Source organism: Streptosporangium sp. NPDC002544 (assembly GCF_040295965.1).
GTDB lineage: Bacteria > Actinomycetota > Actinomycetes > Streptosporangiales > Streptosporangiaceae > Streptosporangium.
Genome location: NZ_JBEOWJ010000038.1, coordinates 57672 through 99747 on the forward strand (window position 1 = coordinate 57672; position 42076 = coordinate 99747).

36 protein-coding genes (2 of these 36 only partly in view) are annotated in these 42076 nt (G+C 70.1%); 18 read left to right on the forward strand and 18 right to left on the reverse strand.

Annotation, left to right across the window (positions count from 1 at the left end; all coding sequences use genetic code 11):
• Position 1: a 1-nt sliver of a LysE family translocator gene (locus ABT061_RS40120; RefSeq protein ID WP_350928094.1), read on the forward strand. 620 nt of this gene lie to the left of the window's left edge; just 1 of its 621 coding nucleotides falls inside the window; its start codon lies off the left edge, out of view; its stop codon straddles the left edge of the window (only 1 of its three bases is visible, at position 1).
• Here ABT061_RS40120 and ABT061_RS40125 read toward each other — a convergent pair.
• Positions 1 to 696, reverse strand: partial view of an alpha/beta fold hydrolase gene (locus ABT061_RS40125; protein ID WP_350928096.1) — the 5' portion only. It extends 48 nt beyond the left edge of the window; the window shows 696 of its 744 coding nt (coding positions 1–696); it begins with the start codon at positions 694 to 696; its stop codon lies off the left edge, out of view. The genes ABT061_RS40120 and ABT061_RS40125 overlap by 49 nt on opposite strands.
• A 69-nt stretch (positions 697 to 765) precedes the next feature.
• Between ABT061_RS40125 and ABT061_RS40130 the strand changes: the two genes are divergently transcribed.
• Positions 766 to 1320 (forward strand): TetR/AcrR family transcriptional regulator, encoded by a 555-nt coding sequence (locus ABT061_RS40130; protein WP_350928098.1) that lies wholly within the window; start codon positions 766 to 768, stop codon positions 1318 to 1320.
• A 12-nt stretch (positions 1321 to 1332) separates the two neighbouring features.
• On the opposite strand, the gene ABT061_RS40135 is transcribed toward ABT061_RS40130, so the two are convergent.
• From ABT061_RS40135 to ABT061_RS40150, 4 genes are all read right to left on the reverse strand, one after another.
• On the reverse strand, positions 1333 to 2544 hold the full coding sequence (locus ABT061_RS40135) for a hypothetical protein (protein ID WP_350928100.1): 1212 nt from the start codon (positions 2542 to 2544) through the stop codon (positions 1333 to 1335).
• Between the two features lie 31 nt (positions 2545 to 2575).
• Entirely contained in the window at positions 2576 to 2962 is a 387-nt protein-coding gene (locus ABT061_RS40140) for a Rid family detoxifying hydrolase (RefSeq protein ID WP_030906870.1), read from the reverse strand.
• Positions 2963 to 2993: 31 nt separating this feature from the next.
• Entirely contained in the window at positions 2994 to 4103 is a 1110-nt protein-coding gene (locus tag ABT061_RS40145; RefSeq protein WP_350928102.1) for an alanine racemase, read from the reverse strand.
• Between the two features lie 165 nt (positions 4104 to 4268).
• Entirely contained in the window at positions 4269 to 5792 is a 1524-nt protein-coding gene (locus tag ABT061_RS40150) for an N-acyl-D-amino-acid deacylase family protein (RefSeq protein ID WP_350928104.1), read from the reverse strand.
• Positions 5793 to 5962: 170 nt separating this feature from the next.
• On the opposite strand from ABT061_RS40150, the gene ABT061_RS40155 reads away from it, so the two are divergent.
• On the forward strand, positions 5963 to 7681 hold the full coding sequence (locus ABT061_RS40155) for a glycosyl hydrolase family 8 (RefSeq protein WP_350928106.1): 1719 nt from the start codon (positions 5963 to 5965) through the stop codon (positions 7679 to 7681).
• 531 nt (positions 7682 to 8212) lie between these two features.
• A complete protein-coding gene (locus tag ABT061_RS40160) occupies positions 8213 to 10405 on the forward strand; it encodes a fibronectin type III domain-containing protein (RefSeq protein WP_350928108.1) in 2193 nt (730 codons plus the stop codon).
• 149 nt (positions 10406 to 10554) lie between these two features.
• On the opposite strand, the gene ABT061_RS40165 is transcribed toward ABT061_RS40160, so the two are convergent.
• The 8 genes from ABT061_RS40165 to ABT061_RS40200 form a co-directional block, all read right to left on the reverse strand.
• Entirely contained in the window at positions 10555 to 11061 is a 507-nt protein-coding gene (locus ABT061_RS40165) for a hypothetical protein (RefSeq protein ID WP_350928110.1), read from the reverse strand.
• A 335-nt stretch (positions 11062 to 11396) separates the two neighbouring features.
• A complete protein-coding gene (locus ABT061_RS40170; RefSeq protein WP_350928112.1) occupies positions 11397 to 11921 on the reverse strand; it encodes a hypothetical protein in 525 nt (174 codons plus the stop codon).
• Between the two features lie 323 nt (positions 11922 to 12244).
• Positions 12245 to 12565 (reverse strand): hypothetical protein, encoded by a 321-nt coding sequence (locus ABT061_RS40175; RefSeq protein WP_350928114.1) that lies wholly within the window; start codon positions 12563 to 12565, stop codon positions 12245 to 12247.
• A gap of 107 nt (positions 12566 to 12672) precedes the next feature.
• Entirely contained in the window at positions 12673 to 13260 is a 588-nt protein-coding gene (locus ABT061_RS40180) for a hypothetical protein (RefSeq protein WP_350928116.1), read from the reverse strand.
• A 359-nt stretch (positions 13261 to 13619) separates the two neighbouring features.
• Complete coding sequence (locus ABT061_RS40185; RefSeq protein ID WP_350928118.1) at positions 13620 to 14372, reverse strand: MerR family transcriptional regulator; 753 nt, start codon at positions 14370 to 14372, stop codon at positions 13620 to 13622.
• Complete coding sequence (locus ABT061_RS40190) at positions 14362 to 15624, reverse strand: MFS transporter (protein ID WP_350928120.1); 1263 nt, start codon at positions 15622 to 15624, stop codon at positions 14362 to 14364. Before ABT061_RS40190 ends, ABT061_RS40185 begins: the two co-directional genes overlap by 11 nt.
• A 396-nt stretch (positions 15625 to 16020) precedes the next feature.
• Positions 16021 to 19503 (reverse strand): DUF4153 domain-containing protein, encoded by a 3483-nt coding sequence (locus tag ABT061_RS40195; protein ID WP_350928122.1) that lies wholly within the window; start codon positions 19501 to 19503, stop codon positions 16021 to 16023.
• Positions 19504 to 19766: 263 nt separating this feature from the next.
• Positions 19767 to 20456, reverse strand: a complete 690-nt coding sequence (locus ABT061_RS40200) for a response regulator transcription factor (protein WP_326636357.1) — start codon at positions 20454 to 20456, stop codon at positions 19767 to 19769.
• Positions 20457 to 20808: 352 nt separating this feature from the next.
• On the opposite strand from ABT061_RS40200, the gene ABT061_RS40205 reads away from it, so the two are divergent.
• On the forward strand, positions 20809 to 21177 hold the full coding sequence (locus ABT061_RS40205) for an ArsR/SmtB family transcription factor (protein WP_350928124.1): 369 nt from the start codon (positions 20809 to 20811) through the stop codon (positions 21175 to 21177).
• A gap of 175 nt (positions 21178 to 21352) precedes the next feature.
• Here ABT061_RS40205 and ABT061_RS40210 read toward each other — a convergent pair whose 3' ends face one another.
• Complete coding sequence (locus tag ABT061_RS40210) at positions 21353 to 22294, reverse strand: GNAT family N-acetyltransferase (protein ID WP_350928126.1); 942 nt, start codon at positions 22292 to 22294, stop codon at positions 21353 to 21355.
• Positions 22295 to 22620: 326 nt separating this feature from the next.
• Here ABT061_RS40210 and ABT061_RS40215 point away from each other — a divergent pair, with 326 nt between their 5' ends.
• The 5 genes from ABT061_RS40215 (at position 22621) to ABT061_RS40235 (ending at position 30057) form a co-directional block, all read left to right on the forward strand.
• Positions 22621 to 23469, forward strand: coding sequence for an arylamine N-acetyltransferase family protein (locus ABT061_RS40215; RefSeq protein ID WP_350928128.1), 849 nt, complete (start codon positions 22621 to 22623; stop codon positions 23467 to 23469).
• A gap of 261 nt (positions 23470 to 23730) precedes the next feature.
• Positions 23731 to 25398, forward strand: coding sequence for a protein kinase domain-containing protein (locus ABT061_RS40220; RefSeq protein WP_350928130.1), 1668 nt, complete (start codon positions 23731 to 23733; stop codon positions 25396 to 25398).
• Positions 25395 to 27116 (forward strand): serine/threonine-protein kinase, encoded by a 1722-nt coding sequence (locus ABT061_RS40225; protein ID WP_350928132.1) that lies wholly within the window; start codon positions 25395 to 25397, stop codon positions 27114 to 27116. The genes ABT061_RS40220 and ABT061_RS40225 overlap by 4 nt, the downstream gene beginning before the upstream one ends.
• Entirely contained in the window at positions 27109 to 28662 is a 1554-nt protein-coding gene (locus ABT061_RS40230; RefSeq protein ID WP_350928134.1) for a serine/threonine-protein kinase, read from the forward strand. The genes ABT061_RS40225 and ABT061_RS40230 overlap by 8 nt, the downstream gene beginning before the upstream one ends.
• A gap of 27 nt (positions 28663 to 28689) precedes the next feature.
• Positions 28690 to 30057: a protein kinase family protein gene (locus ABT061_RS40235; RefSeq protein WP_350928136.1), complete on the forward strand. Its 1368-nt coding sequence runs from the start codon at positions 28690 to 28692 to the stop codon at positions 30055 to 30057.
• A gap of 15 nt (positions 30058 to 30072) precedes the next feature.
• Here ABT061_RS40235 and ABT061_RS40240 read toward each other — a convergent pair whose 3' ends face one another.
• The gene (locus ABT061_RS40240) at positions 30073 to 30993 is read right to left on the reverse strand and encodes a winged helix-turn-helix transcriptional regulator (RefSeq protein WP_350928138.1); all 921 of its coding nucleotides are present in this window, start codon (positions 30991 to 30993) and stop codon (positions 30073 to 30075) included.
• Between the two features lie 317 nt (positions 30994 to 31310).
• On the opposite strand from ABT061_RS40240, the gene ABT061_RS40245 reads away from it, so the two are divergent.
• The gene (locus ABT061_RS40245) at positions 31311 to 31502 is read left to right on the forward strand and encodes a tail-anchor membrane protein (protein WP_326636344.1); all 192 of its coding nucleotides are present in this window, start codon (positions 31311 to 31313) and stop codon (positions 31500 to 31502) included.
• A 98-nt stretch (positions 31503 to 31600) separates the two neighbouring features.
• Here the strand turns inward: ABT061_RS40245 and ABT061_RS40250 are convergent, their stop codons facing one another.
• Together ABT061_RS40250 and ABT061_RS40255 are read right to left on the reverse strand one after the other, a co-directional pair.
• The gene (locus ABT061_RS40250) at positions 31601 to 31912 is read right to left on the reverse strand and encodes a DUF3817 domain-containing protein (protein WP_350928141.1); all 312 of its coding nucleotides are present in this window, start codon (positions 31910 to 31912) and stop codon (positions 31601 to 31603) included.
• A 29-nt stretch (positions 31913 to 31941) separates the two neighbouring features.
• Positions 31942 to 32733, reverse strand: a complete 792-nt coding sequence (locus ABT061_RS40255) for an SURF1 family protein (RefSeq protein ID WP_350928143.1) — start codon at positions 32731 to 32733, stop codon at positions 31942 to 31944.
• Between the two features lie 132 nt (positions 32734 to 32865).
• Between ABT061_RS40255 and ABT061_RS40260 the strand changes: the two genes are divergently transcribed.
• Both ABT061_RS40260 and ABT061_RS40265 read left to right on the forward strand, forming a co-directional pair.
• Positions 32866 to 33042, forward strand: a complete 177-nt coding sequence (locus ABT061_RS40260) for a hypothetical protein (protein ID WP_169750083.1) — start codon at positions 32866 to 32868, stop codon at positions 33040 to 33042.
• 256 nt (positions 33043 to 33298) lie between these two features.
• A complete protein-coding gene (locus ABT061_RS40265; protein ID WP_350928145.1) occupies positions 33299 to 34756 on the forward strand; it encodes a flavin-containing monooxygenase in 1458 nt (485 codons plus the stop codon).
• A 61-nt stretch (positions 34757 to 34817) separates the two neighbouring features.
• Here ABT061_RS40265 and ABT061_RS40270 read toward each other — a convergent pair whose 3' ends face one another.
• The gene (locus ABT061_RS40270; RefSeq protein ID WP_350928147.1) at positions 34818 to 36473 is read right to left on the reverse strand and encodes a gamma-glutamyltransferase family protein; all 1656 of its coding nucleotides are present in this window, start codon (positions 36471 to 36473) and stop codon (positions 34818 to 34820) included.
• A gap of 257 nt (positions 36474 to 36730) precedes the next feature.
• Here ABT061_RS40270 and ABT061_RS40275 point away from each other — a divergent pair, with 257 nt between their 5' ends.
• The 5 genes from ABT061_RS40275 to ABT061_RS40295 all read left to right on the forward strand — a co-directional run bounded on the left by ABT061_RS40275 (position 36731) and on the right by ABT061_RS40295 (position 41984).
• Positions 36731 to 37858 carry a sensor histidine kinase gene (locus ABT061_RS40275; protein ID WP_350928149.1) on the forward strand — a complete coding sequence of 376 codons (1128 nt, stop codon included), beginning with the start codon at positions 36731 to 36733 and terminating at the stop codon, positions 37856 to 37858.
• On the forward strand, positions 37855 to 38502 hold the full coding sequence (locus ABT061_RS40280) for a response regulator transcription factor (protein WP_350928150.1): 648 nt from the start codon (positions 37855 to 37857) through the stop codon (positions 38500 to 38502). Before ABT061_RS40275 ends, ABT061_RS40280 begins: the two co-directional genes overlap by 4 nt.
• Positions 38503 to 38595: 93 nt before the next feature.
• Positions 38596 to 39219: a Uma2 family endonuclease gene (locus tag ABT061_RS40285; RefSeq protein ID WP_350928152.1), complete on the forward strand. Its 624-nt coding sequence runs from the start codon at positions 38596 to 38598 to the stop codon at positions 39217 to 39219.
• A 197-nt stretch (positions 39220 to 39416) separates the two neighbouring features.
• On the forward strand, positions 39417 to 40472 hold the full coding sequence (locus ABT061_RS40290; protein WP_350928154.1) for an urease accessory protein UreH domain-containing protein: 1056 nt from the start codon (positions 39417 to 39419) through the stop codon (positions 40470 to 40472).
• A gap of 99 nt (positions 40473 to 40571) precedes the next feature.
• The gene (locus ABT061_RS40295) at positions 40572 to 41984 is read left to right on the forward strand and encodes a tetratricopeptide repeat protein (RefSeq protein WP_350928156.1); all 1413 of its coding nucleotides are present in this window, start codon (positions 40572 to 40574) and stop codon (positions 41982 to 41984) included.
• Positions 41985 to 42076: the final 92 nt, after the last annotated feature.

The following is a 42076-nucleotide window of genomic DNA, read 5'->3' on the forward strand; positions in this document are numbered from 1 at the left end:
AACGTACGAACCCAGCTGGTCGCACAGGTCCCCCGCCAGGCGGGCCAGCGGCCCGGGGGCCGCCAGCACGCCCAGGTGTCCCCGGCGGGGGATCAGGATCAGGCGCCCGTTCCGGCAGGCCCGGAGAAAGTCGCGCTCGTTCGCCCGGAACGGGTCCCGGGTGCCGTTGACCAGCCAGACGCGCCCCGGGTAGGCGGCCAGTGCAGCGAGCTGGTCGTGGCCGGTGACGGCCTCGACGACCTGGGGCATCACCTCGCAGGAGAGCCCACCCGCCACCATCGCCTCCCCGACGGGACCTGGCAGGAGGCGGCGGAGGCCGTAGGAGCTGATCCGGTTCGCGAGCGACGGGTTCCTGGCGGCGAGCGAGGCGGCGACCCGGTAGGTTCCGGCCGCCGCCGGGCCACGGGCCGTGCATCCCATCGCCATCAGCCCCGCCACCCGCCCGGGGAAGCGCTCGGCGGTGGCGATGCCGACGTACCCGCCGAGCGAGAGACCGGCCACCAGTGCCCGGCCGCCCAGCGCGTCGACGGCGTCGGCGACCGCCGACGTCGCCGCGTCCATCGTGAACGGCTCGCCGGAGCGGGTGCCGTGGCCGGGCAGGTCGACCGCCACCGCGGGACGGTCGAGGCGGGAGATGACGGGGCCCCACATGGTCGCGCTGAGCCGGATGCCGTGGACGAAAACGATGGGGAGCATGAGACCTCCGGTTCAGATGGATGTCTCGATTAAAACACAACGCACCGTTGCGTTGTTATGGTTGGACGCATGGCACCCCGCAAGGAACAGCAGATCTTCCAGGCGACGCTCGAACTGCTCGCGGCCAAGGGCTATGAGGGCCTGACCGTGGAGGGAGTGGCGGAGCGGTCGGGGGTCAACAAGACCACGATCTACCGCTGGTGGCCGTCGAAGGCGGCGCTGCTGGCCGCCGCCCTGGTCGAGGCCGACCTGCTCACGATGGAACCACCGGACACCGGCGGTCTCAGGGGCGATCTGGAGGCCCTGGTCGAGGGGGTGGCCGCGCTGCTCACCCGTCCCCCGGCCGCCGATGTCGCGGTGGCCGCCCTCGGCGCCGCCGTCCACCACCCCGAGCTGGCAGCGGCGACCCGGGGCTTCTTCGCCGACCGGTTCGCGCGGGAGGAGGCCGTCTTCGACCGCGCGCGGCGGCGCGGCGAGCTGTCGGCCGAGGCCGACCCCATGCTCATCGTGGACCTGCTCGCCGGGGCGGTCTGGCTGCGCGCGGTCTTCCGCGCCCTCCCCCTCGACAAGGACTTCGCCGCCCGGGCCGTGAGCGCCGTCCTGGACGGCTCCCTCGCCCGGTGAGATCAGGTGAGGTCAGGCGGAGAGCGCGCCCGGGATGCGGTCCAGGATCGGGTAGGGCATGAGCCCGTACGCGTAGAAGTCGACCGCGTCCGCCCCCGAGGCCCGCACGGCGCGGACCTTGGCCGCGAGGCGCTCGGCCGAGTCGGTGTCGGGGAGGCCGGGCCGGAGGACGACCCGCAGTTCCCTGTCCTTGCCCGTCGAGCGGCGGTAGGCGACCACGTCGTCCGCCACCCTGCCCGCGTCGCGGGCGTAGGCGAGCACGCCGAGCGAGGGCACCAGGTCGCCGAGGGCGACCAGGTCGACGCCGAGCTGCCAGGAGTCGTGCGCGGCGAGCCCCGGCGAGGGCAGACCGTCGCGGTAGCCCTTGACGGAGCCGGTGGCGTCCAGGAAGACCAGTCGTGAGCCCTCGGCGGTGACGGCGGTGGAGACGTCGGAGACCAGCGAGGTCACCACCTCGGAGCGGGCCCGCGCGTAGGCGACCACCTCGGGACCCGCGTACGCGGTCAGTGCCGCGCGGGTCACCTCGCCCTGGGCGGGCGGGTCGCCGTCGAGGACGGCGCCCACGATCCTGGTGCACTCCTCGCGTGCCACCTCGGCGTTGACCCCCAGGCCGGCCGCTCCGCGCATGCAGAAGTCGCAGAAGCAGAGGCCGAGCAGGAACGTGTCCATCGGCCCGAGCGGGACGAAGCTGCGCTCGTGGTGGTAGCCGTGGCCGAACGTCGAGAAGTGCAGCGCCTCGGCCACCACGCTGTCGACGCCCTGCCTGGCCACCGCCCTGCCCAGCGCGACCGCGTACCGCCGGACGTCGGGGTGGGAGGGGCACAGGTCCACGGGCGAGCTCCGGTCACCGAAGCAGTTGCGTACCGTCACGTCGGGGTTGGCCAGGCCGAGCGTGGTGTTCTGCAGGAAGACGGTCCAGCCGTGCAGCGCGAGTCCCCGCTCGGCGGTGGCCAGGCGGAGCGCGGCCAGCGGCTCCTCTTCCGCGCCTTCCTGAACCGGCGGGACCAGCCGCAGCTCGCCGAACAGGTCGGCGGGCGGCGTGAAGTGCGCGCCGTCGCTGCGGAGCGTCACCCGGGAGCGGCCGTGCGGGGTGACGTCGCGGGCGCGGCGATATGCCGCGGCCACGGTCATCCCCGTCAGGCCGTATCCGGTGATCCGGTCAAGGACCGCCTCCATGCCCTCCCCGCGTACGTCCTCGACGTAGACGTATAGCGAGCTGTCCAAGCCGCCGCCCTCCCATGAAGTCGGTCAGACTCTAACGCGGCTTGTAGGCCACGAAGTCGATCTCGACGAGGATGTCCATCAGGTCGGAGCCGACGGTCGTGCGGACGGGATAGGGGCGGGTGAAATAGGACTTGTACGCCTCGTTGTAGGCGGCGAAGTCACGCTTGAGGTGCTGCAGGTGCACCGTCGACTTCACCACGTCGTCGAAGCCGAGGCCGTGCGCCGCGAGGATGGCGCCGAGGTTGCGCATCACCTGATGCGTCTGCTCGGCCACCTCGGTCCCGACGACCTCACCGGTCTCGGGGCTCAGCGGCCCCATGCCCGAGGTGTAGACGAAATCGCCGACCACGAGGCCCTGCGAGTACGCCCCCACGGGCGCCGCGCCCTCGTCGGTACGCAGCTCCTGCTTGCCGCTCATCTCGTCACTCCTCAAAAGGGGGAAAGGGGGATCAGAAGAAGGTGTTTACCAGATCGACGACGACGTACTCCTCGTCGACCACCGGCATGACCCGCCACTTGTCGAAGGCGGTGCACGGATGGGAGATGCCGAACGACACCAGGTCCCCCGGCTTCACCGGCGATCCCGGCGCCAGTCTCAGGACCGTGTGCTGGTCCTGGACCTTGAGCACCGTCGCGTCCGCGACGGCTCCGCGCGGGATCGGCAGCCCCTCGTCGAAGGGGGCGTCGCGCTTGCCGAACCCGACCACGGCCAGGCCGGGCTCGGGAACGCTCAGCACGTGTGCCCAGATCTCCAGCGCGGCGCGCAGTTCCCCGTCCATCCGGGTGTACGGGGTGCGCTCGCGGTAGTAGCCGTCGTCGTGGGAGACGTAGGCGCCGCTGCGCAACATGACCCTGGCCCGGCAGGTGGCGAGCTCACGGCCGATCACGTCGAACCACTGGCTGCCGCCCACGGACAGGATCGGGTCGCGCACCCGCAGGTGCTCCAGCGCCTCCAGCAGCCGGTACAGGTAGGCCCGCACCTCGCCGGCGGATCCCAGCGAACCCTCGTACCCGGCGACGCCGGCCAGTTGCACGCCCTCGGCCGTCTGCGCCGCAGAGGCGACCTCCAGCAACTCGGCGAGGGTACGGCTGCCGCCCCGGCCGCCCTCATGGCCCAGCTCCGCCAGGACCCGGAACGGCCTGGCCCCGGCGTGCCGGGAGAGCGTCTCGACCCCGGCCACCGAGTCGACGAAGCAGAGGAGCTCGAACGCGGGGTCCTCCGCCAGCTGCGCGGCGAGTGCGTCCAGCCCCGCGGGGTCGAAGACCTGGTTGGCGAGGACGATCCTCGCGACTCCGAACTCGCGCAGGGTGAGCGCCTGGCTGGGGGTGGCGACGGTCATCCCCCACGCGCCCGCCTCCAGCTGCGCCCTGATGAGCTCTGGCGACATGGTGGTCTTGGCATGCGGGGCGAAGATCAGCCCGTACGCCCCGGTGAAGGCCGCGAGCGTCGCGATGTTGTGCTCCAGCGCGCTTCTGTGGGCCACCATCACCGGGAAGGTGAACGCCCCGCCGAACAGCGAGGCCCCCAGCGCCCCTTCGGGATCCACGATCCCCTTCACGTCCCGGCCCTTCCTGTGGTCACCTGTACGGATTTAGCGGGCCATCGGCCGTTGAATCCGGGCGTGGGAGGTCACATCCCCGTTGGTCGCCCTGAGGACCCTATCCTCCTGGCGCCCTCTCCGGTGCCGTGTTGTCAGAGCCGCGGCTCGTCAGGGCCGCGGCTTTCAGGGGCGCAGCGCCCTGCCGGGGGTGGCGCCGGTGAGCTGGCCTCCGGCGAGGACCGGGACCCCGGAGACGAGGACGTCGCCGATCCCGGTGGCCGGGGTGCGCGGGGCGGCGTAGGTGGCCAGGTCGGCGACCGCTCCCGCGTCGAGGACGACCAGGTCGGCGACCTGTCCCGGGCGGACGAGCCCGCGCCCTTCGAGGCCGAAGCGGCGTGCCGGGTGCGAGGCGAGGTGGACCGCCGCCTGCTCCAGGGTCCAGTCCCCGGTCTGGCGGACGTGGTGGCCGAGCATCCTGGCGAACGCCCCGTAGCCCCGGGGGTGGGGGTGGCCGCCCACGTAGATGCCGTCGGAGCCGCCGGTGTGCGCCGGGTGGCGCAGGATCGCGCGGACCGAGGCCTCCCCCTCGGGGCCCTCGTCGGGGCGGGCCACCACGCATCCGGCCTCCAACCGGGTGTCGATCAGGATCCGGCGGCAGAACTCTCCCGGCTCCAGCCCCGCCTCGTCGGCGGCCTCGGGCAGCGTCAGCCCCTCGGCCCACTCGGTACCTGGCACGTGGGAGAGGGTGATCCTCGGCCAGAGCCTCTCGTCCCACTCGATCCGTTCGGACTCCAGTGTCTCCAACGCCCGGTCGACGTCGGCGGCCGGGACCCACCGAGGCAGCGCGACCATCGCCAGGATGGTGCTGCCCCGCAGGTAGGGATAGGTGTCGAAGGTGACGTCCAGCCCCCGGAGCCGGGCCTCGTCGACCAGTGGCAGGAGGATCGCGGCCGGGCCGTGGTAGTGCGAGACGTGCACCGCGACACCCGAGCGCCGGGCGATGTCGGTCACCTCGGCCATCCCCTCCGGGGCCGCCGCCCCGTACCCGCGCATGTGCGTCACGTACGGCAGGCGGCCGAGCGGCGCGCAGAGCGCGGCGAGCTCGGCGGCGTCGGCGTAGCGGCCGGGGGCGTACTCCAGCCCGGTGGAGAGGCCGACCGCTCCCTCGGCCAGGCCACGCTCGACGCGGGCCAGCATCGCGGCCAGCTCGTCGGCGGAGGCGGCCCGTTCGGCGGCGCCCATCACGTCGTACCGGATCGTGCCGTGCGGCAGCAGGTAGGCGGTGTTCAGCGCGGTCGCCCTGTCGTAGCCGTCGAGCAGTTCCCCGACGCCGATCGGCCCGTCGGCCGAGGGGTGGACGCCGTTGACCGCCGCGAAGTAGCGGGTGGCGTAGGCGAAGGTCTCCGGAGTGGTGGAGGGTGCGAAGGAGAGCCCGTCCTGGCCGAGGACGAAGGTGGTCACCCCCTGCCGGAGCGCGGCGAGCTGCACCTCCTTGTCCAGGACGAGGGCGTCGCCGTGGGCGTGGCAGTCCACGAGGCCGGGCATGACATGGCGCCCGGCGGCCTCGACCACCGTGGTGGCCGCCGCCGCGTCCAGGCGGCCCACGGCCGCGATCCGGTCACCGGTGACGCCGACGTCGGCCCGGCAGGCCGGGGCACCGGTGCCGTCGAGCACCCAGCCATCCCTGATCAACACATCAAACGACATGCCCGGATTCAATCACCGGGAAGGTGTTCGAGGCACCCGTCACCTGTCTGCGTTCTCCCTGGTTTTCCGCCACATCGCACGCAACCGGGAATTTGGGCCCCCTGCCCTCTTGACCGTGACGTGTCATGGATGGTGGCATCTTTTCCTAGTTAGGAACCTTTCCTAACTAGATGATCGAAGAGAGGGCACCCCCTGTGCATGCGAGACCGCGTCTCCAACGCCCCTCGACCGTCCTCGTTCTGGCACTGGCGTCGGCACTGATCGCATCGGTGTTCGTGCTGGCGGCCCCGCCCGGCTTCGCCGCCGACTCCCTGCTGTCCCAGGGCCGTCCGGCCACCTCGTCCTCCAACGAGGACGCCACGTTCCTCCCCTCGGCCGCCTTCGACGGCAACACCACCACCCGCTGGGCCTCCGCCGAGGGCCACGACCCCGAGTGGCTCCGCGTCGACCTCGGCGGCTCCGCCACGATCTCCCGGGTCAAGCTGACCTGGGAGGCCGCGTACGGCAAGTCGTACCGGATCGAGACCTCTCCCGACGGCAACGTCTGGACCTCCGTCTACTCCACCACCTCCGGCGACGGTGGCGTCGACGACCTGACCCTGTCCGGCACCGGCCGCTACGTGCGGATGTACGGCACCGCGCGCGGCACCGTCTACGGCTACTCGCTGTACGAGATGGAGGTCTACGGCAGCACCGGCGGCACCACCCCGAGTCCCACCCCGACGATCACTCCCGGCGGCCCCGGCGTGCCGTTCGGCTCGCACACGATTCCCTACGCGGCCGGGATGCTGCGCCCCAGTGGCGCCCAGGCCACGCTCGACCAGAAGGTGATCGACTACTACCAGCGCTGGAAGGCCGCCTTCGTCAAGCAGAACTGCGGCAACGGCTGGTACCAGATCATCTCCCCCGACGCCGACCACCCGTACGTGGCCGAGGCGCAGGGCTACGGCATGGTCATCACCGCCACGATGGCCGGGGCCGACCCGGACGCGAAGAAGATCTTCGACGGCCTGGTGAAGTACGTGCTGGCGCACCCGTCGTCGATCACCCCCGGTCTGCTCGCCGCCGAGCAGAACACCGCCTGCCAGAGCGTCAACGGCGGCGACTCGGCCACCGACGGCGACCTGGACGTGGCCTACGGCCTGCTCCTGGCCGACCGGCAGTGGGGCAGCACGGGCACCTACAACTACAAGCAGCTCGCGATCAACCACATCAACGCGATCAAGGCCGGTGAGGTCAACCCGACCACCAAGCTGATGAAGCTCGGCGACTGGAGCAGCTCGGGCGACCAGTACTACTGGATCAGCCGCTCCTCGGACTGGATGATCGACCACTTCAGGGCGTTCCGCAAGGCCACCGGCGACACGACCTGGGACACCGTCCGCACCAACCACCAGAACCTGATCTCCTCCCAGCAGTCGACCTACGCGGCGAGCACCGGCCTGCTGGCCGACTTCGTGGTCGACACCAACACCACCCCGAAGCCGGCCCCCGGCCAGGTCCTGGAGGACCCTAACGACGGCAAGTTCTGGTGGAACGCCTGCCGTGACCCGTGGCGGATCGGCAACGACGCGGTGACCAGCGGCGACGCCAAGTCCCTCGCCGCCGCGCGCAAGCTCAACACCTGGATCAAGGGCAAGACCGGCGGCAACCCGAACAACATCGCGGTCGGCTACTCGCTCAACGGCACCCAGATCTCCAGCGGCAGCGAGCCGGCCTACTTCGCCCCGTTCGCGGTGGCGGCGATGACCGACTCCGGCAGCCAGGCCTGGCTGGACGCCCTGTGGACCAAGATGCTCAACACCCCGTTCACCGCAAGCGACTACTACTCGACCAGCATCCAGCTCCAAGTCATGATCACCGTAACCGGCAACCACTGGGTGCCCTGACCTTCGCCTGAGCCGACGCGGCCCCTGCCTTCGTGCGGGGGCCGCTTTTTCATGCCCATGACCGTTGAACCGTTATTCAGGCGACTTTCCCAAAGTGGTCCCCGAAATCGGCCACTTCTCGAACTCGCTCATCGCCTTTCCTCCTTCCCGGCGCGGTATACCGCGTAGCGCTCCTCCGCCAGAGAATCGGTGTCGCGGCCGTCGTCCGGGCGGACGATGACACGGGACCGGTCGCCGGCGGGTTCGTAGCCGGATTCACCGACTCAGGGCTGAGCGTGCTCCCGCCCTCGCTCCGCACCCCGTCTGACCAGGGGCCCAAGTCACTTCCAGCCACGTTTCAAGGCGGATCAAAAACGATCTCTTCGATTGGGCGGAGAACGATGCGACCGAAAAACGGAACTATCCCGCTTACCTTGATCACGGCTTCGAGCGGGGCAACCAGGTCGCCGATCCGCCCGGATAGACGCATTCGAGAAGGGAAGTTCTGTGCGGCACTTATTAAAGGCCGTTCTGTCTGTCGTACTCACTGCCGTGTTCGTGGCCTCGGTGGTGGTCATCCCCAGTACGCCCGCGTCCGCCCAGCCAAACTGCCCCGAGGGCTCCACGTCTCCGGCGTGCAGCGGCGATCCGGAGGAACCGGGCGCGCACGACCCCGTCGGCAGTCTGACGACTGTCGTCCGTCAGCCCAACGGAATCCAGGTCATCGGCGAGGCGTACGATCCGAGCAACTGGACCAGCACTGTCACGGTGGACATCACCGTCGACGGCACGCTGGTCGGCAATGTGACGGCCAACCAGGGTCAGTCGCAGAAGTTCGACGGGGTGGTGCCGGCGCGTGCCGGTAGCCAGGTGTGTGCGAAGGTGCGCAACATCGGTCCCGGGAGCAACAAGAGCATCGGCTGCGTCACCAAGACGATCAAGATTGACCCGTTCGGCGCCTGGGAGTCGACCACCCGTGAGGGCGACAAGATCCGGGTCAAGGGCTGGCTCATCGACCCGGACACCACCGCCGCCGTGCAGGTCGACGTATATGACGGGAAGGGCAAGTTTCTGACCTCGCTCATGGCCGACAAGCTGCGTACCGATGTCGGGGACGCCAACCCGGGCTACGGTAACTACCACGGGTTCGACTCGGTCCTGCAGGAGAACCCGGCCGACGGCGATCACCATGTCTGCCTGGTCGCGATCAACGGCCCGGCGCCGGGCTGGCACACCGACCTGGGTTGCAAGCCCTACACGGTCCGGCACCTGCCGTGGGGTGCGCTCGACCCGGTCGAGCGCACCGGCTCGGACCTCAAGGTCGCCGGCTGGGCGGTCGACGACGACGCCAAGACCACGCCGGTCACGGTCGACGTCTACGTCGACGGCAAGCTCGTGCACACCGCCGTCGCGAACCAGCACCGCGAGGCGGTCGGCCGCAGCCTCCCCGAATACGGCTTCAACCACGGCTATGACTTCACCGTCCCCAACGGCGCGGTCATCGAGACGGGCAAGCACACCGTCTGCGTCAAGGCCCGCAACCTGGCCGCGGGCGCGGCAGCCGACAAGGAACTCGGCTGCAAGGAGTACACGATCAAGGGCCCGGTCGTGGCGCCGGTGCTCACCAAGTTCGAGGTCACCTATAACACCCTGTTCGTCGAGTGGGCGCAGGATCCGAACGCGGACTGGAACCTCACCTCGCTGCGGAAGAAGACCGAGGAGTGGCCGGAGCCGCGCAAGTCGGCGGCCTCGGCGTACACCTCACGCAATTACAGCAATCTCACCCCGGACACGGAGTACTGCTTCCGTATCACGACGACCAACGACCGGCCGAGCGAGGCGACGACCGAAAGGTGCGAGCGAACCCTGCGGGAGTCGCTGCCGATGGCGACCGACCTGAAGGTGATCAGTCAATCGGACACGTCGCTGACGGTGCAGTGGATGGACAACGCCGAGGGCGAAACGGACTACAAGTTCACGTACGCACCGCCGGAAAGCAGGGCGACGGAGGTCTCCTTGCCCGCGGGGTCAGGCACAGGCCTGATGAGCTACACGATCCAGGGGCTGAAGCCGGTCACCGACTACTACATCACGGTGACTCCACGGCACCCTCAGCATTACTTCAGCGTGATGGCGGACACCCGCGGCATGACCACCGGCAAGCCCATCATCTCGTCGTTCACCACCAACCACAGCCAGATCGGCGTCTGCGATCCGAAGGATGTCTCGGTCAGCTGGAAGGTTCTCGGCGCGACGAAGCTGGACATCCAGCAGAACGGCCGCAAGATCGGCACAGTCACCCGGGAGACCCCGGATGAATGGGCGGACTCACTCGACGTCGGGAGCAGCGAGGGCAACGTCACCTACACGCTCGTCGCCTACAGCCCCTCAGGCCAGACGTCGACCGCATCCGCGCGGATCATCCGGATCGCGCCCTATCCGCTGGTCAACAAAGTCACGGTGACCAACATGGGCTCGCGGATGCTCATGGCCAAGCTCTACGACCAGTACGGGAACTGGCTACAGGACCTCGGTAACTTCGGGCCGGGCGAGGTCTTCACCACCGATCCCCCTCGCTGCCAGATCAGAGAGGTCAAGGTCTTCCGGGTGTACCCGGTCCCGACTCCGACTCAGACACCGGCCCCGACGACGCCTCCGCCGGCACCGAGGGTCGAACTGGCCTGGAATTCGGGCCTCATCATCGGCCACGACGACGGGGTCTCCGTGCCGAGCCAGACCAACTGATCCCGTAAAGCACCTGTGAGCAGGCCCTCCGGCGAACGTACCCACGTCGGAGGGCCTGTCGCCTTTCCAGTCCAGGACAAGGCCACCCCGCCGCTGAGCCACCGAGCCAGTGGCACTCGTACTACAGAGTGGTCAACACATTCGTGAGATCAGGTGGCCGGAGCAATGCGCAAAGGTGCGAGGTAGTGCCATAGATCCGGGTCTCGATCCACCACCTCCCCGATGGCCGGGCAGTTCTTGAACATCTGGAGGCTGTAATCCCTCCAGAGGTTCAGACCGTGTCCGGTGGAGGGGATCTGTTCCGCCGCGCGCAGGCCGATGCTCAGCACGTCACACAGCATCTCCGCCGTCACGAGCACGCGAACCCGGGTCTCTCCGCTCTGCGGCACCGGCTTGGACTCGTAGAAGTAGGGATACAGCTCAGGGTGATCGATGATGATCCGCAGGGCATTGTGGAGATTGACGAAAACGCTGTCCGTGGTCGACGCCCCGGCGATGGCGTTGCCGATCCGCACCTGCTTCGTTGCGGCACGTGTCTGCTGGGCCGCGAAGCCGACGGCCACCACGGCTATGACAATGCTGCAGATGGCCACGACGCTCTCGAATGACACTTTCCCTCCGGAAGAACTGGCGACCTTGACATCAATAACGTCCATCGGTCGCGATTAGCTCCCCACGAAGGAATGTTTCTCAACCCACCCGCACCCCAAATCTACACAGAAAATACTTCTAATCGACTTTCATGCAGATTTATCACCAATAGGACATCAGGGCCGAAAAAGCCTCGTTTGGGGCGCGGTGGCATGAGGCTTGACACGGCAGCAGACGAACGCGATCAATCGCTGGCTCTGAAGTCGCTGCGCCGCACGCGAAAGAAAAATCAACCCTGGAAAGCAGTCAGATCGGCTCAATCCGGGCCGACGTGGCATGGAGCTTCACAGGAAACCGCACGTGGCCCGGCGCGGACCGCGTGCGGAGTCGGCGGATCTTGTTACGCGGGCTGCAGGTTTCCCACGAACCGGTAGGAGAATCCCTTGCCGGCGGGGGAGTAAGCCTCAATGTCCTGATAGCCGCCCGTGGCGGTCACCGGGATGCGCAGCAGCAGATCGTCGCCGATGTGGTCGTCCTCCCACACCTCGATCGTGAACGAGCCTCCGGCAACGGTGGTCTGGCTCTTGTACGCCCCGGCGGCGCGCTCTGTGGAGCCGGGGGTGCACATCGAATACTCCCATACCCAGCAGGTTCCGGCCTTGGTGTCGGCCTCGTCGCCGTTGGTGGGCCAGCCGATGTACTCAACGCCGTTCGGACCTATGATCCGCACACGGATCTCGTCCTCGCCGCTCTCCTCCAGGTCGAAGGCCTGAAGCGAGCCGAAAACGATCTTGAGGAGGGGTCCGGCGGCGGCCGTGTCGGCGCCGAGAGCGGGGGGCTCGACGGCCTGGGCCGGAGACGCGAGGGCCGCGACGAGTGTCAGCCCGGCGGCCAGAGTGCCGACCCTGGACAGGATGTTGTTCATGCGCTCCTCGTTTTCCGTTGACAGGCGGGCTCCAGGCGGAAATTGAGCCTGTGGTGGTAGCCGTTCACGTCGCCCCGGTGAGTGGTGATGACGTTCGCCGCCCAGCCTGCCGGGGGCGTCTTGTCGACGGCTTGGAGCCTGCTGGTGGCGGGGGACCGGCATGTCCGTCCGCGTATGAGACGCCCTGGCCGCCACACGCGGACGCCACCGCGACGGCCACACCACCCCCGCCCCCCACTACATCTGGGACCACGAAGCCGCCATACGTGACGCGGGCAGGCGCTCCCGCCCGCGTCCTCCGGGGGTTATTGCCGTGAGCCGGGTCAGCGCCAGATGAGGTAGTAATAGGCCCAGTAAGCGAGAAATGCCATCAGAAGCAAGCTGGAGACAAAGACCCCCAATGCGATTCCAAAGAATCTGCCGCCTGCCCCCTGGAATCTCAGCGAGGCTCCGACAAGCGCCCCGGCCACAGGCAGTCCGACCAGGATGAGCACCGGAATGAACAATTGTCGCAGACCGAATTCGCTTACCTCGATCACCACGCGGCGGATCGGCATGGCAATAAAGATCGCACTCAACAAGACGAGCACGAAGGCGATGGGCTTGTAATTCTGCTCATTCGAATCCGAGGAGCCGGTAGTCATAGTGACCACATGCTGGCATCGCCGTAGTGCGGCGTCAAGACTGCTGTTGATCGACGGTTTTCAGAGGTCGGAGCAGGTGACGGAAAGTGAATCATCCGGAAACCGCCTCACTCGACCCACCACCAGCCCTCGCCGAGATCATATGTTGGGCTCCCTACGTCGCCCTCCGCGGTTTGAATGATCGTCTGGGAATCGGACTTGCCCGGTATGTAGGCGAACCCCTCACCGGATTCGGCACGCCACTTGTCAACGAAAACCGGGAAATAAAGGCCGTGCTCTTGGGCTTGTACATCTCCCTCTATCGACAGGTACTTCATCCACGAGGGGACCTCAAGCGGCCGGCCGCTCTCATAGGAGGAGGCGAGGTCGGCGAATGTCTCATGGTGCAGCCGGAGCCAGCTCTCCAGATAGACCATTTTCCAGTCTGCCGTCCAGATCAGCAGCCCCAGGATCGAGGTGGCCGTCAACACCGCCATCGAGCGTCCGTACGCTTTGACAGCCAGGTAGGACATCACCCCGGCGAAAGACCACAGCAGCGACCACAGCCAGCTCCATACGAGCAGCAGGTTGTAAAGCAGAGGGTTCTCCAGAAACAGCGGTATCCGAAGGTAGGAAACGAGCGCCAGAAGAAACCAGCCGGCCGCCGCCAGCAAGGAGAGCAGCCACGGTTTCTGCATAGCAGGAGGAATCGGCACCGAAAAAGTGTGGTGCCATCTCCACATTGCTCGCCATGCCTTGCTCGATGTCTCTACCAAAGCTGCACGATCTCCACACAAGCTGCCGCCGACGGTCTGGATGAAAAGCACCGGTCTCCGGTTTCACCTGATGAACCGAGAACAGCTGAGCGCACCGGGGTGAAGCAGCCGGCGATGGGAGGCTCCAGTAACATCCCCACGTTCGCGGACATGAACATCCGAGCCTGGGCCTTACTCAGTAGCGCGTCCGACGTCGAGCTCGCCACCGCTTTCCGGGTCGTCGGCAATACCACATGTCGTGTTTGACGCCACTGCTGGACGGGTGCCTCCAGGATGACGGTGGTGCGGGGCGCGGGCAGTCAGTTGATGTCGTTGAATCGTGCGCCGATGAGATCGAGTGCGTGTTGCTGCGTGCTGCTGAGAACATCTGTTGTGTATTCGGTGAAGAGTCCAGTAACTCCGGTGAGGTCTACGCCTGACTCTGTTTCGTTGAGTTCTCGCACGATCGGCGCGAAGGTTGTGACGAATTCGTCAACGAACCGGTCAAGTTCATCGTCGCTGGTGTGGGGTCCCAGGCTTTCGAACTGTGCGGTCACGGTTGTGATGGCGGGCAGGAGAGCGGGGTCGCTGATCCGTTCGTAGTACCCGACGAGGTGGGGCATGCCGTCGGTGCCGACCAGGTGGGCGAGGAGAACGGTTTGATCCCGGTCGATTCGTGCCATCGCCGGGGAGAGCCTGCCGGCCGCAAAGGTGGTGAGAAACCGTGCGAGCTCGGGCGGGATGTCCGGCGCTGCTTTCTGTTCCCGGAGCCGGGCGATGAGATCGCGCTGCGTGGTGAGCCGGTCGATCTGGGCGGCGAGTTCTTGATCGAGCTGATCAAGAAGCCCTATGGCCTGATCGCCGGTCTCATCGAGAAGGGCGGGCATCTGCTCCAGTGGTATTCCGAGGGCGGCGAGACGTCTGATACGTAGGACTCGGATCAGATCGTGCACGTCGTACTGCCGGTAGCCGTTGGGTCCGCGGGGCGGCTCGTCGAGGACGCCGACCTGATGGTAATGGCGGAGTGCTCGGACGGTGACTCCGGCGAGCGAGCCGAGTTCGCTACTGTTCACCGCTGGCCACCTGCGCCTCGTTCGTCATCATTTGCTCTGGGTTCTCTGGTTCCAGTTTATGAAGCGACCGTGCGGTCAGTGCGAGGAGGAAGGCGACGGTCCATACGGCTGCGAGTGCGAGAGCTGCGACATTGACGCTGATGTACTCGGTGAGCATGGCTGCCAGCACGATGCCGACCGGTGGGGCGGCGGTCATCATGGCGTTCTGGGTGCCCATGATCCGTCCTCGCATCGTCTCGGGTATCCGCTCGATCATGAGCACGCCGATCAGGCTGCCGAACAGTCCGCTGGAGAATCCGACGACGAACGCTCCAGCGAACACCACCCATACGGACGGTAGCGCGGCGATGAGGGCGATCCCGACTGTTGTTCCGGCGAGACCGGTGACGAACCAGGCTCGGCGGGCACCGCGCGTGCCGACTGCGGCGTAGCTCGCGCCGCCGAGGAGCATCCCGAGGGCAAGGGCGCTCAGCACGAAACCGAGGAGGCCGGGCTGGTTCTCCTGGGTGAAGAACACCGGCAGCACGAGCCCTTGCAGCGCCCCGAGGACCAACACCGACGCCAAGCTGATCATGGTGACTGCAAGCAGGAAGCGACTGCGGAACAGGGCCCACCAGCCGTCACGCAACTGTGACCACCCGGTACCGGTCGGAGCCGCCGCGACACCGTCCTCCGACATGATCGTGCCGACGGGCCGCGGAATCAGGAGCGTGATCAGCGCAGCCACCAGCGACGTAGCGGCGGTGATCCACAACACCGTTGAGCCGTCGAAGAGGACCATGAGAGTCCCTGCCGCTGCCGGTCCCAGCAAGATCGCCACCGCACCCAGCGTCTCTCGCACCCCCATCAGTCGTTCGGCACTGACGCTCCCGTGGCGAACGACCGCGGGAAGCAGCGCTTCCCGCGCCGTCGCACCGGGCACGTCGCCGAGCGAGCCGATGATGCCGAACAGAATGAACCACCCCAGGTTGAGCCCCGACACCAGATCGACCAGCGGCAACGCGGCGATCGACGCGGCAGAGACGAGATCGGTGATCACCGAGGATGTGCGCCGGTTGATGCGGTCGATGACCACCCCCATCAGCAACCCCGCAAGAACGGCCGGGACAACGGTCGCTGCGGCGACCGCCCCTGCACCAAGCACACTCCCCGTGGTCTGTAACACGATCAACGGCAACGCGATCCCCGCGATCGAGTTCCCGAGCAGGGACAACAGGTACGAGGCGAGATATGCGACGGGAACGAGCTTCATATCTCAAGCACAAACTATGACGTAGGGGCGGAGTCAAGCTCACCGCAGAACGCAGGGCGGGGGCCTACATCCCGATGCCGTGCTCGTGCTGTGGACCGTGTCGCTGTTGCGGGTCGTGGTTCGGTGCGGCGAGTTGTGCTTGTCGTTCGGCGCGGGCGCGGAGAAAGGCACCCGTACAGTGCGCGACACGAGTGGGCGGATGAGCCGACCGGTGCCGGCTGGTCCCAGGGCGTGTCGATGGCCTACCTCAAGGAACCGGCCGCACACTGGCGCACCGTTTCCGTGAACATGCGGCCCCGGGGGGCCGGCCGGTAACCAAGGATCAGTTCGGTCGAGCACCGTGCGGTGCGGGCCGCCGGCGGACGAGTCGTCCGGCCCGGCGGCCCCCGAAGTCGCTCAGTCCTGGTTGGGGATCTCCAGGCGGGAGAGGGTCTGCGAGCACGAGGCGTTCCTGATCGCCGGTCGCCGGGCCAGGAGTTCCCGTGCCTCGCGCCGGGCCAGGTTCCAGCCGTTCCAGGGGTCGGGTCCGGCGAGGTCGTTGGCCGCGATCACGTCCAGCAGGACGCAGCTGCGGGACGGCTCGGGCAGCCGGTCCAGTACGGGTACGGCCTCGGCGCCGAGGTCGCCCAGGTATTCGAGGTCGATCCGGTCCACACCCCGTACCGCGATCTGGGTCTCCGCGACCCGCAGGTCGGGGTTCCACACCGCGAACGCCAGCAGCGAGGCGCTCGTCATCAGCACGAGGGTCCTGGGCAGCCAGCGCGCGTGCCCACGCCTGGTGAGCCGGGCCGCGCCCGCCGCGAGGACCAGAGCGAAGACCCCGCCCAGCCACCAGACCGTCGCCGCCACCGAGGCCCGCAGCCGGGAGAGCCCGTAGGCCTCGGCGTACAGGTCCAGGCGGTGCAGCGCGGAGAAGAGGATCACCAGGGTCAGCACGCAGAGCAGGCCGAGCAGCCCGGCCATCAGCCACCGGTCGAAGCCCTTGAGATCCAGCGTCCCCGAGGCGACCGCGACGATCGCCAGCACGAACACGCTGACGACGACGAGCTGGAAGAATCCCGAACGCGCGTACTCGGCGTAGGTCAGCCCGGTGGCGGAGACCACCCACCGGGTGGTGCCGAACAGCACGGTGAGCTGCATCCCCACGAACGTGGCGAACAGCAGGTTGAGCGCCGTCAGCGGGGTCACCCAGATACCGCGGCCGACCGTGACCTTCAGGTCGGGGGCCTTCGGCTCGGCCACCGGCCGCAGGCCGACCAGCACGGCAGAGGCCACCACGACCGCGAAGACCACGAAGAGCAGGATCCGCAGCGGCAGCGACTCGGCCCAGGCCTGCGCGCTGAACACCTGCTGGACGGCCTCGGCGAAGACCGCGTCCGCCGAGGCGAACAGCGCCCCGAACACCGCCAGCAGCACGACGGTCAGTCCGCCCCCGAACAGCAGGGGGACCACCCTCCTGCGGTCCGCGAGACCCTTCAGCCTCGCACCGAGGAACCACGGCACCGGCAGCAGGCCAAGGAGCACCGACGCGCCTCCCCTGAGCACCCCGAGCCAGCCGCGCCCGGCCCCCGACAGAGCGAGCGCGGCCAGCAGGAACCCGGCCAGCAGGACCACCCCGACCAGCCAGTCGGCGTCCCTGAACATCACCGTCGCGACCAGCCCGTAGGCGATCGCCCCCATCCCCGCCGACCACGGGGTGATCCTGCTGCGCACCGCGGGAATCGCCGCCGCCCCCATGGCGACCGACACCAGCACGAGTCCGAGACCGGCCCTGCTGTACGGCACCGCGATCGCGGCGAGCAGCCCGACGGCGGCGGAGACCGGCAGCACCCACCGGGGGGTGTCCGGCAGGTCGGGCCGGGGGAAGACCGGCGGCGCCTCGTACCCGCCGGAGCCTCCGGGCCTTCCCGGTGGCTGAACAGCCGGTCGGTATTCCTCCCGGATCGGCGCGAACCCTCCCGGGGCTCCCGGGGAGCCGCTCCTGGCGCCCACCGGCTGCGCCGCTCCCTCCTTCTCCTGGACCTCCGGTACGGTGACGCGCTGCGCGACGGGTCCCCGCGCGGGAGGCCGGTGCGGGAGCGGTTCGCCGGCGGACCAGATCTCGCCGGTGGGCGTGGTGGCGCCGATGACCGTGCCGACGAACACACCGATCATGAAGAGGACGGCACCGACGAACGCGGCCAGCAGGACGTCGACGCTCGCGAGGCCGATACCCACGATCACCGCGCAGACCAGCCCGGCGACACCCCCGAGGAAGAGACCGCTGAAGGCCCCGAGCCAGTTCCGCACCACGACCTGCTCCCGGCGCACGTCCCCGTCCCGCCCGTCCCGGACGAGGACCGGCTGGGGGGGAAACGGCTGCGCGGGCGAAGAGGACGGAGGAGATGGCACGGCGGGCGCGTCGGACTCGGGAGTGGAGGCTTCGGGGTCCGTGGAGGCGGACATGGGGACGGACACCACCTGGTGCCCGGGCTCCCCGGCGGTGACCTCCCGTCGAGGAGCACCGGTCACGGCCGGCCCCAAGGCCCCGGCCGGTTCACCGGAACCGGAGTCGATCCCGGCGGCCTCGCGAGGATCCGGCTGCTGAGCATCCCCTGAGATCTCATCAGGTTCCTGTTCCTGAGCGCTCCCGGTGACCTCGTGACGCTCACCGATCCCCGTTGCCGTGCCGCTCGCGTGCGGGGCGGAAGGCGTGGAGGCGGCGAGGTCCTCAGGGACCTCGCTCACCTGGTCCTTTTCAGGGGTGGAAGGCGTCGAAGGGGTCCTGTCCGATACAGAAGGCGTATGAGCCTTACTTGCAGGGGCCTTGTCCGGGGCGCCGTCGTGCACCGCCGCGGAGTTCACCTCGGAGGGGGAATCGTCCTTGGCAGGCGGAGACGGGGGGTTCATCTCAATCCTTTCCGGAAGGTCGGTCACTATGTGGCAGCCGGGATCGTCTTCGACGTGGATGGAGCCGCCGTGGAGTTCGACGATCTCCTTGGTGATGGCCAGGCCCAGCCCGGCACCGCCGTCGTCGGCGGCCCGTCCGGCGTCCAGGCGGGAGAAGCGCTCGAACGCCCGCGCCCGGTCCTCGGCCGCGATCCCCGGTCCCTGGTCGCTCACCCGGAGCCGGACGCCCTCTCCCCTGGCCGCCGCCGCCAGCACCACGGTCCCGCCGTCGGGACTGTGCCGCACCGCGTTGTCCAGCAGGTTGGCGAGGACCTGCGCGAGCAGGTCCGGGTCGGCGCGCACGCTCAGTCCTTCCGGGACCTCGCAGCGGGCCGCCACGCCCTCCCTGGCCAGCACGGCCTCCCGGAGGGCCTGCTCACAGAGCGGGCGCAGCTCGACGTCCTCACGTTCGATCAGCCGGGCACCGGACTCCAGCCGGGACAGGTCGAGCAGCTGCGCGACCAGCCGGCCCAGCCGCTCGGTCTGGGCGAGCGCGGTGCCGAGGGTGACGGGATCGGGCTCCGAGACCCCGTCGACCACGTTCTCCAGCACCGCCCGGAGCGCGGTGATCGGCGTGCGGAGCTCGTGGCTGACATTGGCCACCAGATCCCGCCGCTGCCGGTCGACCTCGCCCAGATCGGCGGCCATCGCGTTGAAGGCTCGGGCGAGCTCGCCGACCTCGTCACGGGAGGTCGCGGTGACCCGCAGGCCGTACCGGCCCTTGGCGATGGTCTGCGCGGCGGCGGCCATCTCGCGGAGCGGCTTGGTCATCCCCCGCGCGAGCAGCTGCACCATGATCAGCGCGAACACGGCGGCCACCGCGACGCGCACGTTGCGCGAGTAGCCGGCGTTGAGGCCGACCTCGTTGACGACGAACGCCGCCACCACGGCCAGCAGGATCACCATGCCGAGCTTCGCCTTGATCCGGCCAAGGAAGTCGAGAGGTCTCAAGGGTCGGCGCATCCCGGTGTCGGAGGGGAAGGGTATACAGGGGTTGAGTGCCGGGGAGGGCGATCGGTTCGGACCGGGGGCTCCCCGCCCGGCGCGGATGGAATCCCCGCCGGACGCGAGCGCCTTTCAGGGCCGTATCGGAACCCGCGTTGACGGCGTGATACGTGTTCACCGCTTGGCTGTGCTCCGTTCCTCAGCGGAGGTCGCGAACCTGAGGTCGCCGGGGCGGTCCGAGCCGGCGAGGGGTGCCCCCGGACGTGCGTTCACTGCCGGACGAGGGCGTAACCGACGCCGTGGACGGTACGGACGACGCCGGGGCCGAGCTTGCGGCGCAGGGCACGGACGTGGCTGTCGACGGTACGGGTCGCCGCGGCCTCGGAGAAGCCCCAGATGTCCGCCAGCAGCCGCTCCCGCTCGAAGACCTGGCCGGGGCGCTCGGCGAGGCGGCAGAGCAGGTCGAACTCGGTCCTGGTCAGCTGAGCCTCGTCGCCCCGCACGTAGACCCGGCGCTCCGCGGTGTCTATCTCGACGTCGGCGACGCGGATGACCGTGTCGGCCACGGCCAGCTGGGAGGCCCGCTCGACCCGGCGGAGCAGGGCGTGCACCCGGGCGACCAGCTCGCGCATGCTGAACGGCTTGGCCATGTAGTCGTCGGCCCCGACCCCGAGCCCCACGAGCAGGTCGGTCTCCTCGCCCAGCGCGGTGAGCATGAGCACCGGGACCGGTCTGGCCGCCTGCATCCGCCGGCACACCTCGAGACCGTCGAGGCCGGGCAGCAGCCGGTCGAGCACCACCACGTCGGGCCCCGTCTTCGCGTAGGCGACCAGCGCCGCCTCCCCGTCCCCGACGACCAGCACGTCGAAGCCCTCGGCGGCCAGCCTGTGGCGTACGGCCCGCGCGATCGTCTCGTCGTCCTCGACCACGAGGACACGTCGTTGCTGAGGGGTTGCCATGCTCGGCAGCGTAGACCGGAGCCGTGCAGAAGACCTGCGGTGAATTGTGAAGGTTCTGCGCACTCACCAGGCCGCGCCGTCTTCAGATGAATCCGGATCGATCGGACCGCGTCCGCCGATCGCGGCCCCCCGCCTGACCCCACATCACCGGCGTGGATGCCAAGACCCATGCGGTCAAGCCCTCGGCGTGGTCTCCGGCCGTCGCGCGGCTCGCATGACGGATACCGCCCGCGGTCGGCGTGTGACCTCGGATACCAAAGGATCGGCGGCACCGCGGGCGGGAGGCATCGAGCCCGGCCACCATATATGACAGGATTGATTTATATAAGTAGAAACTGAAATAGTTGGACCCGTGCACGCCTTTGATGTTCTCGGTGATCCGGTCCGGCGCCGGATCCTGGAACTGCTCGCCGACGGCGAGCGGTCCTCCGGCGCGATCACCGCGGTCATCCGGGAGGAGTTCGAGATCTCCCAGTCGGCGGTGTCCCAGCATTTGCGGGTGCTGCGGGACAACGGGTTCGCGACGGTCCGCGCCGAAGGGACCCACCGCCTGTACTCAGTGGACGCCGCCCCCCTGCAGGAGGTCGACATGTGGCTGGAACGCTTCCGCCGGTTCTGGCACCGGCACCTGGACGCGCTGGCCACCGAACTCGTCCGAGGCAGACGCGAACGCCGCTCGACCGGCAGCGGCCCCAACACCAAGAAAAGTGAGGACCCATGATCGACGCCATCGCCCAGATCAACGCCATCCATCGCGAAGCTGGCACAGTTCGCCCCGGACGTCGACTCCGCACCTGATCAGAACAGGAACATCTGATCGAGGGCCGGCCTTCGAGGGGTTGGAGAAGCACCGGGCGGGACCTCCGCGAGATCGAAGGCCCCGCCCGGGCCGGAGGTCAGGCGAGGATCAGGCGGCGGCCGGTGATCCGGTAGCCGATCCGGGCGAACGAGGCGGCCATGGGCTTGTTGCCCACATCGGTGTTGTCGTTCACCTCGGGCTCCCCCTCGGCGCTGAAGATGTGCAACGCCTCGATGGCCAGGTCGTCGGCGTAGCCGTGGCCGCGGTGGGCCGGGTCCACCCCGAGATAGCCGATCGTGGCGCTCCTGGAGTTGCGGGTGGGCATCACGATGCCGACGAGCTCACCCGACGCGTCGCGGGCGAGCCGCCACCGGCCACGCCCGCCCGGCATGTCCGCGACGTCGGTCACGGTCTGCTCGGCCGTCGCCCGCGCGCCCCGCTCCGCGAGGTGGCGCCGGTCCCAGTCGTCGAGGCTGCCCTCGGTGACGCGTGCCAGCAGGTCCAGCATCACCTCGTCGTCGTCCACCGGGGCGAAGGTGAGCCGGGCGGGCCTGGGCGGCAGGCCGTACTCGGGAGACCAGCGCAGGTTGAGCCGCTCGACGGACTGCCGCAACCCGGCCCGCTCGGCGGCGGCGATCCGGTCGGAGGCGTCGGCGAGCGCGTCGGGACGCTCACGCCAGTCGGCGGGCAGGAACAGGTGGTAGTCGGGCCGGGTGCCGGACGGCGTGGCGTACCCGGGCGTGACCAGCGCCGCGTACGCGGCCCGCAGCAGTGCGGCGCCCACCTCGACCCGGTCGGGCCCGAACCCGGGGTCGAACCAGTCGAGGCTGAAGGGGTGCTCGGAGCCTGGAGGCCCCCAGAATCCGGCCCTGGCGACGACCTCGTCGCCGCGCAGCGCGACCCAGACCCATCCGGACCGGTAGTCGAGCTTGTCGAAGGGCAGGTTGCGGGCGCCCACGCCGGAGGCGGGCAGCGCGCCGTAACGGTGGAACAGGTCGAACTCGTCCGCGTCGAGCGGGCGGAAAAGCAGATCGGACAAGGAAAGCTCCAGAAAGCGGGTGCGCTTCCCGGGTCTCAGGCGGCCTGTCGCCCGAGGCGGGAGCGCGTGACCAGGGTGGCGAACATGTGCTCCTCACCTCCTCACGCTCGAAGGGACGGCCAGGCTACCGATGTGCCCGTCCCATCCTCAACCGGATAAACGGGCGCCGTCCCGGCGGGGCCGGCGACCGGGTGACCGGCGCCATACGGCCTACCCCCGGCGCCGGCCGTGTCGGTACCCGGGCCGTGCGCCGTGCCTGCCCTCACCGGACGCGCCACGCCCCGGCATCGCTAGGTCCGCGACCGTTCCGGCGTTACCGTGACGGAGTGATCGATGTCACCGCGTACCTCCGCAGGATCGGCGTCAGCGTCGACGGACCCCCGAGCGTGGAGTCACTGCACCTGCTGCATCGGGCACACGTGCAGCGAGTGCCGTACGAATGCCTGGAGATCTGGCTGGGCCGGCCGACGACCGTCGACCCCGCGGAGTCGGCCGCGCGGATCATCGGGGGCCGGGGCGGCTACTGCTACCACCTCAACGGGGCGTTCTCCCTGCTGCTGGAGGCGCTCGGCTACCGGGTGAGGAGGCACGTGGGCGGGGTGCAGGGCAAGGCCGAGGGGTCGCCGAACATAGACGGCGGTCATCTCGTACTCACCGTCTCCGGCCTGTCCTGCCCGGACAACCCCAACGGTGAGTGGCTGGTCGACCAGGGCCTCGGCGACGCGATCCACGACCCGCTCCCGCTCGTCGAGGGCACCTACCGGCAGGGCCCCTTCAGCTACGGCCTGCGCCCCTCCGAGGTGGAGCCCGGCGGATGGCGGTTCGACCACGACCCGCGCGGCGGCTTCCTCGGCATGGACTTCCGCATCGAACCCGCCGAGATGTCGGAGTTCGCCGCGATGCACGAGTTCCTGTCCACCTCCCCCGAGTCGGGCTTCGTCCGGGTGGCCACGGTCCAGCGGCGCGACGCGAGCGGTGTCGACGCGATGCGGGGCCTGGTCCTCACCCGTGTCGGCGACCGCGAGCACACCCTGACCGCGCAGACCGAACGTGACTACTTCGAGATACTGGCCGACGTCTTCGCCCTCCATCTGTCCGACGTCACCTCTGCCGAACGCGCCAAACTCTGGCAGCGCCTGTGGACCGCCCACGAGAGATGGTCTGATTTCCAGTGATTCGAGCGGCGGCTCGGTCGAACCGGGAGACATGACCTCTCCCGCCCGTACGAGCGCCTGATCTCAGCTCCAGGCCGCCGGCGGCACGCTCGCTCGATTGAAATGTGCGGGCGCCCGGTCCCGGCTCCATCGCGTTGTGAGGATGCCCATGACACCGCGTAAGCGGACACCAGGGCTCAATGCGGCAGGCGGAATCCCTTTTCATTGGTTCATGTGCCGCTAAGTGACTATGTTGCTGTCCGCGATGGGATAGCGAACGGGGTGAGCAGGATCGACACTCAAGTGCTGGCGGACCGCTATCGGCTGCTCAACCCTCTCTCCGAGGGCGGGGCGGGCACGGTCTGGCTCGCCGCCGACGAGATGCTCGGCCGTGACGTGGCGGTGAAGGAGGTGCGGCTCCCGCCCGACCTCGATCCCGCCAGGCGGCAGGAGGTCCTCGCCTCGGCGCTTCGCGAGGCCAACCTCGCCGCCCGGCTCAAGCATCCCTCGATCGTGACCGTCCACGACGTGGTCATCGACCAGGAACGGCCCTGGCTCGTCATGGAGTTGCTGTCGGGCGCGTCCCTGGAGCAGACGGTCCGCGACCGGAGCCCGCTGCCGGTGCACCAGGTGGCCAGGATCGGCGTGGGCATCCTCAGCGCGCTCGGCGCCGCCCACGCCGCCGGGGTGGTTCACCGCGACGTGAAACCGGGCAACGTCTTCCTCACCAGGACCGGCAAGGCGGTCCTCACCGACTTCGGCATCGCGGTCGTCGACGGCGAGGTCACCTCGGGCCGGACCGGCCACCTGATCGGCTCGCCCAACTACATCGCGCCGGAACAGCTGCGCGGCGAGCGCGGCGGCCCCGCCTCCGACCTGTGGTCCCTCGGCGCCACGCTCTACTTCGCCGTCGAGGGGATACCGCCGCACCCGGCGGAGACCCCCATCGCGGCGATCGGCCGGGTGCTCACCGAGCCGCCCAGGCCGCCGGAGCGCGCGGGCGGGCTGGGCCCGCTGCTGATGCTCATGCTCGACCCGGCTCCCGAGGCCCGGCCGTCGTTCGACGCCGTCGCCCGCTCTCTGGCGGAGCTGGCCATCGGCCATACGCCCGCCGGGGTCGCCGGCACCGCCGGGGTCGCCGGGGTCGCCGGGGTCGCCGGGGTCGCCGGGGTCGCCGGGATTCCAGCCGCCGCACCGCACCTCTCTCCGCCGCCCGCCGCCCCCGCCATCCCTGCCGTCACCGACCCCGTTCCCGCCCCGGTACGACCACCCGAGCCGGGCCGGGGGCGTGCGATGCGATGGGCCGCCGCCGAGATGGCCGGGATCGCGGCGGTCATCGGGGTCACCTTCGGGGTGACGTTCCTGCTGACCTCGGACCCGACGTCCGCCGAGAGGGTGGTCAGGCTCAGCGAGAGTCCCGGCGCCTTCAGCACCCCCGTGGACGTGTGCGAGCTCATCCCCGGTACCAGGGCCAGGCAGCTGCTGCCCGCGCTGGCGGGCGAAGGCAAGCCCACCAACAACGGGGGCTGCCAGTGGGCGGCCAGGGGCATGGGACTGGAAGTGCGTCTCCCCGGTACCAACAAACAGTGGGGCAGGAGCCCCCGGCAGGCCCATGAGCTGTTCGTGAACCAGCGCCAGGGCGCCATACCGAGCGGGGAGAGCGCCTGGAGCTGGCCGGAGATCCAGGCCGGTGTCCGCTCCGCCCGTTCCACGGCGCCGACGGCCGTGGCCCCCGTCGGGGATGAGTCGTTCGGCTACGACGTCTACGAGAACCGCATGACAGGCAGGCTGGAGCAGAGCTACGTGATCATCCGCGTGGACAGCCTCGTGCTGGAGGTCGGTTACACCGTGGTGGACGGCAGCAAGGACGGCCCGGCGATCCAGGCGGGCGCCCACACAGCCGCGACGTGGGTCGCGAACGCGTTGAACAACCAGAAAGCGGGCGAATGAACCATCCAGACGTCCCCCTGTCGCAGGGCAGGCACGCGGGCGGGCACACCGCTCCCGCGCCGGGGCCGGGGATCGCCGGAGCCGGGGTCCCGCCCATGCTTGAGCAGAACTCGCTGGAACAGGTGATCACCCGGTTCGGGCCGATGCCCCCGCAGCGGGCCGCGATGGTCGGCGTGGCCGTGCTGGACCAGCTCGTGGTGATGCACAGGCAGGGCATGCTGCACGGGGATGTGCGGCCGAGCTCGGTGCTGCTCGGCCCGTACGAGCAGATCATCCTCGCCCCGCCTTCCCTGCCGTCCTCGCTCTTCACCTCTCCCGAGGGCGTGACCAGCCCCGCCGCCGACCTGTGGTCGCTCGGCGCGACCCTCTACACCGCCGTCGAGGGCCGCCCGCCGTCGCCGGGCGGCTCCCTGGACAACGCGGGCCCGATCGCGCCCGTGCTGTTCCGGCTGCTCGCGGGCGATCCCGCCCAGCGGCCCGACCCGGACACCCTGCGCAAGATCCTGCTCGACGTCTCCCAGCACCGTCCGGAACCTCCCGCCTCACCACCCCCCGGGGGTGCGCCCTCCCAGGTCTCCGGCCCCGCGGGCCCCGCGGTCTCCGTCCCCGCCGCCCCAGGGGCACCGGCGGCCTTCGGGCAGGCGCCCCTCCCGGCCGCCGGGGTACCGGCCTCCCAGCCGCCGGGCGACCTCGGAGCACCCTCCACAGGGCAGGAGGGCGGGACCGTTCCGGTCACCGAGGCGGAGGTGACCACGCCCTTGAGGAAGAACCCGGCCGAGCAGACATCCGCCGTCACCGCCGGGCTCCCCCTCCAGGACATCCCGGCCCCCCAGCAGGCCGCGCCCCCTTCTCCGGACACGCCGACCGCCTGGCAGGGCCCGATCCCTCCCCTGGACACACCGGCCGCCTGGCAGAGCCTGCCCCAGGGCCCGTCCCACTCCGGCGCGCCCTTCCAGCACGGTGCCCCGCTCCCCCTGGACGCCCCCACCTCACGCGAGCCGGCCCCCGTCCCCGGCGCGGCGAGAGAGACGGCGGACGAGCCCACCGAGCGTTCCACCCGGGCGACGGGGATACTCGTACCCCGGCCGGTCGTGGCGCTGACCGGGGTGCTGCTCTTCGGCATGGCGGTCAGCATCGGCATCCTGCTCACCTCGGTGCTCGCCAACGCAGACGACGACATCTCCGCCGAACCCTCCGGGGCCAAGGGGCGCTTCGCCGCGGCGCCCCGGGCCTGCGGCCTGCTCGACGACAAGCAGGTGAACCAGCTGGTGCCGGGATTCAACAGCTCGGAGATCGAACACTCGGCGTGCGACTGGCTCAACCGGCACGACTGGCGCAAGCCCAACGTGGAGAAGTACGACCTGCGGGTCCGGCTGATCGCCCAGAAGCAGAACGGGTCGGAGGTCGCGAGAGCGAAGGAGTACCTGGCCGGCAAGAAGAAGGACATCCTCGACAAGGGCCAGTTCGCCACCCCCAAGCCGCTCCCGCCCAAGGACCTGCGGGGGATCGGCGAGGAGGCGTTCACCTCCAGCGGCTACAACCCCATCACCCTGTACGGCGGCTCCTACAAGACGACGGTGGTCTTCCGGATCAGCAACCTGATCGCCGAGGTCGAGTACGAGCGGGGCGGCGTCAAGGAGGACCCGGACGGCAAGATCGCCGAAGGCGCGTTGCAGGCGGCACGCTGGCTCACCGAGTCCCTGAAGACCGATGGCTGACCCGGCGGCCGGCCCGCTGCCCGTGCTGGCGGGCCGCTACCGGGCACTCGCTCGGCTCGGCGCGGGCGGGATGGGCGTGGTGTGGCGGGCCCGTGACGAGCTCCTCCACCGCGAGGTGGCGATCAAGGAGGTCACGCTCGCCCCGCACCTGCCCCAGGAGCACCGTGACGAGATGCGGGAGCGCACCATGCGCGAGGCCCGCGCCGCCGCCAGGCTCGGGCACCCGTCCATCGTGGCCGTCCACGACGTCATCGCCCAGGACGGCCGCCCGTGGATCGTGATGGACCTGGTCAGGGGCCGTTCGCTGGACGACGCGATCCGCGCCGACGGACCGCTGCCGCCGCACCGGGTGGCCGTGATCGGCCTGGCCGTGCTGGACGCGCTGACACTCGCGCACAGCCGGGGCATCATGCACCGCGACGTCAAACCGGCCAACATCATGCTCGCCCAGGACGGCGGGGTGCTGCTGACCGACTTCGGCATCGCCGCGGTGGAGGGCGACGCCCAGCTCACCTCACCGGACGCGCTGGTCGGCTCCCCCGGCTACATCGCCCCCGAGCGGCTGCGCGGCACCGGCGACGGCCCGTCCGCCGACCTGTGGTCCCTGGGCGCGACCCTGTACGCGGCGGTCGAGGGCCAGGGGCCCTTCCGGCGCGACACGCCGGTCGCCACCATCGGTGCGGTGCTCACCCAGGAGACCCCTCCTCCTTCCCGGGCCGGGCAACTGGCTCCCGTACTCCTGGCCATGCTGGCCAAGGATCCCCGGCAGCGCCCGGGAGAGTCGGGGCTGCGCGCCGCGCTGCGGCAGGTCGCCCAGGGACTGCCGGCGGGACCGCTCTCCCCGGCGACCGGACCGCAGGTTCCGCCGCCCCAGGCCGCGGCACCCCAGGCCACGGCTCCGGCACCGGCCAGACCGCGCCGTACCGGCCTGATCGTCGGAGCCGCGCTGGCCGTGGTCGCGGCGGCGGTGGCCGGTACGGTGCTGCTGACCATGGGCGGGCCGGAGACCCCCGAGACACCGTCGCGGGCGGCGAACGCCGGGCGGTTCGCCACCGCCCCCGACCCGTGCACGCTGCTGACCGGACCCCAGGTCGAGGTCGCGGTGCCGAGCGCGTCGCCGCTGTCCATGAAGGCCAAACAGAACAGTGAGCCCTCCTGCAGCTGGGACGACCTGCTGGGCACCGCCCGTCCCGACCGCAGGCTGCGGGTCGCGGTCGGTCACAAGGCTCCCACCCCCGGCAAGAGCGGCCCCGACACCGCCCACGCGTTCTTCGTCGCCGAACGCACCTCGGTCGTCGCCGACCAGGGCAACGGCCTCCTGGGTTCCACCGGCCCGCTCAGGAACATCGGCCGGGTCGGGGCGGAGGCGTTCTCCTACGACGTGGTCGCCCTGGACCGGATCCACTCCGTGATCCGGTTCCGGGTGAGCAACCTGCTGGTCGAGGTCAACCTGTCGGAGGCGGGAAAGCGTGCCGGAACCGCGCTGCGGCAGGATGCCCTGAAGATCGCGCGCCAGGTCTCCGAGGAGCTGAACAGCCGTGACTGAGAAACGCGCCGCGACGGGAGGGTTCGCGTGACCGATCCCAGCCTCCTGGCCGGGCGCTACCGTCTGCTGGAGCGCCGCGACCGCGCGGGCACGAGCTGGCGCTCGCGCGACGAACTGCTCCGCCGCGACGTCACGATCTCCGAGGTGCCGCTGCCGCCGCCCGGACCGTCCCGCGACCGCCTCCTCGACCAGATCCGCGCGGCCGCGGGCCTGCGGCACCCCGGCGTCACCGCCCTGCACGACGTGATCTCGGGTCCCGACCGGCTGTGGCTGATCATGGAGTCGGTCGAGGGGCGCTCGCTGCTCCAGTCCGTCCGGGCGGACGGCCCGCTCCCCGCCGAGCGGGCGGCCGAGATCGGGCTCCGCGTGCTGGACGCGCTGGCCGCCGCCCGCGAGCTGGGCGTCCACCTGGCCGCCGCTCCCGACAGCGTGCTGCTCGCCACCGACGGGCGGGTGGTGCTGACCGGCGTCGCCGCCCTCGGGCCCGCCGACGAGCTGCGCGACCTGGGTGCCACCCTGTTCACCGCCGTCGAGGGCCGGGCTCCGCACACCGGTTCCCGTCCGGCTCCGCTGACGGCGGACGGTACGCCGCTGGCCGAACCCGGCAGCGGCTCGACGGCCTCCGGCCCGCTGGCCCCGCTGGTCGAGGAACTGCTCGCCGCCGGGCCCGGCCACCGGCCCGACGCCACCTCGGTACGGCTGACCCTGGAGCGGGTCGCCCCCCGGCCCGCCCACGGCGGACACCGGGAGCCCGGAGCCCGCACCGGCCCCCGCAGGACGCCTGTCCTCGCCGCCGCTGCCGCCGCCCTCGCCGTACTCCTCCTGGGCGCCGCCTACTGGTTCTGGCCCCGCGCCACCGAGTCCACTGCGGGGTCCACGGCGGGGGCCACGCCGGTCGCGCTGCCCACCGCCTTCGCGCGCACGCCCGACCCCTGCTCGCTCATCTCCACCAAGCAGGCGGACGACCTGGCACTGGACACCACTCCCACAAGGAAGGGCAAAGAGTGCGAGTGGAAGACCAATGACTCCGGGCAGCCTCCGAACCTGCGGTACACCCTGTGGATCTCCGCCTTCGGCTTCACCTCCGACGAGGCGGCCCGGCGTAACCACGCGAGGTTCCGCAAGGAGACCCGCGAACGGACCAGGACGGATGCGGGAGCCACTCTCACCCACGTCAAACCGGTGGAGGCACTGGCCGGGATCGGCTCCGAGGCCTACCGCAACGAGGTCACCAACCAGCTGACCTACAGCAGCTCCGTGGGCTTCCGCGCGGCCAACCTCGTGATCATCGTCCAGTACCAGCGCGGCGTCCCCGAAGACGCCAACGGCACCACCGGCGAGGGAGCGCTGAAGGTCACCCGGTGGATCCTCGAAAGGCTCAGCCGCGAGAGCTGAGCCCCGGTCCGGACCTCAGCCAGGCAGCAGGAAGCGGACCTCGCGGCGTTCGAGTGGCCGACCGCAGGCTCTGCACAGCAGTACCGGCCGGAAGGCCGCGCCGCAGCGCAGGTGGGTGATGGACAGAGCCGAATCCTCGGAGGCGGGGAGCTCGCGCTGGGCCCAGTCGACCAGGAGGGCGAAGACCTCGAAGAAGGCCAGCCCCCGGTCGGTGAGACGGTAGGAGCCGTCGGGCCGGGGCTCGAAGACGCCCAGCTCGACGAAGCGGCGCAGCCGGTCGGTGAGCACCGAGGGCGCGATGCCGAGGCCGGACTGGAAGTCGACGAAGCGGCGGGTGCCGAGGAACGCCCCGGCCAGCACGCTGGTGCTCCACCGGTCACCAAGGATCTCCATCGACGCCGGGCAGTAGCCGATCAGGTCGGCCGGGGTTCCGGAGCGGACCGTACGGCGGTGCCGCCGAGGCGGGCCGATCCGGGAGAAGGCGGCCTGCGGCCCCGGCTCGGTCCTGGTGTCGCGGGCGCTCATCGGCTCCAGGCAGACCCCGCACCCGAGGCGGGGCTCGGCGTCCTGACCGCACAGCTCGTGCAGCAGCGGGGGAAAGCGCCCCGGGGAGACCCAGTCGCGCTCCCACGCCTGGATGGCCACCAGCAGTGCCCACAGCCGGAGTCCGCGCTCCGTCAGCCGGTACTCGTAGCGGGTGCGGCCGTCGCGGTACGCCGACAGCTCGAAGATGCCGTGGTCGACCAGTTCCCTGAGCCTGGCCGCGAGGACCGACTCGGAGATGCCCAGCGCGTCGCGCCAGCCCGCGAAGGTCCGGATCCGCAGCAGGAACGCCCGCTGCAGGATCAGCAGCACCCACCGGTCTCCCAGGATCGCCAGCGCCTGCCCGATCGCACCGAGTTCGGCTCGCACCGGCTCCCGCTCAGCGCCGTCCACAACGTGTCCTCCAGATGGTCGCGTGGTCGTTCCCGGTAAACATGATCGTTCCGGCCTCCGGCGAAACCGCCGAACCACCAATCCACCACTACCCGGACAGGCCGCCGCGATCCCCGGCGGGACCGCGGTCACGGAATTCGCCGGGGCGTCCAGAGCAGGCGAGGCGGCTCCGGCATGGCGGCGCTCAGGGCACTGGCGGAGCGGCGGGAATCACGATATATCTCGGTTGGAACCGTGCGGCGGATCCACACGTTGGACTGGCGACGCACAATGAAATACAGACGGGGCATCCGCCCCGCGTTCGGAGGATGTTGAGGATGTCGCCAATCCAGAAGTACGCGATCGGCGCCGGAGCAGTGGTGTTCCTGTCGTGGCTGTTCCTGCCAGGTTTCCTGACGCTGCTGATCCTCCTGGGCGTCGTCGCCGCCCCGGTCGTCGGCTACCTGATGCTCGACCCGTCCCAGCGCGAACGGCTCAAGCGCGCCCGACGCCGCGGTCTCGGCCGCTGACGCGAAGACCGTCCCGCCCGTCGAGGCCCGGCCTCGCGAGCCCACGTTCCGGGGTCGCGACAGCCGGGCCTGCGGGGGACCGTGAGGGGCCCGGCCGGTCAGGCGGTGGCGGTCACCAGCTCCGATTCCACCCGGCGGGTGACCTTGCGCTCGAACACGAACGAGAGCAGCGGCACGGTGCCGGCGAGCATCACCCCGAGAATGTACGGCCACGTCCAGCGCGCCTTCATGCCCAGGTTCATCGCGGCCACGAGATAGAGCATGTAGAGGAAGCCGTGGATCGGGGAGACGATCTTCGAGGGCTCCTCGATGCCGAAGCCGTACCTGAGCACGATGCAGGTGACCAGGACGAGCAGCATCACGCCGACGATGTACGCCAGGATGCGAAAGGGCTTGAGAGCGGATTCCACGGTCGGTTACCTCGGTCTTGGGGTTCGGTTCACGGGACGGTGCGAGCGGGCAGAGCGGGGGTTTCCGGAGCGGCGTCGGGAGCGGGGGCGGGGGTGTCCTCCCGCGCGCGGCCGCGCAGCGCGTCGCGTACGAAGTGCCACCACATGAAGACCGCGAACAGTCCGAAGATCCACCACTGGGCGGCATAGGCGAGGTTGCGCCAGGTGAGCACCCCGGACTGGGTCGGCGGGGGGACGTTCACCGGCTTGGCCGCGACCGCGGGAGCCGGTGACTGCTCGGCGGCCACCACGAACCCGTTACGCAGTTTCGTGTCCCGCCAGAGGTTGATCAGTTCGGCCGACGACACGGTCAGCACCTGCCCCTGCGGCAGCTGCCGGGTCCGGCGCTGGACGCTGTCGGTGGCCTCCGAGGGCTGCAGCCGCCCACTGACGGTCACCCTGCCCTCGGGCACGGCCGCCACGGCGGGATCCTGCGCCGTGGCCACCCAGCCACGCACGACGGGAACGAAGGTTCCGTCGCCGAGATCAAGCGCCGTGAGCAGCCACAGGCCCCCGTCTCGTTCGGCCACCAGCAGCTGCTTCGAGGCGTCGTAGGTGCCTTCCGCGGTCACCCTGCGGCTGACCGCGTCGGCCGTCATGTGCTCTCCGGGTGCGGTGAGGGTGGCGACCGCCACGGGGGCGGGGTCGACCGACGCCCGGGGCCCACCGGACTCCTCGAAGACGCCGAGCTGCCACCTGCCCAGCAACCCGCACACGACGAGGGCCCCGATCGCGAGCAGGTGGAGCACCACCACGCGGGCGGAGAACAGGATGCGGAGCATGACACCACGCTATCCGCCCCGGTAGGCGGTCCGGTCCTCAGCACCCGCCTCGGCCCGGCGCGAGAACACGCCTCCCGTGAAAGTGGACAAATCAGTGTTGGGGAGGCATCCGATATCGCTAAAGTCATCCCCATGTCTGATCCTCAGCAGATTGACCCCGCGGGCAACACCCAGGCGTTCCGCGCGTTCGCCCAGCGCAAGGACCCGGAGGCCGCCCCCGAGAAGCGGTCGCTCGCCCTGCCGATCACGGCGGCCGTGGTGGTCGCGGTGCTGGTCATCGTCGTTGTGGCCGCATACCTGCTGCTCTAACAACCGAACAGTCCGGAGCGCCGACGGCACCGCCCTCGGCGCTTTTCGCGTTCCCTGACGACGGGAACGTGCCGACCGGTCGGTGTGAGGAGGCTCACCGCGCCACGCGTATGGACGACGCGACCACCGCTCTCTAAATTAGACATGGAATCTAATAGTAATGAGCACGGAACGCTCTCATCGCCGCAGCCGGAACCGGCGGAGAGCCCGTGCCGCCCGAGAGGTCGCCGACGGCAGAGGTCAGCAAGGAGATCGCATGAGCACGCATCCCGGGATCACGATCATTGGCACCGGCTTCGCCGGACTGGGCATGGCGATCAAGCTCAAGGAAGCCGGATACCACGATTTCGTCATCCTGGAGAAGGCCGGCGACCTGGGCGGGACCTGGCGGGACAACACCTACCCCGGCTGTGCCTGCGACGTCCCCTCGCACATGTACTCCTTCTCGTACGAGCTCAACCCCGGCTGGTCGCGGATGTTCGCGCCCCAGGCCGAGATCTGGGACTACCTGCGCGCCTGCGTCGACAAGTACGGCCTGGCGGAGCACCTGCGGTTCGGCAAGGAGGTCGTCGGGCTGGAGTACGACGACACGACCCGCGACTGGCGGGTGAGCGTCGCCGGAGAGGAGCCGTTCACCACCAACGCCGTGATCTCGGGCATCGGCGCGCTGCACGTGCCCTCGCTGCCCGCGATCCCCGGCCGCGAGAGCTTCGCGGGCCCCTCCTTCCACTCGGCGGAGTGGGACCACTCGGTGGACCTGACCGGCAAGCGGGTCGCGGTCATCGGCACCGGCGCCTCGGCCGTCCAGTTCGTCCCCCAGATCGCCGGGAAGGTCTCCCGCCTCCACCTCTTCCAGCGCACGCCTCCCTGGATCCACCCCAAGCCCGACTTCCCCTTCTCCTCCCGGGCAAAGCGGATCCTCGGCCTGCCCGGCGCCGCCAGGGCGCTGCGCAACTCGATCTACTGGGCGCTGGAGACCCGCGCGCTGGGCTTCACCGTCGACCCGCGTCTGATGAAGGTCCACCAGAGGATGGCCCTGAGCCACCTCGCCAAGCAGGTCCCCGACCCGGCGCTGCGCGCCAGGCTCACCCCCGACTACACGATCGGCTGCAAGCGCATCCTGATCTCCAACGACTACTACCCGGCACTGGGCAGGGAGAACGTCGAGCTGATCACCGAAGGGGTACGGGAGATCAGGGAGAACTCGATCATCGACTCCACCGGCAGGGAGATCGAGGTCGACGTGATCGTCTACGGCACCGGCTTCAAGGTCGTCGAGGCGCTGGACGAGCAGCGGATCATCGGCAGGAACGGCAGGAAGATCCAGGAGGCCTGGCAGGACGGCGTGGAGGCCTACTACGGCATCACCACCGCCGGGTTCCCGAACCTGTTCTTCCTGCTCGGCCCCAACACCGGCCTGGGGCACAACTCGGTCGTCTTCATGATCGAATCCCAGGTCCGGTACGTTCTCGACTGCCTGCGCCTGCTGTCGAGGACGAAGGCCAGGGCCATCGACGTACGCCCCGAGGCACAGCGCGACTACAACGACCGCCTTCAGGGGCGCCTGAACCACCTGGTCTGGAACGAGGGCGGCTGCCGGAGCTGGTATCTCGACGAGCACGGCGTCAACAGGACGATCTGGCCGGGCTTCACCTTCGAGTACTGGGCACGCACCCGGAGGCTGAGGCCGGAGGCCTACGAACTGATTCCCTGACTGATCCGGCGGCGCGGCCGAGGCCGCGCCGCCGGACGTCCTTGCGTACCGCCGCGACCGGCTACCCGCGCTCGTTCACCACCAGCGCGCTGCCACCGCCGCGCCGGGTCGGTTCCGCCACCGCCTGGAGCCTCCCGTGCCGCAGGAACTCGACGGCCGTGGCCGCGCCGATCTCGGGATTCAGCACGAGGCTGTGCCCCTGGCGCGTGAGCTCGGCGCCGTAGCGATCGATGAACGCCTGCTCGGCCTGGGTCTGGGCGGTGTTGCGCTGCGTGGCCCGGGGGGCGGCGAGCGCCTCGGGCAGCGACATGCCGAAGTCCCAGCGGTTGACGAGGATCTGCAGCACCGTGGTGATGATCGTCGAGCCGCCGGGGGACCCCAGCGCGAGCAGCGGCCGGTCATCGCTCAGGACGATCGTCGGCGCCATCGAGGAGCGGGGGCGCTTGCCCGGCGCGGGCAGGTTCGGGTCGCCGGGGGCGGGGCCGAAGGTGAAGTCGGTCAGCTCGTTGTTGAGCAGGAAGCCCCTGCCGGGGACGACGATTCCGTTGCCGCCGGTCGACTCGATGGTGATGTTGTAGGCGACCACGTTGCCCCACCGGTCCACGACCACCAGGTGCGTGGTCTCCGGCCCCTCCTTCGCCACCTCGGGGGCCGCCGCGGACGGCACCGCCTGGCACGGCCCGTACATCCCGTCGGGGTCACCGGGCGCGGCCGGGTGCGGCATCGCCCGCTCGCCGATCAGGCAGGCGCGCTCCTTGGCGAACCCGTCGGAGAGCAGTTCCTTCAGCGGGACGCCGGGGATGTCCCCGACGTACTTGCCCCGGTCTGCGAAGGCGAGCCTGGACGCCTCCAGGTACTCGTGCTCACCGACCTCGGGCAGGGCCTCAAGGATGTTGAGCGCCTCGCCGACCGTCGAGCCTCCCGAGGACGGCGGCGCCATGCCGTACACGTCCATGCCCTTGTACGTCACCTTCGTGGGCGGCCGTTCGAGCGCCCGGTACGCCTTCAGGTCGGACAGCTCCATCAGCCCCGGCCGCACGTTACGGGTGGATCCGGGGGTGACCGGTGGTTTCTTGACCGTGGCCACGACCTCGGCGCCGAGGGCACCGCCGTACAGCCACTCCCCGCCCAGCCTGCCGAGCCTGCGATAGGTGTCGGCCAGCTCGGGGTTGCGGAAGGTGGAGCCGACCGGCGGCGGGGCGCCGCCCGGCAGGTAGAGCTTGGCCGTGGAGGTGAAGTCCTTGAAGCGGGCGGCGTTGGCGGCGGTCTGGTCGTAGAAGGTTTGGTCGACCTTGAACCCCTTGGTGGCGACGTCGATCGCGGGTTTCAGCGCCTGGCGCAGCGAGAGCGTGCCGAACCTGCGCAGCGCCAGCTCCCACTGGGCCACGCTGCCGGGCACCCCCGCCGAAAGTCCGCTGGTCACGGCGTCGTCGAACGGGATGCCCTCCAGGGAGGCCGGGCCCATCGCCTTCGGCGCGGCCTCCCGGCCGTCGATGGTGTGGACCTTCTTGCGGCGCGCGTCGTAGTAGACGATGAACCCTCCACCGGCCAGTCCCGCCGAGTAGGGCTCGGTCACGCCCAGGGTGGCGGCCGCGGCGACCGCGGCGTCCATGGCGTTGCCGCCGTCGCGCAACACGCCCAGCGCGGCCTTGCTGGCGTCGAGGTCGACGGTCGAGACCGCACCACCGGACCCCTCGGCGACGGGTTTCTTCTCCACCTGCGACACCGGTGGAGACACCGCGGATGGGGACAGTGCGGGTGGAGACGCCAGCGCGGGCTGGACAAGCAGTAAGGAACTTCCCACCAAGATCCCCGCCAGGGGGGTGATGCGACGACTGATCATGATGACCTCCCGCAGACAGCTTGACTCAGCCGGTGACCCTTGTCAGCCCCTTCCCTCCCCCAAAGGGTGTAGTGCCACATACATCACTGAAGGGACGCAAACGCCACGAAAGCGCACGTAAAGTGCTGAGCGTGCGTGCCAAATCCCGGTGGATCGACCTCCTCCTCCCGCTGTTCGTGGGGGCTCTCCAGGTCATGGGCACCCACAGCGTGCAGTGGTGGCAGGTCCACGACACCGGCATGCTCCGCGTCCCGCTCGATCCACCGGGATACGCGCTACTACTGGCCGGGCCGCTGGCCCTGGCCGTCCGGCGCCGCCACCCGGCGCTCAGCGTGGCCGTCGCGGTGGGCTCGACCCTGCTCTTCATCGCCCTCGGCTACGCCTACGGCCCGGTCTTCCTCAGCCCGATCATCGCGTTCTACCTCGCCGTGGTCGGCGGCCACCGGCGGGTGGCCCTGCCGCTGTGGGGCCTGGCCTACGTGTTCTTCGTGGTCTACACGTCCTGGTTCGCCCCGGCGCTCTCTCCGGGGTGGTTCCACAACCTCGCGATGGCCGCGCTGATGGGCCTGGTACTGGCGGTGGCGGAGTTCTCCCGGGCCAGGAACGAGCGGCAGGCCGAGCACGAACGGGTGGAGCGGGAGGAGGTGCGGCGGCAGGCCAGCGAGGAGCGGCTGACCATGGCGCAGGAGTTGCACGACGTGCTCGCGCACAACATCTCCCTCATCCACGTCCAGGCCTCCACCGCGCTGCACCTCATCGAGGACCACCCCGAGCAGGCACGGACCGCGCTCACCACGATCAAACAGGCGTCCAAGGACGTGCTGACCGAGATGCGCTCGGTGCTCAACGTGCTCCGCGACGGCGCGCCCCGCTCCCCGACCGCCGGGCTGGACCGGCTCGACGAACTCATCGAGCGCAGCGGGCTGCGGGTCGTCAAGAACGTCACCGGCGAGGTCAGGCCGCTGCCTCCCGGGGTCGACCGGGCCGGTTACCGCATCGTTCAGGAGGCCCTGACCAACGTCACCAGGCACGCCCCGGGCGCCTCGGTCACGGTCGCCCTCGACTACGGCCGCCGCGCACTGACCCTTCGGGTCACCGACTCGGGCGGCAACGCCCCCGGAGAGAATCTCGGCAGCGGCAACGGCGTCCCCGGCATGCGGGAACGGGCCTCGGCCCTCGGGGGAACGCTGACCGCCGCACACCATGGAAGGGGCTTTCGCGTCGAGGCCCGGCTGCCGATCCCGGAGGAGTCCGAATGATCAAGATTGTCCTCGCCGACGACCAGGCCCTCGTCAGGGCGGGGTTCCGGGCCCTGCTGGACGCACAGCCGGGGATGACCGTGGTGGCCGAGGCCGGCGACGGGTCCCAGGCCCTGCGACTGGCCGCCGAGCACGAGCCGGACGTGGTCCTGATGGACATCCGCATGCCCGGCATGGACGGGCTGACCGCCACCAGGGAGATGCCTCCCGGTCCGAAGATCATCATCTTGACCACCTTCGAGCTCGACGAGTACGTCTTCGAGGCCCTCCGCAACGGCGCCAGCGGCTTCCTGGTCAAGGACACCGAACCGGCCGAGCTCATCCAGGCCGTCAGGGTGGTGGCCGGAGGCGACGCGCTGCTCTCCCCCAGCGTGACCCGCCGCCTGATCGCCGAGTACGCCAGCCGCGCCAAGGAGCCGCACCGCAGCCGTGATCTCGACCTGCTCACCGACCGCGAGCGCGAGGTCCTCACCCTGGTCGGCACCGGGATGACCAACGACGAGATCGCCGGCAAGCTCTTCATGAGCCCCGCCACCGCCAAGACCCACGTCAGCCGGACCATGATGAAACTCCATGCCCGCGACCGCGCCCAGCTCGTCGTCATCGCCTACGAATCCGGCCTCGTCCGCCCCGGCTGGGTCTGACGGCTCAGATCCCGGTAAAGGCTCCCGCCCGCTCGACCCACTTGCGATACTCAACGTGTTCATCAGAACACGAAGGGACATATCTTCACGGTCATGACATCGCGACGGAGCCACGCCCACCTGCGCCCCTCCCCCGAGACCTCGTCCCAGCCCCTGCCAGGTACGGCGCGCGAGCTCTTCGACGCGCTCCCGCAACTCCCCGGGCTGCGGACCGAGATCATCGACGGAAGACTGATAGTGAGCCCGCTGGGCACCCCCGAACATGCCCGGATCGCAATGCGTTTGTACAGAGCCCTCCTTCCCCTCATCGAAGAGAAGGAGTGGGACGGCTTCAGCGGCAACGTAGACGTCTGCGTCGACGGACCACGCGACCCTATCGTTCCCGATTTCGTGCTGGCCCAGGTCGACTGCCCACGCTGGGGAGCCCGCGAGCTGCTCTCCTCCGGCCTGCTCATGGTGGCCGAGATCGTGTCGCCGGGAAGCGTCATCGACGACCGCGACCGCAAGCCCGACATCTACGCCTCCGGTGGCGTCCCGGTGATGCTCCTCATCGACCCCGTGGCCACCCCCGCCACCGTGACGGTCCTCAGCGACCCCAAGGAGGGGGCGTACCGGACCTCCACCCGGGTCGAGATGGGCTCGCACCTGCACATCCCGGAACCGGTCGACTTCACCCTCGACACGTCGATCTTCGCGACCGCCCAGGGCACCGTGTGACGGACGGCGTCGCGTCCCCGGCGGCAGGAAACGGGACGTCCGGTAAGGGCGACATAAGCGTTGGGTAAGGAAATGTCACTGTCGGTTAACCTCCGGCGGGATTAGGTTTACTCCGTGGGGATCTGGAGTCGTACCGGAGACATCCGCTGAGCGCGGGGGCGGCCACGCTGTTCGCCGGAGGGCTCGCTGCGGGGCTGGTGGCGGGCACCACCTCGTGCGCGGCCGTGCAGGGCGGCCTGCTCACCGGACTCTCCTCCGGCGGCCGATCGGCCTGCTCCGGCGGGCGCGGCGGGCTCGCCTCGGGGCCGTCGAACCCCGCGAAGCCGTCGAACCTGGCGGCCGTCGCGCTCTTCCTGGCCGGGCGCTTCGGCTCCCATGTGGCGGCCGGGGCACTGCTCGGACTGGCGGGGTCCACCGTACAGCTGGGCCCCCAGCTCAGGGCCGCACTGCTCGTCGTGGCCGGAATCGCGGTCATGATCTTCGGAATCCGCACGTTCGGCCGCGAGCGGGACCACGGCCCCGAACCGGACGGGCACGGCTGCGAACACCCGCCGGAAAGCGGCGAGCCGGACGGTGGCCACGGACCCGACGGGGCCGCGGACGGGCGCGCCTCCTGGCGCGGCGCCGTCTCCCGGATCACCGCTCCCGCGCCCAGGGCGGTGGCGCTGGGCGCGGCGACGGTCCTGCTGCCGTGCGGGGTGACGCTCAGCGTCGAGATGGTGGCGGTGTCCAGCGGGTCGGCGTCGGGCGGGGCCGCGGTGATGGCGGGGTTCGTGGCCGGGACGGCACCGGCGTTCGCACTGCTCGGACTCATCCTGCGGCGGGCCGCCGCCACCAGGCTGGCGGCGCTGGCGGGGGTCGTCGCGCTGGCGGCGGGCCTGTGGACCGTCTCCTCGGGGCTGCGCCTGGGAGGCTGGCTCCCCGGATCCGGCGGCCCGGCGCTGGCGGCGGGCCACCCCGCGCCGGCGACGGACGGCCCGGCGGGAACCGCCACGCGCACCGGCGGCGTGCAGCGGATCGAGATCTGGGCCACCCGCGACGGCTACCGTCCCGGCGTGGTGACCGGCCGCGCGGGAGTGCCCACCGAACTCGTCTTCCACCTGGGGGGCGATCCCGGCTGCACCCGGACGCTCACCATCGACGGCCGCGACGTGGCGCTCCCCGCCACCGTGCGGCTCGGCGCACGGGACGCGGGTTCCCTGCGTTACAGCTGCTCTATGGGAATGTACGTGGGATTCGTCAAATTCGTCTGAGCCGGACGCGAGACGGAACTCCAGGATTACCCTCCGCGATCGAGCGGTTACATGGCACCCTGTGATCTGTCGGCTGCGTGCCGTCGGCAAGGAGGGGACATGGGGTGGTGGCCTGACGACCCGGAGGCGAGCGCGGGGCTGATACCCACCCCCCGGAGCACTGAGCACGAGAACGACACGGACGGCGAGACGGAGCTGCTGCTCTCCGCGCACGGTGGTGACGTGCAGGCCGCCCACCTGCTCGGCCGCCACTTCGCGCAGCAGGGCGACCGCTCGGCGGCGCGGCACTGGTGGGAGCGCGCGGCGGCCGCGGGCAACCTCGACAGCGCCTACAACCTGGGCGTCTGGCACGAGAAGCACGGCACCCCCGCGGAGGCCGCGAGGTGGTACGAGCTGGCGGCCGACGCCGGCGACGTCGAGGCCGCGGTGAACCTGGCGACGCTCCTGCTCGACCAGCACGGCGACGCCCCGGCTGCCCGGCGGTGGTACGAGAGGGCGGCCAGGGCGGGCTCCCGTGCCGCGGCCAGGAGGCTCGCGCTGCTCTGCGAGGACGCCGGCGAGACGAAGTCCGCCGGGGAGTGGCACCGCAGGGCCGCGATGGACGGCGATCTGGCCTCGGCCCACGACCTGGGGTTCCTCGCCTACGCCTCCGGCGAGGACGACGAGACGCTGCGTTGGTGGGAGCTGGCCGCCCGGGGCGGTCACGCCGACGCGGCCTACCACCTCGGCCTTTTCCTGCAGGCCAACCGCGATCCGGAGGGGGCGGAGGCGTTCTACCGGCTGGCCGCCAGGAACGAGCACCCCGGAGCCGCGTCCCAGCTCGGCGGGATCGCGCTCTCCCTCGGCGACCTGCGCACCGCTCGCGCCTGGTTCGAGCGGGCCGCCTGCACCGGCAGGATCGACGACCAGCGGACCGCGGGGTTCGTGTGCGTGGAGATGAGCGACGCGCGGGGGGCCAGCCACTGGTTCAGCCGGGCCGCGGCGGGTGGCGATCCGGAGGCCGCTTTCAATTTCGGCCTGCTGCTCATCGCCGAGCACAGTGACCTGCGGGGCGGGCAGCACTGGTTCCGTCAGGCGGCACAGGCCGGGCATCACAGGGCCGCGGTCGAGCTGGCCGCGCTGCTGTCGGCCGCGGGGTTCTCCCGTGAGGCGGAGCGGTGGCTCACCGATCCGCCGTCCCCGCTCTGGGATCGGAGCACCGAGCCCGAGCTCGTCGCCCGCGCCGAGCTGGCCGCGGCCGCCGTGGTCCGGCGGGGCGGCACCCCGCTGAGGATCGGCGACCTGACCGAGCTCCTCGGCACCTGGGATCTCATCACCCGGCCACTGCGCGACCACACGGACGTCACGGCCTGGCTGACCGAGCGGAGCGGGCTGCCGCCGGACGCGATCGAGCACCTGGCGGCCGTCCGGGCCGCGCTGCTCCGCCCCGGCGGTGCTCCCTGGCCGGCCCCGGCGGAGGTCGAGCAGGCCCTGGTCACCGCCCGTGCCCTGCGCTCCGGCTGGTCCCCATGACCGATACGGCGCGGTCAAGATCCTGGAGCAGACCGGCAAGGAGCTGACCAGGGAGAGGTTCCTGGCCGCGGCCAACGGCTCCTTCGACTACG

Bases quoted from the DNA above. Each gene is read 5' to 3' on its own strand.
- ABT061_RS40260 (WP_169750083.1), top strand. From the start codon at position 32,866: ATGTCTGATCCTCAGCAGATTGACCCCGCGGGCAACACCCAGGCGTTC.
- ABT061_RS40175 (WP_350928114.1), bottom strand. From the start codon at position 12,565: ATGACTACCGGCTCCTCGGATTCGAATGAGCAGAATTACAAGCCCATC.
- ABT061_RS40285 (WP_350928152.1), top strand. From the start codon at position 38,596: ATGACATCGCGACGGAGCCACGCCCACCTGCGCCCCTCCCCCGAGACC.
- ABT061_RS40255 (WP_350928143.1), bottom strand. From the start codon at position 32,733: ATGCTCCGCATCCTGTTCTCCGCCCGCGTGGTGGTGCTCCACCTGCTC.
- ABT061_RS40165 (WP_350928110.1), bottom strand. From the start codon at position 11,061: ATGGACGTTATTGATGTCAAGGTCGCCAGTTCTTCCGGAGGGAAAGTG.
- ABT061_RS40140 (WP_030906870.1), bottom strand. From the start codon at position 2,962: ATGAGCGGCAAGCAGGAGCTGCGTACCGACGAGGGCGCGGCGCCCGTG.
- ABT061_RS40265 (WP_350928145.1), top strand. From the start codon at position 33,299: ATGAGCACGCATCCCGGGATCACGATCATTGGCACCGGCTTCGCCGGA.
- ABT061_RS40230 (WP_350928134.1), top strand. From the start codon at position 27,109: ATGGCTGACCCGGCGGCCGGCCCGCTGCCCGTGCTGGCGGGCCGCTAC.
- ABT061_RS40170 (WP_350928112.1), bottom strand. From the start codon at position 11,921: ATGAACAACATCCTGTCCAGGGTCGGCACTCTGGCCGCCGGGCTGACA.
- ABT061_RS40280 (WP_350928150.1), top strand. From the start codon at position 37,855: ATGATCAAGATTGTCCTCGCCGACGACCAGGCCCTCGTCAGGGCGGGG.
- ABT061_RS40130 (WP_350928098.1), top strand. From the start codon at position 766: ATGGCACCCCGCAAGGAACAGCAGATCTTCCAGGCGACGCTCGAACTG.
- ABT061_RS40295 (WP_350928156.1), top strand. From the start codon at position 40,572: ATGGGGTGGTGGCCTGACGACCCGGAGGCGAGCGCGGGGCTGATACCC.
- ABT061_RS40150 (WP_350928104.1), bottom strand. From the start codon at position 5,792: ATGTCGTTTGATGTGTTGATCAGGGATGGCTGGGTGCTCGACGGCACC.
- ABT061_RS40200 (WP_326636357.1), bottom strand. From the start codon at position 20,456: ATGGCAACCCCTCAGCAACGACGTGTCCTCGTGGTCGAGGACGACGAG.
- ABT061_RS40245 (WP_326636344.1), top strand. From the start codon at position 31,311: ATGTCGCCAATCCAGAAGTACGCGATCGGCGCCGGAGCAGTGGTGTTC.
- ABT061_RS40225 (WP_350928132.1), top strand. From the start codon at position 25,395: ATGAACCATCCAGACGTCCCCCTGTCGCAGGGCAGGCACGCGGGCGGG.
- ABT061_RS40190 (WP_350928120.1), bottom strand. From the start codon at position 15,624: ATGAAGCTCGTTCCCGTCGCATATCTCGCCTCGTACCTGTTGTCCCTG.
- ABT061_RS40155 (WP_350928106.1), top strand. From the start codon at position 5,963: ATGATCGAAGAGAGGGCACCCCCTGTGCATGCGAGACCGCGTCTCCAA.